The 56,203-nt window shown below is 69.9% G+C and carries 50 protein-coding genes (1 of these 50 only partly in view); 23 read left to right on the top strand and 27 right to left on the bottom strand.

Annotated features, from left to right (window positions below):
• Positions 1–572 carry the end of an AAA family ATPase gene (locus ACFVW6_RS11495; RefSeq protein ID WP_378831496.1) on the top strand. Its footprint begins 1,498 nt before the window's first position, so the window shows 572 of its 2,070 coding nt (coding positions 1,499–2,070); the start codon falls outside the window, past its left edge; its stop codon occupies positions 570–572.
• On the opposite strand, the gene ACFVW6_RS11490 is transcribed toward ACFVW6_RS11495, so the two are convergent.
• Both ACFVW6_RS11490 and ACFVW6_RS11485 read right to left on the bottom strand, forming a co-directional pair.
• Entirely contained in the window at positions 545–937 is a 393-nt protein-coding gene (locus ACFVW6_RS11490; protein ID WP_378831493.1) for an HNH endonuclease, read from the bottom strand. The two genes, ACFVW6_RS11495 and ACFVW6_RS11490, sit on opposite strands and share 28 nt — an antisense overlap.
• 48 nt (positions 938–985) lie before the next feature.
• Complete coding sequence (locus tag ACFVW6_RS11485) at positions 986–2,359, bottom strand: cutinase family protein (protein WP_378831492.1); 1,374 nt, start codon at positions 2,357–2,359, stop codon at positions 986–988.
• Positions 2,360–2,666: 307 nt separating this feature from the next.
• Between ACFVW6_RS11485 and ACFVW6_RS11480 the strand changes: the two genes are divergently transcribed.
• Positions 2,667–4,127, top strand: a complete 1,461-nt coding sequence (locus tag ACFVW6_RS11480) for a serine/threonine-protein kinase (RefSeq protein WP_378831491.1) — start codon at positions 2,667–2,669, stop codon at positions 4,125–4,127.
• Between the two features lie 22 nt (positions 4,128–4,149).
• Here the strand turns inward: ACFVW6_RS11480 and ACFVW6_RS11475 are convergent, their stop codons facing one another.
• Entirely contained in the window at positions 4,150–4,518 is a 369-nt protein-coding gene (locus tag ACFVW6_RS11475; RefSeq protein WP_378831488.1) for a VOC family protein, read from the bottom strand.
• A 10-nt stretch (positions 4,519–4,528) separates the two neighbouring features.
• On the bottom strand, positions 4,529–5,578 hold the full coding sequence (locus ACFVW6_RS11470; protein WP_378831486.1) for a helix-turn-helix transcriptional regulator: 1,050 nt from the start codon (positions 5,576–5,578) through the stop codon (positions 4,529–4,531).
• A gap of 93 nt (positions 5,579–5,671) precedes the next feature.
• Here ACFVW6_RS11470 and ACFVW6_RS11465 point away from each other — a divergent pair, with 93 nt between their 5' ends.
• Both ACFVW6_RS11465 and ACFVW6_RS11460 read left to right on the top strand, forming a co-directional pair.
• Positions 5,672–6,916, top strand: a complete 1,245-nt coding sequence (locus ACFVW6_RS11465) for an FAD-dependent oxidoreductase (protein WP_378831484.1) — start codon at positions 5,672–5,674, stop codon at positions 6,914–6,916.
• A 133-nt stretch (positions 6,917–7,049) separates the two neighbouring features.
• A complete protein-coding gene (locus tag ACFVW6_RS11460) occupies positions 7,050–7,997 on the top strand; it encodes an ABC transporter substrate-binding protein (RefSeq protein WP_378831481.1) in 948 nt (315 codons plus the stop codon).
• An 11-nt stretch (positions 7,998–8,008) separates the two neighbouring features.
• Here the strand turns inward: ACFVW6_RS11460 and ACFVW6_RS11455 are convergent, their stop codons facing one another.
• Entirely contained in the window at positions 8,009–8,683 is a 675-nt protein-coding gene (locus ACFVW6_RS11455) for a TetR/AcrR family transcriptional regulator (RefSeq protein WP_378831479.1), read from the bottom strand.
• An 81-nt stretch (positions 8,684–8,764) separates the two neighbouring features.
• Between ACFVW6_RS11455 and ACFVW6_RS11450 the strand changes: the two genes are divergently transcribed.
• A complete protein-coding gene (locus ACFVW6_RS11450) occupies positions 8,765–9,304 on the top strand; it encodes an ester cyclase (protein ID WP_378831476.1) in 540 nt (179 codons plus the stop codon).
• Between the two features lie 257 nt (positions 9,305–9,561).
• A complete protein-coding gene (locus ACFVW6_RS11445; RefSeq protein ID WP_378831474.1) occupies positions 9,562–9,873 on the top strand; it encodes a hypothetical protein in 312 nt (103 codons plus the stop codon).
• 5 nt (positions 9,874–9,878) lie between these two features.
• Here ACFVW6_RS11445 and ACFVW6_RS11440 read toward each other — a convergent pair whose 3' ends face one another.
• The 4 genes from ACFVW6_RS11440 to ilvD all read right to left on the bottom strand — a co-directional run bounded on the left by ACFVW6_RS11440 (position 9,879) and on the right by ilvD (position 12,581).
• The gene (locus ACFVW6_RS11440; RefSeq protein WP_378831472.1) at positions 9,879–10,349 is read right to left on the bottom strand and encodes an NUDIX hydrolase; all 471 of its coding nucleotides are present in this window, start codon (positions 10,347–10,349) and stop codon (positions 9,879–9,881) included.
• Positions 10,350–10,353: 4 nt separating this feature from the next.
• Entirely contained in the window at positions 10,354–10,575 is a 222-nt protein-coding gene (locus tag ACFVW6_RS11435) for a hypothetical protein (protein WP_378831469.1), read from the bottom strand.
• Between the two features lie 17 nt (positions 10,576–10,592).
• Positions 10,593–10,724 (bottom strand): hypothetical protein, encoded by a 132-nt coding sequence (locus ACFVW6_RS11430; RefSeq protein WP_378831467.1) that lies wholly within the window; start codon positions 10,722–10,724, stop codon positions 10,593–10,595.
• Positions 10,725–10,898: 174 nt separating this feature from the next.
• Entirely contained in the window at positions 10,899–12,581 is a 1,683-nt protein-coding gene (gene ilvD, locus ACFVW6_RS11425) for a dihydroxy-acid dehydratase (protein ID WP_378831465.1), read from the bottom strand.
• A gap of 217 nt (positions 12,582–12,798) precedes the next feature.
• On the opposite strand from ilvD, the gene ACFVW6_RS11420 reads away from it, so the two are divergent.
• The 3 genes from ACFVW6_RS11420 (at position 12,799) to ACFVW6_RS11410 (ending at position 20,286) form a co-directional block, all read left to right on the top strand.
• A complete protein-coding gene (locus ACFVW6_RS11420) occupies positions 12,799–13,740 on the top strand; it encodes a methionyl-tRNA formyltransferase (RefSeq protein WP_378831463.1) in 942 nt (313 codons plus the stop codon).
• A 76-nt stretch (positions 13,741–13,816) separates the two neighbouring features.
• Positions 13,817–19,744 carry an amino acid adenylation domain-containing protein gene (locus ACFVW6_RS11415; protein ID WP_378831461.1) on the top strand — a complete coding sequence of 1,976 codons (5,928 nt, stop codon included), beginning with the start codon at positions 13,817–13,819 and terminating at the stop codon, positions 19,742–19,744.
• A gap of 140 nt (positions 19,745–19,884) precedes the next feature.
• The gene (locus ACFVW6_RS11410; protein WP_355279641.1) at positions 19,885–20,286 is read left to right on the top strand and encodes a hypothetical protein; all 402 of its coding nucleotides are present in this window, start codon (positions 19,885–19,887) and stop codon (positions 20,284–20,286) included.
• Positions 20,287–20,341: 55 nt separating this feature from the next.
• Here ACFVW6_RS11410 and ACFVW6_RS11405 read toward each other — a convergent pair whose 3' ends face one another.
• Positions 20,342–20,965 carry a hypothetical protein gene (locus tag ACFVW6_RS11405; protein ID WP_378831459.1) on the bottom strand — a complete coding sequence of 208 codons (624 nt, stop codon included), beginning with the start codon at positions 20,963–20,965 and terminating at the stop codon, positions 20,342–20,344.
• Positions 20,955–21,524 carry a TetR/AcrR family transcriptional regulator gene (locus tag ACFVW6_RS11400; protein WP_378831456.1) on the bottom strand — a complete coding sequence of 190 codons (570 nt, stop codon included), beginning with the start codon at positions 21,522–21,524 and terminating at the stop codon, positions 20,955–20,957. Before ACFVW6_RS11400 ends, ACFVW6_RS11405 begins: the two co-directional genes overlap by 11 nt.
• A 115-nt stretch (positions 21,525–21,639) precedes the next feature.
• Here ACFVW6_RS11400 and ACFVW6_RS11395 point away from each other — a divergent pair, with 115 nt between their 5' ends.
• Complete coding sequence (locus tag ACFVW6_RS11395) at positions 21,640–23,043, top strand: MFS transporter (protein ID WP_378831454.1); 1,404 nt, start codon at positions 21,640–21,642, stop codon at positions 23,041–23,043.
• Between the two features lie 77 nt (positions 23,044–23,120).
• Here ACFVW6_RS11395 and ACFVW6_RS11390 read toward each other — a convergent pair whose 3' ends face one another.
• Genes ACFVW6_RS11390 through ACFVW6_RS11370 form a run of 5 tightly spaced genes read right to left on the bottom strand, consistent with a single transcriptional unit; the run spans position 23,121 to position 26,957 of the window.
• Entirely contained in the window at positions 23,121–24,017 is an 897-nt protein-coding gene (locus ACFVW6_RS11390) for an SDR family NAD(P)-dependent oxidoreductase (protein ID WP_378831452.1), read from the bottom strand.
• 4 nt (positions 24,018–24,021) lie between these two features.
• Positions 24,022–25,269: an alpha/beta hydrolase gene (locus tag ACFVW6_RS11385; RefSeq protein ID WP_378831450.1), complete on the bottom strand. Its 1,248-nt coding sequence runs from the start codon at positions 25,267–25,269 to the stop codon at positions 24,022–24,024.
• Positions 25,266–25,511 carry a hypothetical protein gene (locus tag ACFVW6_RS11380; protein ID WP_378831448.1) on the bottom strand — a complete coding sequence of 82 codons (246 nt, stop codon included), beginning with the start codon at positions 25,509–25,511 and terminating at the stop codon, positions 25,266–25,268. The genes ACFVW6_RS11385 and ACFVW6_RS11380 overlap by 4 nt, the downstream gene beginning before the upstream one ends.
• The gene (locus ACFVW6_RS11375) at positions 25,508–26,164 is read right to left on the bottom strand and encodes a VOC family protein (RefSeq protein WP_378831445.1); all 657 of its coding nucleotides are present in this window, start codon (positions 26,162–26,164) and stop codon (positions 25,508–25,510) included. The genes ACFVW6_RS11380 and ACFVW6_RS11375 overlap by 4 nt, the downstream gene beginning before the upstream one ends.
• A gap of 37 nt (positions 26,165–26,201) precedes the next feature.
• Positions 26,202–26,957, bottom strand: a complete 756-nt coding sequence (locus ACFVW6_RS11370) for a maleate cis-trans isomerase (RefSeq protein WP_378831443.1) — start codon at positions 26,955–26,957, stop codon at positions 26,202–26,204.
• A 337-nt stretch (positions 26,958–27,294) separates the two neighbouring features.
• Here ACFVW6_RS11370 and ACFVW6_RS11365 point away from each other — a divergent pair, with 337 nt between their 5' ends.
• Genes ACFVW6_RS11365 through ACFVW6_RS11345 form a run of 5 tightly spaced genes read left to right on the top strand, consistent with a single transcriptional unit; the run spans position 27,295 to position 35,845 of the window.
• Positions 27,295–29,397: a hydantoinase/oxoprolinase family protein gene (locus ACFVW6_RS11365; RefSeq protein WP_378831441.1), complete on the top strand. Its 2,103-nt coding sequence runs from the start codon at positions 27,295–27,297 to the stop codon at positions 29,395–29,397.
• A 29-nt stretch (positions 29,398–29,426) separates the two neighbouring features.
• Positions 29,427–31,748 carry a hydantoinase B/oxoprolinase family protein gene (locus ACFVW6_RS11360; protein ID WP_378831438.1) on the top strand — a complete coding sequence of 774 codons (2,322 nt, stop codon included), beginning with the start codon at positions 29,427–29,429 and terminating at the stop codon, positions 31,746–31,748.
• A complete protein-coding gene (locus tag ACFVW6_RS11355) occupies positions 31,745–33,463 on the top strand; it encodes a (2,3-dihydroxybenzoyl)adenylate synthase (protein WP_378831436.1) in 1,719 nt (572 codons plus the stop codon). The genes ACFVW6_RS11360 and ACFVW6_RS11355 overlap by 4 nt, the downstream gene beginning before the upstream one ends.
• A gap of 10 nt (positions 33,464–33,473) precedes the next feature.
• Positions 33,474–35,060: an FAD-dependent monooxygenase gene (locus ACFVW6_RS11350; protein WP_378831433.1), complete on the top strand. Its 1,587-nt coding sequence runs from the start codon at positions 33,474–33,476 to the stop codon at positions 35,058–35,060.
• Entirely contained in the window at positions 35,057–35,845 is a 789-nt protein-coding gene (locus ACFVW6_RS11345) for a TetR/AcrR family transcriptional regulator (protein ID WP_378831430.1), read from the top strand. The genes ACFVW6_RS11350 and ACFVW6_RS11345 overlap by 4 nt, the downstream gene beginning before the upstream one ends.
• 18 nt (positions 35,846–35,863) lie before the next feature.
• On the opposite strand, the gene ACFVW6_RS11340 is transcribed toward ACFVW6_RS11345, so the two are convergent.
• A complete protein-coding gene (locus tag ACFVW6_RS11340) occupies positions 35,864–37,669 on the bottom strand; it encodes an ABC transporter ATP-binding protein (protein WP_378832084.1) in 1,806 nt (601 codons plus the stop codon).
• Positions 37,670–37,765: 96 nt separating this feature from the next.
• Here ACFVW6_RS11340 and ACFVW6_RS11335 point away from each other — a divergent pair, with 96 nt between their 5' ends.
• Positions 37,766–38,215 carry a MarR family winged helix-turn-helix transcriptional regulator gene (locus tag ACFVW6_RS11335; RefSeq protein ID WP_378831428.1) on the top strand — a complete coding sequence of 150 codons (450 nt, stop codon included), beginning with the start codon at positions 37,766–37,768 and terminating at the stop codon, positions 38,213–38,215.
• Here the strand turns inward: ACFVW6_RS11335 and ACFVW6_RS11330 are convergent.
• Positions 38,209–38,982, bottom strand: coding sequence for a GTP-binding protein (locus ACFVW6_RS11330; protein WP_378831426.1), 774 nt, complete (start codon positions 38,980–38,982; stop codon positions 38,209–38,211). The genes ACFVW6_RS11335 and ACFVW6_RS11330 overlap by 7 nt on opposite strands.
• Before the next feature lie 126 nt (positions 38,983–39,108).
• Between ACFVW6_RS11330 and ACFVW6_RS11325 the strand changes: the two genes are divergently transcribed.
• Together ACFVW6_RS11325 and ACFVW6_RS11320 are read left to right on the top strand one after the other, a co-directional pair.
• The gene (locus ACFVW6_RS11325) at positions 39,109–39,540 is read left to right on the top strand and encodes a Zn-ribbon domain-containing OB-fold protein (protein ID WP_378832081.1); all 432 of its coding nucleotides are present in this window, start codon (positions 39,109–39,111) and stop codon (positions 39,538–39,540) included.
• A complete protein-coding gene (locus ACFVW6_RS11320) occupies positions 39,524–40,726 on the top strand; it encodes a lipid-transfer protein (protein WP_357348977.1) in 1,203 nt (400 codons plus the stop codon). Before ACFVW6_RS11325 ends, ACFVW6_RS11320 begins: the two co-directional genes overlap by 17 nt.
• Positions 40,727–40,790: 64 nt before the next feature.
• Here the strand turns inward: ACFVW6_RS11320 and ACFVW6_RS11315 are convergent, their stop codons facing one another.
• Both ACFVW6_RS11315 and ACFVW6_RS11310 read right to left on the bottom strand, forming a co-directional pair.
• The gene (locus ACFVW6_RS11315) at positions 40,791–42,302 is read right to left on the bottom strand and encodes an aldehyde dehydrogenase family protein (protein ID WP_378831422.1); all 1,512 of its coding nucleotides are present in this window, start codon (positions 42,300–42,302) and stop codon (positions 40,791–40,793) included.
• A gap of 15 nt (positions 42,303–42,317) precedes the next feature.
• Positions 42,318–43,433 carry an NDMA-dependent alcohol dehydrogenase gene (locus ACFVW6_RS11310; protein ID WP_378831420.1) on the bottom strand — a complete coding sequence of 372 codons (1,116 nt, stop codon included), beginning with the start codon at positions 43,431–43,433 and terminating at the stop codon, positions 42,318–42,320.
• A gap of 131 nt (positions 43,434–43,564) precedes the next feature.
• Between ACFVW6_RS11310 and ACFVW6_RS11305 the strand changes: the two genes are divergently transcribed.
• Entirely contained in the window at positions 43,565–45,166 is a 1,602-nt protein-coding gene (locus ACFVW6_RS11305) for a sigma-54-dependent Fis family transcriptional regulator (RefSeq protein ID WP_378831418.1), read from the top strand.
• On the opposite strand, the gene ACFVW6_RS11300 is transcribed toward ACFVW6_RS11305, so the two are convergent.
• From ACFVW6_RS11300 to ACFVW6_RS11290, 3 genes are read right to left on the bottom strand one after another with little or no spacing between them, the layout of a single operon-like run.
• Positions 45,160–46,725, bottom strand: a complete 1,566-nt coding sequence (locus ACFVW6_RS11300; protein ID WP_378831416.1) for a multicopper oxidase family protein — start codon at positions 46,723–46,725, stop codon at positions 45,160–45,162. The genes ACFVW6_RS11305 and ACFVW6_RS11300 overlap by 7 nt on opposite strands.
• The gene (locus ACFVW6_RS11295) at positions 46,722–47,102 is read right to left on the bottom strand and encodes a hypothetical protein (protein ID WP_378831413.1); all 381 of its coding nucleotides are present in this window, start codon (positions 47,100–47,102) and stop codon (positions 46,722–46,724) included. Before ACFVW6_RS11295 ends, ACFVW6_RS11300 begins: the two co-directional genes overlap by 4 nt.
• Complete coding sequence (locus ACFVW6_RS11290; protein WP_378831411.1) at positions 47,099–48,220, bottom strand: amidohydrolase family protein; 1,122 nt, start codon at positions 48,218–48,220, stop codon at positions 47,099–47,101. Before ACFVW6_RS11290 ends, ACFVW6_RS11295 begins: the two co-directional genes overlap by 4 nt.
• A 183-nt stretch (positions 48,221–48,403) precedes the next feature.
• Between ACFVW6_RS11290 and ACFVW6_RS11285 the strand changes: the two genes are divergently transcribed.
• The gene (locus ACFVW6_RS11285; RefSeq protein ID WP_355279605.1) at positions 48,404–49,309 is read left to right on the top strand and encodes a sigma-70 family RNA polymerase sigma factor; all 906 of its coding nucleotides are present in this window, start codon (positions 48,404–48,406) and stop codon (positions 49,307–49,309) included.
• Positions 49,310–49,321: 12 nt separating this feature from the next.
• On the opposite strand, the gene ACFVW6_RS11280 is transcribed toward ACFVW6_RS11285, so the two are convergent.
• The 4 genes from ACFVW6_RS11280 to ACFVW6_RS11265 form a co-directional block, all read right to left on the bottom strand.
• The gene (locus ACFVW6_RS11280) at positions 49,322–50,752 is read right to left on the bottom strand and encodes an aldehyde dehydrogenase (RefSeq protein ID WP_378831408.1); all 1,431 of its coding nucleotides are present in this window, start codon (positions 50,750–50,752) and stop codon (positions 49,322–49,324) included.
• Positions 50,753–50,822: 70 nt separating this feature from the next.
• Positions 50,823–51,623 (bottom strand): SDR family NAD(P)-dependent oxidoreductase, encoded by an 801-nt coding sequence (locus ACFVW6_RS11275; protein WP_378831406.1) that lies wholly within the window; start codon positions 51,621–51,623, stop codon positions 50,823–50,825.
• A complete protein-coding gene (locus ACFVW6_RS11270) occupies positions 51,620–52,834 on the bottom strand; it encodes a CaiB/BaiF CoA transferase family protein (protein ID WP_378831404.1) in 1,215 nt (404 codons plus the stop codon). Before ACFVW6_RS11270 ends, ACFVW6_RS11275 begins: the two co-directional genes overlap by 4 nt.
• 237 nt (positions 52,835–53,071) lie before the next feature.
• Positions 53,072–53,971 (bottom strand): helix-turn-helix domain-containing protein, encoded by a 900-nt coding sequence (locus ACFVW6_RS11265; protein WP_378831402.1) that lies wholly within the window; start codon positions 53,969–53,971, stop codon positions 53,072–53,074.
• 162 nt (positions 53,972–54,133) lie between these two features.
• On the opposite strand from ACFVW6_RS11265, the gene ACFVW6_RS11260 reads away from it, so the two are divergent.
• From ACFVW6_RS11260 to ACFVW6_RS11250, 3 genes are all read left to right on the top strand, one after another.
• Positions 54,134–55,066, top strand: coding sequence for an alpha/beta hydrolase (locus tag ACFVW6_RS11260; protein ID WP_378831399.1), 933 nt, complete (start codon positions 54,134–54,136; stop codon positions 55,064–55,066).
• Between the two features lie 27 nt (positions 55,067–55,093).
• Entirely contained in the window at positions 55,094–55,471 is a 378-nt protein-coding gene (locus ACFVW6_RS11255; RefSeq protein ID WP_378831397.1) for a DUF2255 family protein, read from the top strand.
• Positions 55,472–55,568: 97 nt separating this feature from the next.
• Positions 55,569–56,105, top strand: coding sequence for a DUF732 domain-containing protein (locus ACFVW6_RS11250; RefSeq protein ID WP_378831395.1), 537 nt, complete (start codon positions 55,569–55,571; stop codon positions 56,103–56,105).
• Positions 56,106–56,203 lie beyond the last annotated feature (98 nt).

Here is a 56,203-nt window from a genome sequence, read left to right as displayed (position 1 = left end):
CCGACGCATGGGAGCCGTTCATGCGCCACATCGATTTCCATCGTGCGAGCGAGGCCGGATACGAGGTCGGTGGACAGCGCTACGCGGTCTACGCCCACGACTGGCGGCGCGGGGGCATCGCCGAATGGCTCGACTCGACCAATGACCGGGTCGTCGGCACGGAGATCGCGCGACCCGCGCCACCGGTACCCGAACTCGTGCTGTCCCAGCCCGAGTTCGCCGACGCGGTCCGGTCGGCGCTGCGCGAGCTCGGTCGCGGCGGGCGACTCGAGCGAAACCCGTTGCTGCGCTCCAAGGTCGTGCGGGGACGGCCGGGCTCGGCCACCGGTGGCACGCTCCGGGAACTGCTCACCACGATCGTCGAGTCGCTGCGCGAGGAGACCCGGGGCGAGAAGCTCTACCGGGCGCTCGACCGCACCTATCTGCGACCGGCACCCACGCAGGAACGCGCCGCCGAGGTGCTCGGGTTGCCGTTCTCCACCTACCGCCGTCACCTCACCCGGGCGGTGCAGCGGGTGATCGAGAAGATGTGGGAGATCGAGCTCTACGGGACCGAGTCACCCGAGCGCTGATCCTCCGGCGGATTCTCCGCGAACCGGGTGGTGAGGTCGGCCGCGATCTCGTAGTGGCGCAGGAGGAACGAGCGTTCGTCGAGCTTCTTGCGCCGTAGCCAGCCGGTCACCTCGGCATTGCACTTGCTGGAATTGCACGACCCGCAGGCGGGGACGACATTGCCGAGGGTGTAGCGGCCGCCGCGCGAGATGGCCTGCACGCAGTCCTTCTGCAGCGCGCTGGCGGGGGAGCCGCAGTACGCGCAGCCGCCCCACGACGTCTGGAGCGCGTCCCACTGCGCGTCGGTGAGGTCGTGGGTGACGCGCGCCATCCGCTTCTTGCGCTTGCGCGCGGCACGAACCTGTCTGCTACCGCCAGTCGGCACCAGGTGAGCGTACGCGGCGCGGGCGCCGACCGGTCGGAGACCGCGCGGCTAGGAACCGACCTGGGAGCTCAGGTAGCTCAGGAGGATCTGGGCGTCGTCGCCGTAGTCGACGTGGGCTTCGGAGGCGTAGAAGTTGGCCATGTCCACGCCTTGGCGGCCCAGCTGGACGAGTTCGTCGACGGTGGCGGGGTCGGTGATGCTGAACAGGGTGCGGGTGGTCGAGCGGAGGTCGGCGCGGATGCCCGCGGCGACGGGGCCGAGCACGGCGCCGGTGAGGTCGGCGCCGGTGGCGGCCACCGTCGCCAGGTCGACCGCGGCCGCGATGGGGTCGTTGCGGTCGAGGGATTCGACCGCACGCCACAGGATCTCCTGGATCTGACCGACGCTGTCGGCGATGCTCAGGAAATCGATGTGCAGGAGGGCGTCGGCGATGACGCTGACCCCCGCGGTCCGACCGGACGGGTCGACGGCGGCGGCCGCGCGGATGACCTGGGCGACCAACGTGCGGTCCACCCCCGCGGCGGCCTGGACCAGCGGGGCCAGGGCGACATTCAGGGCCTGCGCGGTGTCGTGCGCGCCGCGGATGTCACCGGCCGCGAGCAGTTCCGGGAGGCGGGTGAGGTCGTCGAGAATGGTCGGCAGGTTCGCCGCGGTGGCGGTCCAGCCCGCGCCCATGGTGACGGCCTGAGCGATCAGGCTGCGGGGATCGGCCGTGGCGGGGAGGTAATTCGCGATGGGCGTGGGATCACCGCTGAGGACCCGGCCGACGACGGCGAGGAACGGGGAGGTGGCGACATCGAGGGAGCAGTACAGGTCGCCGTCGGCGCACAGGGTGCGGACCCGATCGGTCAGCGCACCGAAATCCCGGTCCCGGCTTCCGGCGATGCCGTAGCCGGGCTGCGGATTGCCCAGGGAGAGCGTGGTATCCGGATCGCGATGCGGATCGGCCAGGAGCCCGACACCGACCACGCGATCGGCATCGATGGGACCGTCGCCGTTGCCGATCTCGGTCGCGAGATCGCCGATGCCATCCGCGCCCTGGCTGTAGCCGGCCAGGACGACCCGCGTCGACCCGCACAGGCCACGCAGCATCTGGCGCAAACGCGATTCCAGGGTGCCCAGCGACTCCGCGTAGGTGAGGCCCTGGTCGAAAGCGCTTGCCGCGTACGGGGCGTAGAGCACGGTGATGTCGTCGCCGAACTGCCGTCGCAGGCCGTCGCCGACGGGCCGGAGCATGCCGACGGGCACGTCGGGATCGGCGCCCGGGGTGGTCTCCCAGGTCCCCGGCCCGAAGATCGCGGTGTACGGGGTGCAGGTCTGCGCGCCGGGCGCGTCCGCCCGCGCGACGCCGACCGACGCGGTCCCGGCGGCGACGACGGCGGCAACCAACGTCGTCGCGGCGGATCTCGACAGCCTGTTCATCGTCCAATTCCTCTGTTGCCGAAGGGGAGTCGCGACAGCGCGGCTATGCTGAATCCCACCGAACCGTCGTGACCAATTCTCGCCACTCGACCCCGGTTCCATCGGCACTTTCAGACACATTTTCATTTCAGATTCGGCGCCGAGGCGGCGGGATTCGTGGGTGTCTCGCTCGCTGCGGACGGGCCCGGGACCGTAGAATTTCCGGCAGGTGTGGTCGTAAAGGCGCGATCATCCTGGCCTGAGGGGCTGATGACAGTTGGCGGGCAGGATATTCACACTCGGGGCAACGGACTGGACGGTCGTTCGGATGATCGGCCAGGGCGGGTTCGGTGCCGTCTACGAAGTCGACAACGGGGCGCGTCGCGCGGCGCTCAAGGTGGTACCGAAGCGGCCCGGAGCCGACCGGGAGTCCCTTGCTACGGAACTGGCGGACGTCCGCAACGTCATCCGGATCGAGGAGGTCGGTGAGGACGACGCACCCGCGCGCTATCTGCTGCTGATGCCGTTGGCGCAGACCAGCCTGCGCACGGTGTTGGCCGACCGGGGCGCATTGCCCGAAGACGAAGTGATCAAGATCCTGCGCGACGTCGTGACCGCGCTCGACGATCTGGGCCGCGCCGTCGTACACCGGGATATCAAGCCGGACAATGTGCTGCTGCTCGGTGAAACGTGGCACCTGAGCGACTTCGGTATCGCACGGTACGCGGAGGCGGCGACCGCGACCATCACGCACAAGAGCACCGCGACACTGCATTACGCGCCACCGGAGTGGTGGCGGAACGAGCACCTGCACAGCCACAGCGACGTCTACTCCACCGGCGTGATGGCGTACGAGCTGCTGACCGGGGCTTGCCCCTTCACCGGGCGGAGCCGGGAGGAACTTCGTGACCAGCACCTGACGACACCGCCCGCACCCTTGACGACGGTGTCGGACCCGAAACTCGCGACTCTGGTGTTGTCCATGCTGGACAAGCGGCCTGCCGCGCGACCCACGCCACGGAAGATCCTCGAGCGGCTGGCGACAGTGACCATCGAACCGTCGACGGCACTGCGCAAGCTCCACGCCGCCGACCTCGCCCACGTCACTCGGTCCGCCGAGGAAACCGCCACGCGCAATGCGGCCGAACAGGTGACAGCGGTGCGCGCCGAGCGCGAGAGCGTGGCGGTGGAGCAGCTCTCGGCGATCTTCTCGACGATCGCCGAGACCGTGGAGGCCAATACCAGTGGCACGGTCAGAAAGCGCGGCAAGGACGCCCTGCATCTGCTGTTGACGATGAGAAATCCGTCCGCCGCGCTGGAGATGCGCTTCTATCAGGGTGCGGATTCGGTGTCCTGGCGGCCGGGGCTGCCGTTCGAGGTGGTCGCGACCGCTGTGATCGCGGTGAACTCATACGATCCCCGCAGGACCTGGCAGGGGCGGAGTCACAGCCTGTGGTATTGCGACGCCAAACGCCCGGGCGAATTCGCCTGGTACGAAACGGCATTCGCGGACGATTGGCAGGGTCGACCGCACAATCCGCCGCAGTACAATCCCTATGCCTGCACCGTCGACGACACCGCGATTCGGGCGCTCCGCTCCGGCGCGGACATTCCGGTGGTCGCATGGCCGTTCACCGAGGTCGATCTCCACGATCTGGACGAGTTCAAGTTTCGCTGGATCGAATGGTTCGCCGATGCGGCGGTCGGCGAGTTGGTCGAGCCGGACAGCATTCCCGAGCGCCCGGTTGCGGGCAGCTGGCGAGACGGTGAGGGGGACGCCGCCTTCTGATCGGCGGGTTCCGTTCGAACGGTCAGGTGGTCGGTGACACGACGCAGAACTCGTTGCCCTGTGGGTCGTGCAGGACGGTCCATCCGAAGCCGGGGAGTGCGTGTTCGCCGAGGACGGTGGCGCCGAGCGCCGTCAACCGGTCGATTTCGCTCTGCCGGGTGGTCGTCTGGAAGTCGATGTGCATCCGGTTCTTGGTGGATTTCGGTTCCGGGACCAGTTGGAACGCGAGGTAGCGGCCCTCCCCGAAACCCACTCCGGGCGGGGCGATCATGATGAAATCCCCGGCGTCCGCCAGGACTGTGTAGCCGAGGGCCGCGGTCCAGAACTCGGCGAGCTCGGCGGGATTGTTGCTGTCGATGGTTACGCCACCGAAGGCGATGGTGTCGGACACGGTGCCGACACTAGACCAGGGTGCCGACATCTTCGGCCGGGCCGCCGGGACCTCCGTGGGGAGACGGATCCGGTGAGGCCGACGGTGCCCATCGGCGTGCGAGCCGGTGGAACATGTGGACGAGCTCCGGCGGGCGTAGCTCGGTGAGTTCGGTGTCGAAGGTGGCGAGGATGCCCGCGACGCCGGCCCAGGACCAGGCGCCGAGGGTGAGCCGGCAGTGCTCGGCATCGAGGTGTTCCACCACGGAACCGCCTGGGGCCCAGCGGGCCACGACCGCGGCGGGCAGGTCGAGCCGGGTGCTGCCGGTGCAGGGCCAGGCGGCGGGGGTGTCGCCGCGGTCGTGGGTGCTCATCACGAAGTGGGCGAGGTCGTCGCCGGGGAGAGCGCGGGCCGCAAAGGGCTGGGTGGTGGGGCGCGCGTGGAGTCGATCGACGCGGCGCACGCGCCACTCGTGGTCGGTGCGGTCGTAAGCGACCACGTACCAGCGGGCGGCCCAGACGACCAGGTGGTGCGGCTCGATCCGGCGGGCAGGCTGGAAGTCTGGATCTCCGGGTGCGGGGCGGGTGCCGTCGGGTCGCAGGGTCTCGGTGACCAGGAGGTGGCGGTGGCGGACGGCGGCGCCGACGGTGGTGAGCGCGGCCGGGTCGATGGGCGGTGCGGGGAACTCCCAGTAGTTCCGCAGCCGGGTCAGGCGCAGGGATTCCATCGATGCCCGCAGCGCAGGGGGCATGACCTGGTGGAGGGTGGTCAGTGCCCGCGCCGCGTCGTCGCCGAAGCCGAGCATCGTGCTGGGTGCTGTCTGCAGCGCCACCGCGACCGCGAGGGCCTGGTCGTGGTCGAACAGCAGTGGCGGCAGGGTGTGCGCGGCGCCGAGCCGGTAGCCGCCGTCGGGACCGTGGACGGTGGTGATCGGGTAGTCCAGCCCGCGCAGCGTCTCGATATCGCGGCGGACGGTGCGTTCACTGACGCCGAGCCGGGCGGCCAGCGCGCGCAGCGGCCACTGGCGTCCCGATCCGAGTAGGGACAGCAGTCGCAGGGCCCGGTGTGAGGTGTTCGCCATCGATCCACCATGCCACCGGTGGTGGCCACTCGGTGTCCACCACCGATGCCATGGTGGCCGTGTTCGGTGAGGCGCGGCGAAAGGTGTTCGGAGATGCGGGTAGTCGTGGTGGGTGGCGGAATCGGCGGGCTGGCACTGGGTGCGGGTCTGCGTCGCCGGGGATTCGAGGCCGTGGTGTTCGACCGCGACACCGAGGTGGCGGCGACGGGCGGTTACCACATCACGCTGGACGAGCGGGCGCTGTCGGCGCTGCGGACCCTGGTGGAACCGGCGATCATGCGGCGGTTGCTGGCCTCGGGTTCGGCGCTGCGACTGCGTGAGCGAGATGCGTTGTGGGACAGGAGAGGAAGGCTGCTCGGCTATGGACCGGAGCTGAGCGGTAGCGACAGTGTCGACGTCGACCGGATCACCCTGCGGATGCTCTTGGCCGAGGCCGTCGGTGACGGTCTGCGCTTGGGCCACAACGTCTCCGGCGTCGGATATGACGACTCCGGCGCGCCCGTGGTGTCGTTCGCCGATCGGGAGCCGATGTCGGCGGATCTGGTGGTGGGTGCGGACGGCACCCACTCGGTCGTGGCCCGCTGTCTCGCGGGCGGCCCGACCAACCGCCCGGCGGGCATCATGGGGTACTCCGGCCGCACCTCGCTGCGTGATCTCGGCCCCGCCGAGCAGCGGCGACTGCGGCCACGATCGGGGATGGCGATCGGCCCGCGCGGGGCGGCGCTCTACATCGGCTTCCTCGACCCGGTCGGCAATGCCGCGCTCGACGCTCCCGAACTCCGGATGGCGATCACCACCGGACCCACCTACATCTGGGGTGCGATGTTCACCGAATCCGCAGGCACCGACGCGCTGCGCCACCTGCGCGGCGAGGAACTCCGGACCGCGTTGCTGAGTCGGTTTCGCCGGCGGGGCTGGGCCGAGCACACGCTGGAGGTGATCGCCAGGGCCGATCCGCACAGCGTGGCCGGGTTCCAGTTCAACGCCGCCTCCACCAGCGCCGAGGATCTCGCCCCCTGGCCCGCGGGCCCGATCACCGCGCTCGGGGACGCCGTGCACGCCACCCCACCCACCGCCGGGATGGGCGCGGGCGCGGCCATTCGCGACGCCGCTGACCTACTCGAGCGGGTGAGCGAGGCCGCCGCCGGTTCCGCGACCCTCACCGACGCCGTGGGGCGATTCGAGGTCGACATGCGTCAGCGCGGCAGCGAGGTGCTGACCTCGGCGATGACGACCGTCCGGTGGATTCTGGCCACCGACACCGGACTCGGCGCCGCGGCCACCGCCGTGAGCACTCCGATTCTGGCCGCGGCTGCCCGCCTGCGCTCGCGAGAGTGAGGTTTGCCTTGCCTTACTTTGTGTGATCTAGTGGCAGCGAACCAGTAGGCACGTGCGGAGGAGGATCGTCATCGCGAACGAGAAACGACACGACCGTGCGCTCAGCCGTCGGCGATTGTTCGCGGTGGCGGGGATGATCGGTGTGAGTGCGGGCCTGGCGGCATGTGGCAGCACCGACGACGCGCAGGGCGGAGCGGGGAGCTGGGAGTTTCCCGATGGTCGCGGCGGCGCCGTTCGCGCCGGGGAGACACCGCGCCGGGTGGTCGCATTCACCGGTTCGGCGGGCGCGCTGGCCGACTACGGGGTGCGCGAGCGCATCGTGGGGATCTTCGGTGAAGCGCACGCGCCGGATCTGCTCGGCGACCTCGATGCGGCCTCGGTGACCGTCGTCGGTGACGCGTGGGGCCAGTTCGACATCGAGAAGTACGCGACCCTGGAGCCGGACCTGCTCGTCACCGATTCCTATGTGCCGGGCCGTCTCTGGTATTTGCCCGACGACAATCTGGGCAAGATCGAGTCCGCGAACCCGAATGTCGTCGCCATGGAGGTCTCCGGTCGGAGCCTGGCCGAGATCCTCGCGCGGTACCGCGTGCTGGCCGGTGCGCTAGGCGCCGATACCGCCGCCCCCGCGGTGGTCGCCGCGGAACAGCGCTTCGCGGCCGCGTCCCAGGCGGTGCGGGACGCGGTGGCGTCGCGTCCCGGGTTGCGGGTGCTCGCCGCCTCGGCGTCGCCGGAGCTCTTCTATGTCTCCGATCCGCGTTCCTCGGCCGATCTGCGCTATTTCGCCGAACTCGGCGTCGACTTCGTCGTCCCCGACCGGGTGGACGCCGGCGGCTACTTCCAGTCGCTGAGCTGGGAGACAGCCGACCGGTATCCGGCGGACCTGATCCTGCTCGACGACCGATCCACCGGACTGCAGCCGACCGCCCTCGCCGACCGGCCGGTGTGGCGGAGCCTCCCCGCGGTGACAGCAGGCCAGGTCGCGCCCTGGTCGCCGATCTTCCGGTTCTCGCACGCCGCGACCGCGCCACTGCTGGAACGGCTGGCGGCCACCATCCGGGACTCGCGAAAAATGCTCTGAACGAATGTCTCTCAGACTTGCTCCGCGCTATCGGCGCGCAGGGGGGCAGAGGCGAGGAGGGATTCGGTGGTCGCGGTGTAGAGCCAGCTCTGGTATTTGTCCCAGCTCCAGCCGCGGCGGTTGACCAGGCGGTCGGCGAGTTCGGGGGCGGTGAGGGCCCAGAGGGTGTCCGCGGCGTCGGCGGGGGAGAGGCCGGGGCGCAGGCCGAATCGGCGGTGCAGGTGGTTCGCGAGGTTGGTGGCGCCGAAATTGCGTTCGTTCTCGGTGGTGTCGGTGAAATCGCGGAGGTCGGGGTCGCCGGTCGCGGACTGGGCCAGGGCCATCGACACCAGGGGGAGTACGCGGTGGGCGATGGTGCGGGCGATGGCGGTGTAGTGCGCGAGGCATTCGGTGGCGGTCTGGGCCGCGAGCATCGCTTGGAACTGGGGTCGATCGATCATCGGGATCGGTTCGTCGTCACCGGCCAGCATCGTGTCGTACACGGCCTTGAACACCGCCGGCTTGGTGCCGACGGTGTTGTAGATCGTCTGCACGCTGACCTGCGCGGCCTGGGAGATCCCGGTGATGGTGGTGCCGAGGTAGCCGTGTTCGAGGAACAGTGCGCGGGCGGACTCCAGGACGCGGGCGCGGGTGAGCGCGGTCTGCTGGGTGCGCAGCGCCGTCGAGTATCGCCGCTTCCCTGTCACAGATCTCCTTGAACCATTTTCGATGGATGAACGTTCTAACCAATAGAGCTAGGTTCATTCTAATCTCGGGAGGCCACGATCATGGCGAACGAACACGGCGCGATCGCAGACCTGGCAGTGCGGTCGATTCAGATCATGGGGGCGGGAGAGCTCGCCGACTTCGAGGAGGTGGTCCATCCGGAGGCGTACAACCGGGAAGGGGTGCAGGAACCGCCCGCCTGTCGCGGCAACGGTCCCGCGGCCTTCTACGCCACCGCCCTGTGGCTGCGACAGGCGTTCGCCGACCTGCGCTGGCAGGTGCATGCCGTGGTGACCGAGGGCGACGTGGTCGCGGTGCACGTGACGATGGCCGGACGGCAGATCGGCCCGTTCGTCGCCTTCGACGTCAATGGTGATGTCGCGCAAGCCTTTCCCGCCACCGGCAAGTCGTTCGCGATCACGCAGACACATTGGATCCGGGTCGTCGACGGCAAGGTTATCGAGCACTGGGCCAACCGGGACGATCTGGGAATGTCCATGCAACTCGGCTGGAATCCGCCGACGCCGCGATATCTGCTGCGAATGCGCCGCGCGACGAAGCTGGCCCGACGGGAACAGTCGGCCACGTCGGCTCGACAGTAGCTGACACGCAACGGTGACCGAATGGATTTCGGGAGTGGTGTCCGGTGTGATTCGAAACCGAGCGAAATATTTGCTCGGCAAAGCTTTTTCTCGCGACTATGTGCCCAGCTGGAAAGGACTTAATACCCTATTTGCCTGAAGTTTGCGGTGGTGGGATCGGTGCCCAGGAAATGCTTCGCAGACCACGATGGAGGGTGTTCTCGGGTGACCATTTCACACTATCCGGTTTGTTTCAATGGCGGTAGCCGAGGCGGGCGGTGACCGCGCGGGTCGACCTGTATGTCATCGCCCGCCTCGATGACGGCGATGCCGCAGTCGATATCTATTGCAGCGAGGTCTCTTTCGGCCACGCGTCCGACGGCGCGGTGTGCGGTCACACCACCGCGAACCTGTCGAGGACGCTGCAATTGGCGCCGGATACGTCACCGGATCTCGACGGACTCGACCGGACGATAGCCGCTGCCGGGTATTGCCGTATCGGTGATTGGCGTGAATGTGTCACAGCCGCAGGTGTCGTGCGTTATTTCGCCGATGCGACGACCGGCCTTCATGCGGTGATGGACGGCTGAAGCTTTCAGCCCAGATACGGCGTCCGGCGCCCTTCCAGGTAGTGACTCAGTCTGAGTCGCTGCGTGTGGTGCATGTCGAGGCTGTCCAGTTCGGTGGGGGAGACGAACCGCAATTCGGTGGACTCGTCGGAGATCGCGAGTTCGCCACCGCTGACACGGGCCAGGAAGCATACGTTGAACTGGCGTCGAACCTCGCCGTCGCTGTAGGCGATGATGTGGCGCGGATCGGTGTAGGTACCGACCAGGCCGGTGATCTCGATGTCGAGGCCGGTTTCTTCCTTGACTTCTCGCACCGCGCAGCCTGGAAGACTGTCGGTCATTTCCATGCCGCCGCCGGGTAGTGCCCATAGGCCGCTGTCGGCGCGCCGCTGAAGCAGGATTCGGCCTTTCTCGTCGCACACGACGGCAGATGCCGCGACGACAAGGCTGTTCGGTTGTGGTGCGGTGGGGTCGTCGTAGAACTCGGTGCGCGCCATCGGCTCAGCCTTTCACCGGTCTGCCGGTGCGCCAGACCGCGTCGAAACTATCGGTGTAGGTGTCGAACAGGCCACCGTCGAGAGTACGGCGCAGGTGCCAGACCGGCGCAGCGTAGGCATTCACGCCCCACACGTGGGCATTGACACACATTTCGTCGTCGGCGCGGAAGATGCTGTTGTAGAGCGTTGTCGCGTGAGTCCGGAGCTCGATACCGGGTGTTGTCACCAGTGCGCGGTAATGCATCAGGGCCAGGCGGCAGCGGGATTCGAACCGTGCCCGAATTTCTCTTCCCTGCCGCGTAGGTGCAGCGCCTCCTTGAGGTCGCCGAGCGGGTCGCCCGCGACAGGGGTGCCGCAGCTGTCGATGTCGCTCACGTCGAGATCGCGCTCGACCGCCGTCGAACCGAGAAGGACGGCTGAATGATGGAGTTGGTTCGGGGTGCTCGGGCGGTACCGGAGCCGGTCGGAACAATGAGTGTCGACGTAGCGATTCTGTTGCTCGTGAGGTCGAGGGACGGCAGCGGGCCCGGTCGGGAGGAGTGCGGGTGGTCAGCCGGTGACGGCGCCGTGGGCGGCGGAGCTGACGAGTTTTCGGTATTTGGCCAGGACGCCGGAGGTGTATTTGGGTGGGAGTGGTTCCCAGCCGATCTTGCGGGCGGCGAGGTCGTCGGGGGCGATCTCGACGTCGAGGATGCGGTTGGCGACGTCGAGGGTGATCGGGTCGCCGTCGCGGACGAAGGCGATCGGGCCGCCGTCGACGGCTTCGGGGGCGACGTGGCCTACGCAGAGGCCGGTGGTGCCGCCGGAGAAGCGGCCGTCGGTGAGGAGCAGGACGTCCTTGCCGAGGCCGGCGCCCTTGATGGCGCCGGTGATGGCGAGCATCTCGCGCATGCCGGGGCCGCCCTTGGGGCCCTCGTAGCGGATGACGACGACGTCGCCCGCCACGATCGTGCCGTTCTCGAGCGCGTCCATCGCGGCGCGTTCCCCGTCGAAAACCCGTGCCGTGCCGCGGAAGACGTCGGAGTCGAAGCCGGCGCTCTTCACGACGGCGCCCTCGGGGGCGAGGGAGCCGTGCAGGATGGTGAGGCCGCCGGACCGGTGGATCGGCCGGTCGAGCGGGCGGATGACGTCACCGTCGAGGCCGAGTTCGATCGAGGCCAGGTTCTCGGCCATGGTCTTGCCGGTGACCGTCATGACGTCGCCGTGCAGCAGGCCCGCGTCCAGCAGCGCCTTCAGCACGACCGGGATGCCGCCGACCTTGTCGACATCGTTCATGACATAGCGGCCGAACGGCTTGAGGTCGCCCAGGTGCGGCACCTTCTCGCCGACGCGGTTGAAGTCGGCGAGGGTGAGCCCGACGCCGGCTTCGCGGGCGATGGCCAGCAGGTGCAGCACGGCGTTGGTCGATCCGCCGAGTGCCATGACGATGGTGATGGCGTTCTCGAACGCCTCCATCGTCATGATGTCGCGGGCGGTGATGCCCCGGCGCAGCAGCTCGACGACGGCCTCGCCGGACTTGCGGGCGTAGTCGTCGCGACGACGGTCGGGGGCGGGCGGGGCGGCTGAGCCGGGCAGGCTCATCCCCAGCGCCTCGGCGACCGAGGCCATGGTGTTGGCCGTGTACATGCCGCCGCACGCGCCTTCGCCCGGGCAGATCGCGCGCTCGATGCGATCGACTTCCTCGCGCGTGATCAGTCCCTTGATGCAGGCGCCGACGGCTTCGAACGCGTCGATGATGGTGACATCGCGGCCGTCGACATTGCCCGGCATGATCGACCCGGCATAGAGGAAGACGCTGGCCAGGTCCAGCCGCGCCGCCGCCATCAGCATGCCAGGCAGGCTCTTGTCGCACCCGGCGAGCAGGACCGAGCCGTCGAGGCGCTCGGCCATCATCACGGTCTCGACCGAGTCGGCGATGATCTCGCGGCTGACCAGGGAGAAGTGCATGCCCTCGTGGCCCATCGAGATGCCGTCGGACACCGAGATGGTGCCGAACTCGAGCGGGTAGCCACCGCCGGCGTGCACGCCCTCCTTGACGGCCTTGGCCAGCCGGTCGAGGGAGAGGTTGCAGGGGGTGATCTCGTTCCAGCTGGAGGCGACGCCGATCTGCGGTTTGGCCCAGTCGTCGTCGCCCATCCCGACGGCGCGGAGCATGCCGCGGGCGGCGGTCTTCTCCAGTCCGTCGGTGACATCGCGGGAGCGGGGCTTGATGTCGATCGGCCGACTGGTCATGCGGATCGCCTTTCCTCGACGGTGCGGCTGCCGCCGATGGCGACGCGATGGTCGCACCGGGGCAGGTCGCCAGTGATCGGGCCACGCCTGGTAACGACAGTGTAGGGCGCGCGCGGCGCGCGATTGGTGAGCCGGCGGTCGACACGGGTCCGGGCCACACGCATAGGTCCACCTATGTAAGGTAAGCCTACACATAGACGAAAGTAGGGGCAGATTTATGCGTATCGTGTCGTTCGGTTTCCAAACTTGGGGTCGCAAGACTCTGCAGGCTCTGATCGACTCGGAGCACGAGGTGGTCCTCGCGGTCACCCACCCCGCCGCGGAGTCCGCCTACAAGGCGATCTGGAACGATTCGGTCGAGGAACTGGCCAACGAGCACGGTATTCCGGTGCACCTCACCGAGCGTGCCGACGCCGAGACCATCGCGCTGGTCAAGAGCGTCGAACCCGATGTGATCGTGGTCAACAGCTGGTACACCTGGATGCCCGCCGAGCTCTACGACATGCCGCCGCACGGCACGCTGAACCTGCACGATTCGCTGCTGCCGAAGTTCACCGGATTCTCGCCGGTGCTGTGGGCGCTGATCAGCGGTGCCGAGGAGTTCGGCCTCACGGTGCACCGCATGGACGAGCAGCTCGACACCGGCGACATCCTGGTCCAGAAGCGCCTGCCGATCCCGGCCGGCGCCACCGGCACCGAGCTCGTCCTGGCCGGCATGGAACTGATCCCGGGCGCGGTGCACGAGGCGCTCGCGGCTCTCGAGAACGGCACCGCGGTGTGGACGCCGCAGAACAAGGCCGAGCGCACCTACTTCCACAAGCGGTCCGATCGGGACAGCCGAGTCGACTGGTCCCTGGACGCGGTCGAGCTGGAGCGTTTCGTGCGGGCGCTGTCCGCGCCGTATCCGCGCGCCTTCTCCTACTACCGCGGTGAGCGCATCGAGATCCTCGACGCGGTGATCTCCGAGGCCCGCTACGGCGGCACCGCGGGCCGGGTCATCGTGCAGGAAGGGGGCGGCGCCGTCGTGTGTGGCGCGCAGCCGCACCGGGGTGGCAACCACGCGCTGGTGATCACCCGCGTCCGCACCGCGGCGGGCACCGAACACGACGGTGCCGAATTCTTCGCTCGCGGTGGCTATCTCACCGACGACCCGGCCTGATTTCCCGGTCCAGCAGTGCCCGGCCGACGGGTCGGGCGCTGCCAACCACCTTTTCTCTCCCAGCTTTCGAGGCACCATGATTCCCCACGGTTCGACCCCTGCTGTCCGCCCGCTCACCGCGGCACAACGCGAGGTGTGGTTCGCTCAGCAACTGCTCGGACCGGTGCCGCTCACCATCGCCCAGTACGTCGACCTGCGCGGACCGTTCGACCTCGCGATCTATCGCCGCGCGGCGCAGCTGGCCGCGCGCGAGCTGGGTGCCTACGTGCGCTTCACGGTCGTGGACGGGCAGCCGGGCCAAGTCCACGACGACGGCCTCGACGACCGGATCGCCGTCGTCGACCGGAGCGCGGAACCCGACCCCGAGGCCGCCGCCCTGGCCTGGATGCGGGCCGACCAGCGCACGCCGTTCGACCTGGTCACCGATCCGCCCATCGTCACCACGGTGCTGCGGCTGAGCTCGGACCGTCACCTGCTCTACACCCGCGCCCACCACCTGGCGCTCGACGGCATGGGCGCCATCCGCCTGCAGCACCTGCTGAGCAAGCATTACACGGCGCTTCTCGACGGCGTCGAATTGCCCACGGCAGCGGTCGATTCGACGGCTGTGCTGACCGCGGCGGAAGAGAACTATCTGAGCTCGCGGCGGTATGGGACCGACCGCGACTACTGGCGTGAGCGGCTCGCCGGGCTGCCCGACCCGGTCACCCTCGCGACCCGGCCGGGTGCGCCCGATCCGCTCCCGATCCACGCGCGCGCCGAGCTGCCCGACGCGCTGGTCGAACAGCTACGGACGCGCGCCGGTTTCCCCGGTCACGCGCCGGTGCTGGTGGCCGCGTTCGCCGCGTTCCTCGGCAGGCTGACCGATACCGAGTCGGTGGCGCTGAGCCTGCCCGTCACCGCCCGCACCGTCGCCGCGCTGCGCGAATGCGGCGGCATGACCTCGAATATCGTGCCGCTGAGCTGCTCGGGCGATACCGTCGGCGCCGCCATCGCCACCGCGCGGGCCGAGCTGGGCGGGGCGCTGCGCCACCAGCGGTATCGCGGTGCCGAGATGGTCCGCGATAGTGGGCGTCGCGCCGAGTCGTTGGGGTTCGGGCCCGCGGTCAACATCATGAACTTCCACCCCGAGGTGATGCTCGGCGCGGCGCGCGGCACCGTCGAGCTGCTGTCCACCGGGCCGGTCGAGGATCTCGCGCTCAATGTGTATCCGGTGGGCGGTTCCGGGCTGCGGGTCGAATTCGAAGCCAACCGGAATCGTTACGCCGAGACCGAGGTCAGCGCGCAGCTGGATCGGTTCGTCGGTCTGTTGACGGCGTTCGCCGCCGCGGACGACGACATGCCGATCGCCGAGCTGCCGATCCTCACCGCCGCCGAGGCGGACCTGCTCGTCCCGTGGCGCGGCCCGGCGGCGGGGACACCGGCCACCCTGAGCGAGCTGATCGCCGCCGCCGTCGCGGCGAACCCGGACGGCATCGCCGTCGTCTACGGCGAGAAGCGCTGGACCTACCGCGAATTCGACGCCTGGACCGATCGCCTCGCCGGTGCGCTGCAGGCCGCGGGCGCGGGGCCGGAGACCTTGGTCGCGATGGTCATGGAACGGTCCGCCGCCTCGGTCGGCGCGGTCTGGGCGATCGCCAAGACCGGGGCCGGTTTCGTGCCGATCGACGTGGGCTACCCGGCCGAGCGCATCGCCCACATCCTCGGCGACTGCGGTGCTGTCCTCGGCGTCACCGGCGTCGAGCACCCGGCGGATCTGCCCGGATCGGTCCGGTGGACGATCGTCGACCCCGACGCCGTGCCCGCGGCGGAGCCGCGCCTGCCGGTCGTCGCGCGGCCCGAGCACCCCGCCTACCTCATCTACACCTCCGGGTCCACTGGCGTGCCGAAGGGTGTGCTGGTGACCCACGGCGGACTCGCGAACCTGGCGGCCGAGCGCCGTGACCGCTACGCGTTGCGCCCCGGCGCCCGCACCCTGCACCACGCCTCCCCGGGTTTCGACATGGCCGTCGGCGAGATGCTGTGCGGCCTGGCCGGTGCGGCGACGCTGGTGGTGGCCCCGCGCTATGTGATGGCTGGACCCGACCTGGCCGAACTGATGCGGCGCGAGCGGGTGACCAACGCGATCATCACCCCGGCCGTGCTGGCCACCCTCGACCCCGAGACCCTGCCCGATCTGCGGGTCCTCGGCGTCGGCGGGGAGGCGATCCGCGCCGATCTGGTCTCGGCTTGGTCGCGAACCCGGTTGATGCGCAACGGATACGGCCCCACCGAGGCCACCGACATCGCGACCATCGCGGAGCTGACGCCGGACCGGCCGGTGACCATCGGCGCGCCCCTGCGCGGATTCCACGCACTGGTCCTGGACGCTCGACTGCGCCCGGTGCCGCCCGGCGTCATCGGCGAGCTGTACATCGGTGGTCCGGCCCTGGCGCGCGGCTACCACGGACGGCACGCGCTGACCGCGGCCAGATTCGTCGCCGACCCGTTCGGCCCGCCCGGCGGTCGGGTGTATCGCACCGGTGATCTGGTCACCCTCACCGCCGGTCCGGAGCCCGAGCTGATCTATCACGGCCGCAGCGACTTCCAGATCAAGGTGCGCGGTCATCGCATCGAGCCGGGCGAGATCGAGACAACGCTCACCGGTCTCGCCGGTGTCGGCCGGGCCGCCGTCACCGCGCATCAGGACGCCAGGGGCACCCATCTGGTGGCCTATCTGGTGCCGGACGGTCCGCTCGACGTGGAGCGGGTGCGACTCCAGATCGCCGAGCAGCTGCCCGCGTATCTGCGGCCGAGCGCCTACCTCGTCCTCGACACCCTGCCGTTGACGCCCAACGGCAAGCTCGACACCCGCCGCCTGCCCGCGCCGGTGTTCGGCCAGGCCGGGTCCCGGCCGATCTCGACGGACGCGGAGCGCGCGGTGGCGGCGGCCTTCGCCGAGGTCCTCGCGATCGAGGTGGACGGCGCTGAGAGCGACTTCTTCGACCTCGGCGGCACCTCGCTCACCGCGACCGCGCTCGCGGCGCGGCTCGGTATCGGGGTCCGCGCCGTCTTCGACGCGCCGACCGTCGCGGCGCTGGCGCTGCGGCTCGCCGATGCCGACGACCCGGTCGCGGACGCCCCGAGGGCGGAAGCCCGGCCCGACCAGCTGGCGCCCGCCCCGGCCCAGCTGCGGATGTGGCTGCTCAACCAGCTCTACCGGGATTCGTCGGCCTATCACCTGCCGATCGCGTTGCGCCTCACGGGATCTCTCGATGTGGCCGCGCTCGATGCCGCGCTGCGGGATGTGGTGGACCGGCACGAGGTGCTGCGCACCGTGTATCCCGCCGGCGGCGCCGGGCCGCAGGTGCGCATCCTGACCGTCGACGCGGCGCTGGGTGACGCGCCGCTGACCGCGCGCGCCCTCGACCCCGAAGGGCTGGACGCCGAACTCGCGGTGGCGGTCGCCGCGCCGTTCGACGTCACCACCGACGCGCCGATCCGGCTGGCACTGTGGCGCCTCGGCTCCGACGAGCACGTGCTCGCACTCGTCGCCCATCACATCGCCGCCGACGGTTGGTCGCACGGTCCGCTCGTGGCCGATCTGTCCGCGGCCTACACCGCGCGGGCGGCCCGGCAGCAGCCGCAGTGGGAACCGCTGCCGCTGCAATACGCCGACTACACGCTGTGGCAGCACCGGCGGCTCGGCGATCGCCACGATCCGCGTTCCACCGCCGCGCGGCAGCTCGCGCACTGGGTGGACGCCCTGGCCGGTGCCCCCGACCGGCTGCCGCTGCCGACCGATCGCGTCCGTACTCCCGGCTCCGGCAGGCCGGGCGGCACCGGCGCGGTGGTCGAGTTCGAGATCGGCGCCGAGATCGGGACGGCGCTGACCGAGCTGGCTCGCCGGCACAACGCCACGCCCTTCATGGCCGGGTACGCGGCGTTCGCCGTGCTGCTCGGTGATCTGGCCGGGATCGCGGACGTGACGGTCGGGACCCCGGTCGCGGGCCGCGGTCACCCCGCCCTCGATCGCCTGGTCGGCATGTTCGTCAACACGCTGCCCCTGCGCCTGACCCTCGATCCGCAGGAACACTTCACCACGCTGCTGGCGCGGGCCAGGGAGGTCGCCCTCGCCGCGCTCGGCAATGCCGATGTCCCCTTCGACCACATCGTCGAAGCGGTGAACCCGGCCCGGGACACCACCAGGCACCCGCTGTTCGAGGCCGTGTTCTCCTACGAGAACCTGCCCGTGGCGCCCTCGCTCGACCTCGGTGGCCTGACCGTCTCGACACTGGATATTCCGTGGGAGACAACCCATTTCGATCTGAGCCTGACGCTGCGTGAGCAGCCGGGCACCGGCGGGATGACGGGCAGCCTGCGCTACGCCACTGACCTCTTCGACGCGGCGACGGTCGCCGGGTTCGCGGCGCGGTTCCACGACCTGCTGACCGCGATCGCCACCCGTCCCGAGACGACGATCGGGCAGCTGTCCGGCTCCGTCGCGGCCGCTCCGCCCGAACGCGCGGCAGCGGCCGGTGCAGACACCGTCGCCGCCGCGGCCGGTGACGGCGAGCCCGCGACCGTGCGCGAGCTCGCGGTCGCACGGGTGTTCGCCGATGTGCTGGAACGGGATTCGGTCGGGATCGACGACAGCTTCTTCGATCTCGGCGGCACCTCGCTGCTGGTCTTCACGCTCCGCTCGGAGCTGCGGACCCGGCTGGGCATCGACGCCGACCCCCGCATGCTGTTCGAAGCGCCGACCCCGCGCGGCGTGACGGCGGCGGTGACGGCCGAGTCCGGCGCGTCGGCGGCCGAACACTGGACCGACATGCTGATCGACGACGCGCGCCTGGACCCCGCGATCACGGTGCCGGAGTCCTTCCCGGTGCCGCCGCTCGCGGCCGACGAGGTGCTGCTGACCGGTGCCACCGGCTTCGTCGGCATCCATCTGCTGCGCGAGCTGCTCGACCACACCACCGCGCGCGTGTGGTGCCTGGTCCGCGCCGAGGACGCCGACGGTGTGCGCCGCCGCCTCGAAACGACGCTCCAGCGCTACGGACTCGCGACCGAGGGGCTCGCGGACCGGGTCGTGCCGGTGCCGGGCGACCTCGCCGCACCGCGCTTCGGGCTGACCGAGGACACCTGGGCCGAGCTGGCCGCGCGGATCGAGGTGATCTACCACAACGGCGCCCGCGTGAACCATCTGGAATCGTATGCCGCGCTGCGCCCGGCCAATATCGCCGGAACCGTCGAGATCCTGCGGCTGGCGGTCGAGACCAGGGTGAAGACCCTGCATTTCGTGTCCACCGTGTCGGCGGCGGTGGGCGCCGGGCACACCGGCGTCGTCACCGAGCGGACGGCGATCACCGCCGCCGAGGTGCCCCGCAACGGCTATCTGGCCACCAAGTGGGTGGCCGAGCAACTGGTCCTCGCGGCCGCCGACCGCGGACTGCCGGTCGCCGTGCACCGGCCCGGCCTGGTCGCCGGATCGATCAGCAGCGGCGCGAACAGCGCCGACGACGCGTTCTGGACGCTCGTCCGGTCGGCCGCCCACCTCGGGGTCGCCCCCGATATCGAATCCGCCGACGTCACCCTGGCGCCGGTGGACTACGTGGCCCGCGCGCTGGTCGCGCTCGCCACCGGGCGGCAGCCGAACACCGAGATCTACCACCTGGTCAACAGCGCGCCCACCAATGTCGGCGACATCCTGAACACCCTGCGCCGCAGCGGTTTCCCCGTCGAGACGGTGTCGGTGGCCGATGCGGCCGAGCGGCTGGCCGGGCAGATCGCCCAGCACGCCGACCTCATGCGCGCGGCCCTCGTCGCCGACAACTACCTCAACGGCGGTGGCGACGCCCTGATCGTCGACGACACCGGCACCCGCGCGGTCCTGGCCGACTACGGCGTGCGGTGCCCGGCGATCGATGCCGTTGTCCTGCAACGCTATGTCGACGGCTTCATCACCGCGGGTCTGCTGCCGACGCCGCTCGAATCGCCGGAGGCCGCGACGACGCCGCGGTGAGACGGCGCGCGCTGACGGAGGAGCAAGCAAGCGCCGGAGTGTGATTCAATGTCCGGTTCGCTCGAGGCACGACATCGTGCGGACTGTTGCCGACGGGAGTGTTTCGCCGGCACATCGTTTCGCGAAAGGACAGCTTGAAAATGACACGGTCTGCCATCCGGCACATTGTCGCGATGATCGGAGCGGGCGGCGCCGTCGCCGGGGCCGCTGTGGTGGGGGCCGGGGTCGCCGCCGCCGCGGAAGTGCCTGCCTACGGCAATGTCCGCTACGTGTTCTGCTCCGACGTGCAGGCGGGCAACGAGATCACCTACTACGACTCGCTGGGTAAGCGCGACGAGGTGGTGACGCTGACCGAATCCATGGAGGGCGACCGGTGGTGCCGCACCGTCGACGTGCGGTTCCCCAAGGAAACCTATGTCTGGTCGGCGATCTCGCACCCCGAAGCCCACTACGCGTACGCCGCGGTCTACGTGAACGGCAAGCTGGTGGCCCGCGACGAGGACCGCTCGAGCTTCGGCTACGCGTCGGCGCAGGCCATGTGATCGGGCGTCGCTGAGTGCGTGCACCGGTTCCGCGCGGAGCCGGTGCACGGGGTCACTACCCGGGTTCAGCCTGCCGGGCGGGACGTGTCCCGGTGGCGACGGGGATCTCCGGGATCAGGTGGCAGATCAGGAGTTTGAGCGAGAACAGCGGGATGAACCACACCAGCGCCGCCGGTACCGGGAAGGCGATCAGGTTGATCGAGAACACGGCCATGAAGGCGGCCATGGCGACAGGTCGGCGCAGGTAGGCCGGGACGGATTCGATCAGCAGCGCGGACCCCATCAGCAGCACGGTATTGCCGAGGAACCACGTGGGATCGCCGAGCAGCCACAGGCCGACGACGGCGAGATGCAGGGTGTGGACCGCGACGAAGGACAACCGGCCCCGCGACGATCGGGTGCGGTGGTACCAGCGTTTGGCGGAGTTGGTGGCATTGGTGAGCACGCCCCCGACGAGATCGAGCACGATGACCACGAGCACCACGCGTTCGGCAAGGCTCCACCCGTCGAGTTCCGGCCGGCAGTAGGCCAGGAGTAGCAGGACGCAGACGGCGCCGCCGAGGTATTCGACCGCCGACTCCGCCCGGGTCTTACCGGGGCCCATGAACTGTTCGATGCGCCCGGCCCAGCCGGGGGACGTCGGGGGAATCGTCCAATCGGGGTGCAGATCAGTGCGCATGGCGGGGCTCCCACAAGCCGGCGAGCAGGTCGAAGATCTGGTCGGGATCGGCGCCGCCCGCCAGGGCCCAGTGGTCGCCGACGCGCAGGACCGCGGCCGTGGCCGCGGTGAGGAGGTCGCGGTCGATGTCGGTGCGGACGATGCCGAGGTCGATCCCATTGGCGAGCACCTCCGTCAGCCAGGCGTTGTCCTCGTCGGCCGGAACCCGGGCAAGCGCGGCGTCGGCGAGTGCGCGGTCGAGCGGATTGTCCTCGAGGAACTGCGTCAGTCCGGCCGAATCCCGGCGTAGACCGGTCCAGAACTCGGACGCGGTGCTGACCGGTTTCCATGTTCCCAGCTGGTGTCGCAGGCGGTCCACAACATCGGTCAGGACCACTCCGAGCAGGTCGTCCTTGCCGTCGAAGTACTGGTAGGCAGAGGTTTTCGAGATGCCCGCGGTCGCGATGATCGTGTTGTACGACGCGGCGTCCGGGCCATGACCGGCGAACTCGGCCTTCGCGACGTCGATGATGGCGCGCTGCCGGTCGGGTGGGAGGCGATGAAAACGGGGGAGCGGCATGTACCAATGGTACGTACTACTGGTGTGTACTACTAGTGCATGTTGGCATCGGGTTGCCCGGTCGAGTCCGTGACGCAATACCATGTCGACGACCTGGCGAAGCGGAGGACGGACGATGACGGCCACCGCGACGGCAGTCGGCGGCACGTGGCGAGAACTGCTCGGCCCCCGCCATCTCGCGGTGGCCACGGTGCTGGCCGGGGGCGTGGGACTGTACGCCACCAACGAATTCCTGACGATCAGCCTGCTGCCGAGCGCGGTCGCCGAGATCGGCGGCCACCGGCTCTACGCCTGGGTGACCACCGTGTACCTGATCGCATCCGTCGCGGCCGCCACCACCGTGAGCGCGACGCTGGCCCGGCTCGGGGCGCGCCGGTCGTATCTGCTCGGGCTGACCGCGTTCGGCCTGGCCGGCGCGCTGTGCGCACTGGCACCGACGATGGAGGTCCTGCTGGCGGGCCGGACGCTCCAGGGCGCGGCGGGCGGACTGCTCGCCGGTCTGGGCTACTCGGTGATCAATTCTGCTCTCCCGCAGCCACTGTGGACGAAAGCGTCGGCGCTCGTCTCGGCCATGTGGGGAGTCGGCACGGTGCTGGGGCCCGCGGCGGGCGGCCTGTTCGCGCAATACGGTTCGTGGCGTTGGGCTTTCGGTGCCCTGTTGATCGCGACCGGAATCATCGCGGCGCTGGTCCCGCTCGCGTTGCCTGCCCGGCCGGGTGGGGTCCGGCGAAGCCGGGATCGGATTCCGGTCCGGTCGCTGCTCCTGCTCGCCGTGGCGGCATCGGCGGTCAGCGTGGCGGCGATCGCGGGCGACCCCAGCGCGCGGACGGCGTTGCTCGTCCTCGCGGCGGGCTCGGTCGGGGCATTCCTCGTCGTCGATCGCCGGGCAGCCTCGGCTGTCTTGCCGCCCAGTGCGTTTCGTCCCGGTCCACTGAAATGGATCTACCTGACCCTCGGCATCCTCATGGCCACCACCATGGTCGACATGTACGTGCCCTACTTCGGCCAGCGGCTCGCGCACCTTCCGCCGGTGGCGGCGGGCTTCCTCGGCGTCGCCCTGGCCATCGGGTGGACGACGAGCGAGATCGTCAGCGCCTCGGTGACGCGCCGACGGGTGATCGCGGGTGCGGTCAGCGCGGGACCTCTGGTCATGGCGGTCGGCTTGCTGACGGCAGCGCTGAGCCAGGTCACCGACGCCACGGCGGGAACCATCGCCCTCTGGACCACCGCCCTGCTGCTCACCGGCATCGGCATCGGCATGGCCTGGCCGCACCTGACCGCCTCGGCGATGAGCAGCGTCACCGACCCCGCCGAAGGCGCCCGCGCCGCCGCCGCGATCAACACCGTTCAGCTGGTCTGCGGCGCCTTCGGCGCGGGCCTGGCGGGCATCGTCGTGAACGCGACCGACACCGGCGGCGCCGCACCCGCCCGGTGGCTGTTCGCGACGTTCGCGCTCCTCGCCGCGCTCGGCCTCGTCGTGTCCGTGCGGAGCGTCCGACCGGCCCCGCCGAGCCACTAGCTTCTTGTGCGGCACCGCGAGCGACCCCGGCGCAGACCCACACTGAACCGTGTCGATCGGGTCTCCGCGGTGCGGATTCAGGTGCCGGCGGAACTCGCCAGGTCGACGAATCGGCGCAGCTGGCCCTGGAGGTCCCCGATGGGGAGGGCGGGGCCTGCGGTGATCCGGTCCCAGTGTGCGGCGACTCCTTCGACGGTCTGTTCGTCGACGCGTAGCAGGACTCCGGTGGTTTCGTGCATTTCGGCTGTCGCGTAGACCCCGGCGCCTGCGGCGAGAACAGTCTTGGTCGGTGCGACGCGGGAGACCAGGAACAGTGCTCCGGCCGTGCTCGCCTCGGGACGCATCAACGCTGTGGTGTCGGTGTCGAAGAGGGACGCCGTCATCTGTGTGGTCGCCAGTGGGGCGATCGCGTTGACATGGATTCCCTTGGCGCGGCCCTCGATCGCCAGCACGTTCATCAAGCCGACGAGCCCGGACTTGGCGGCCGCGTAGTTGGCCTGGCCGAAGTTTCCGTAGATGCCCGACCCGGAGGTGGTCATCAGGATGCGGCCGTACCGCTGGTCGATCATGGTGTCCCACACGGCTTTCGTGGTGTGCACCGCGCCGGTGAGGTGGACCTCGAGCACGCGGCGGAAATCGCCGAGATCGGCCTTCCGGAAGCTGGCGTCACAGAGGATTCCGGCGTTGTTGATCAGCACATCGACGCGTCCCCACGCGCTGAGCGTCCGGTCGACCATGGCGACCACCTGCGCGTAGTCGGTGATATCGGCGTGCTCGGCCAGGGCCGATCCGCCGGCGGCGGCGATCTCGGCGGCCACCTGCTCCGCGGGGGACTGCGCGGCGCCGCTGGACACCGGGAGATCGTTGACGACGACGCGGGCCCCGCGCGCGGCCAATTCGAGGGCGTGGGACCGGCCCAGCCCACGGCCACCCCCGGTGACGATGGCGACCTGGTCGCGGAAGTCGATGGTCACGATGTCATCCTTCGGCTCGGTCGAACCGCTCGGCGAGCCACGCGCCGATCTCGGCCGCCGCCAGGCTCGCGCCGGTCGGCGCGCCCTCCGCGATCGGGCCACCGAAATGGGTTCCGGGAATACGGGTATGGCTCTTGTCGGTGGAGCCCAGCGCAGCGACCATCCGGGTCGCGTCCTCGGGGAAGCAGGCCTGGTCGCCGGTGAGTTCGACGAAGATCGACGGAACGGTCACCCCGGGAGCGCATCGGACGAAGTCGGCGTTCGTACTCGGCGCCGACCAGGTCGACAGCCAGGCGTCCGCGGTGGTGAAGCGGCCGAATCCGACCAGGCCGTAATTGGTGAGGTCGGCGCGGCGGCCGAACAGCGAGCCGTAGGGGCGTTCGTTGGGGCTCAGCGACAGGTCGGTGAACCGCAGGTCCGCGTCGGTGCGATAGACGGTCAGAATCCTGGGCGCCAGGGCGGCGCGCTGATCCGTCGGGTCCGCGGACGCAGCGAAGCGGCCCCGTGCGCTCGACGCGGCGGCGACGTGTTCACGGGCCACCGCGTCGATCCGCTCGACGCGCCGACGTTGCGCCGCGCGATACGACTCGACGAAGTCGGGGGAGTACGCGGAACTGTGTGGCGGCTCGGCGAATCCGTTGGTCGGATCGAACGGGTTCAACGCGGGATCGACACTGAGCGGATCGGATTCCACCAGCACCGACGGGTCGATCAACCGCAGCAGCAGGGCGCCCTGGCCCGGATGCGGCGCCAGGAAGACCGCGCCGTCCGGCACCGGCATCTCGGCTCCGGCGAGATCGATCCGGCGCCCGGCGGGCGTGGTGGCCAGACGTTGCGCCGGCGGCGTCCCGGCCTGCTGGTGGTAGAAGGCGAACAGCGTCCCGCCGCCCGAATGGCCCAGGGTCACCACGTGATCGACATCCTGCTCGCGCAGGAACACCTGGCCCGCGGCCACATCCAGCAGCGCCTGCTCGTGGACGAGGGCGATGTCGTTGTTCGGTGACCGGGTGCCCTGCGTCCACACGGCGTAGCCGCGTTCCAGCAGTTCCGGCACCAGCACGTGGTGGGTGAGGTCCTGGCGCGGGTGCATGAGCGCGACGACGGTGCGCGCCCCCGGCACCGTGCGCAGCACACCGGAGACCTTCGCGCCGTCGTGGGTGCGCAGTTCGTGCACCGAGGTCACGGTCGAGGCGGGGGCCGCGGCGGATTCGATGTAGCGTCCGGCGCCCAGCCGTTCGGCGGATCGGGTCATCGCGGTTCGACCTTCATGGCGTCCTTGTCCCACTGCACGATCACCGAGTCGGTCAGACCGGCGACGCTGCTGTACCAGACGGCGTGGCGGCACCCGGTCGCCCGGCGATCGATGACGATCGCGCCGGCCGAGGTGAGCTTGAAGTACGGCCCGACGCGCTCGACGCCGACCTCGGGATCGCGCGCGGCGACCTCGGCGACCGGCTTGTTCTCGGGAACGTCGAGGATGAACAGCGTCGTCATTTCGCCACCGCCTCGGTGTCGCGACGGCGCGCGTCCTCGGCGTCCTGCCAGGCCGCGGCGCGTTCGACGATGAGTTCGGCCTTGCGGGTGAGCAGCGCGGCCATACTCGGATCCGGCTGCGAGACGACCTCGACCAGGGCGTCGATCGTCAGGTTCGCGTCCATGTCCTCCTGGGGCGTCACCGGGCGCAGCGCGCGGGTGATCTCGATCATGTAGCCGTTCGGGTCATGGGTGTAGATCGAGTCGATGGTCTCGTGCTGCACGCGCATTTCCACCGGCCACCGGCTGTCGTCGAGGCGGCGCCGGTACTCGAGCAGGTCGTCCTCGCTGTCGACGTGGATCGCCAGATGCCGGGACCGGATGAACCAGATGGGTACCTCGGCACCGAACCGGGAGTACGCGTCGCCCTGCGGGCCACCCTCGAACGGCTCCAGGCCGAAGTAGTAGAAGAAGGCCAGGCGGTCGTCGTTGCCGATGTCGAAGAAGAAGTGGATGAAGTCCGGGTGCTTGTCGGGTCCCCAGCCCGCCGCGCAGATCGAATGCACGACGGGGAAGCCGAGCACGTCACGGTAGAAGGTGACCGTGGCCGCCGGATCGAAGGTCGGGTAGGCGACGTGATCGACGCCCCGGACGGTGTGTGCGAGGTCGCTCATGATGACTCCTCTGGCTGAACTGGACGGATACGGGCGGTCAGCGCTGGGCGACCGCGATGTCGGCGCGCAGGAGACTGCCCGCTCCCGGGATCGAGACCGGCAGGTCGAGACTGCGCAGAATGCTGTAGGCGCCCGCGGTCGCGGCGGACAGGACGGGGAGGCCGAACTCCTGCTCGGCGGCGTCGACCAGGGGCAGTGACGGCATCTGCACACAGCAGGAGATGACGAGCGCGTCGACGTCGGTCAGGTCCAGCGAGCGGGCCGCGTCCATCACGCGATCGCCCGCAATGCACCCGACCTCGGTGTTGTCCTCGACTTCGAGGGCCCGCCAGTCGCTGATCTCGAAACCTTCCGCCTCGAGGTAGGCCACGACCTTCTCGGCGAGTGGCCGCATGTACGGCGTGACCAGGGCGACGCGCCGGGCGTTCAGCGCCCGCAGTCCCTCCACCAGCGCTCCGGCGCTCGAGCGGACCAGCGCCTTGGAGTCGCCGGTGGCGAGCTGTTCGGCGACGGCGCTCTCCACCCGCTGGTGTTCGCCGGGGCCGCCCACCATCACCGCGACCAGGCAGGCGTACAGGATCACCTCGGGGGAGGCGTCGGCGATCTCGAGAACACAGCGTTCCCGCTGGGCGTTCATCGCGGCCAGGCCCTCGGGCGACACGGTGTGCATCCGCATCCGCGTCGAGTGGAAGGAGAACGCGGCGTCGGGATGGCGGGACAACAGCGCCGGCATCTCCGTCTCGACGGTGGCATTGGAGCTGGGAACGACCAACCCGACGCGATGGATACCCATGTGATTCCTTCCGATCCGGACTCGACCGACTGTCGTCGATTTACGTTTGCGACAATTATTCGACACCGACGAAGATTGGTCAAGTGGCTGGCCGAGGCTGGGGCGCTCAGCTGGGAAAACTGCGCATCGCGCCGACCTGGGCGCCGTCGCCGCTGTGTATCGTTGGTTCCAGCTCTGGGTGCGCGTAATATGCCGCTGACCTGGAAGAAGTGATCGCCATCACGAAATTGTCTTGACATGTCGGCTCGAGCGTCAAATAATCGACACGAACGTAATCGGAGTTGGGAGCGGTCGAAGATCGACTTGCCCGACCACTGTCCGAAGGAGCACAGCGGCAATGGCATATGTGATCGGAGTGGACGTCGGTGGCACGTTCACCGACGCCGTCCTCGATGACGGAAACGGGCTGGTAGTCGCGGGAAAGGCGCCGTCGACGCCGCCGGACTACTCGCAGGGGGTGATGGATGTCCTCGAGGTCCTGGCCGAGCAGCTCGGTCGCCCGATCGAGGAGATGCTGGCCGACACCCACCACATCGCGCACGGCACGACGTCGTCGCTGAACGCCCTGGTGATGAACAAGGTTCCCGAGGTCGGCTTCCTGACCACCAAGGGGCATCGCGACTCGATCTACATCATGAACGTCGAGGGCCGGTACCTCGGCAACTCGCCCGAGCAACTGCAGAACGTGCTGAGCCAGAGCAAGTCCCACGGCCTGGTGAGCAAGCGGCACGCGCTGGAGGTAACCGAGCGCATCGATCGCGACGGGCGCGTGGTCGTGGCACTGAACGAGGACGACGTGCGGTCGGCGGTCACGACGCTGCTGGCGGACGGGATCTCCGCGATCGCGGTGTCGCTGCTGTGGTCGTTCCGGAATCCGGCGCACGAGCGGCGGATCCGCGAGATCGTGCAGGAGATCGACCCCTCGGTGTTCGTCGCGCTCTCCAGCGAGGTCAGCCCGCGGATCCGGGAGTTCGCGCGCAACGCCACCACGATCATGAGCACCCAGATCGGACCGGGGCTGCGCGACTACCTCGGTGAGCTAGAGGGCAGGCTGCGGGACAAGAAGCTGGCCGGGCCGCTGCTGGTGATGCAGAGCAACGGCGGCGCGGTCGCGGCGTCGGAGGCGCCGGGCAACGCCATCTCGACCGTGGGCTCGGTGCTGACCGGTGGTGTCGTCGGTTCGGTGTCACTGGGCAGGCAGCTCGGACACCGCAACATCATCGCCACCGACGCCGGTGGCACCACCTTCCTGGCGGGCCTGGTCGTCGACGGCGAGCCGGTGCGGTCCTCCACCACCACGATCAACCACCATCCGATCAACGTGCCGACCCTGGAGGTGCACGCGATCGGCTCCGGCGGTGGCGCGATCGCCTGGCTCGACGCGGGCGGCAACCTGCAGATCGGGCCGCACAGCGCCCAGGCGGTACCCGGCCCGGCCTGTTACGGCCAGGGCGGTACCGAACCGACGAACACCGACGCCAATCTGGTGCTGGGCATCCTGCCCGAACGCGGACTGCTCGGCGGCCGCAAGGCGCTGGACCTGGAACTCGCGCGGGAGGCGATTCGCCGCCGGATCGCCGAACCGCTCGGACTGACCGTCGAACAGGCCGCCGCCGCGATCTACGAGGTCCAGAACGCCCAGACCGGCGACCTACTGCGCAAGACGGTGGTCGAGGCGGGCCACGATCCGCGCGAGTTCATCGTCTACGCGTTCGGCGGGTCCGGACCGGCGCACTGTGGGTTCTACGCGCAGGAGATCGGCGTGGACAACGTCGTCGTCCCGCTCGGGCAGGTGGCGTCGGCGTTCTCCGCCTACGGTCTGGCCGCCTCCGACATCGTGCTCGCGCGGGAACTGTCCGATCCGGCGGCCATGCCGTTGGATCCGGCCCGCGTCGAACAGAACTTCAAGCAGCTCGAGGAACAGGTCCGCGAACAACTCTCGCGGCAGGGCTTGCAGTTCGCCTCGGTCGAGATCACCCGCGAGATCGACATGCGCTACACCATGCAGCTCGCCGAGGTCGCGACCCCCGTTCCGGGCGGAGCGCTGACCTCGGCCGAGATCGCCGACGCCGCAGCGGCATTCGAGACCCGCTACGCCGACCTCTACGGCCAGGACAGCGGGTTCCGGGAGGCGGGGATCCAGGCCATCACCTACCGGGTCCGGGGCACCGGCGTGCTGCCCTTCACCCCGGAACTGCCGCCGCTGGCCGCCGCCGAATCCGCCGACGCGAGCGCGGCGCTGCTCGGCACCCGCAAGGTGTGCCTCGACGGGCGCCGCGGCTACGTCGACACCGACATCTACGACTACACCCGGCTGCGGGCAGGCCACGTCCTGCGCGGACCCGCGGTGATCGAGGTACCGACGACGACAGTCGTTGTGCCGCACGACACGACCGGCTCGATCGACCGGCTCGGCAACCTCACGATCACCGTCGACTGACCAGTCTCAGCACACCCAGGAGTACGACCATGACCGCACCGATTCCCGGCTCCGAAGGATTCGTGAGCCGACCGCCGGACCTCGACGCGCTGCAGCGTTCGCTGCCTCCGTCGGTGCCAGTGCACACCGTGACCCAAGAACAGATCGACAATGTCGACCCGCTCACCTACGAGGTGATCCGGCACCGGCTCTGGTCGGTGACCGACGAGATGGGCGAGGCGCTCAAGCGGATGTCGGGTTCCCCGATCGTCACCGACGCCAACGACTTCGACTTCGCCATCAGCGACGAGCTCGGCCAGGAAGTCCAGGTCGGTCTCTACAACACCATGCTGGTCGGCGCGGTCGACCTGGCGATCTACTGGACCCTGCGCAACCGCGCGAGCAACCCCGGCATCACCGAGGGCGACATGTTCCTGTGCAACGACCCGTGGGTCGGCGGCGGTCTGCACCAGAGCGATGTCATCGTCTACCAGCCGGTCTTCCACGACGGCAAGCTGTTCGCCTGGACCAGCGCGATCTGTCACGAACCCGATCTCGGCGGTTCCGGTCTCGGCTCCTTCGATCCGGCGGCCGAGGACGTCTTCTCCGAGTCCCTGCCCACCCCGCCGATCAAGGTGGTGCGCGACTTCGAGTTGCAGCGCGACGTCTCCGACGCGTGGGTCCGCCGCTCCCGGGTGCCGATGCTGGTCGGCCTCGATCTGCGTGCCAAGATCGGTGCCAACTCCGTCGGCCGCAACCGGCTGCTCGCCGTGATCGAGCAGTACGGCGCCGACACGGTCAAGGCCGTGATGAAGCGCATGATGGCCGACGCCGAGACCCGGCTGCGCACGAAGCTGTCCGATCTGCCCGACGGCACCTGGCGCGCCACCGGTTATCAGGATCAGGCGAACGTCGGCGACCGTGGCATCCACAAGATCACCGTGGCCATGACCAAGCGCGACGACCACCTGATCTTCGACTTCACCGGCACCGACCCGCAGACCGGCGTGATCAACTGCACCTACGCCGGTATGCGCGGCGGGGTGATGCTCGCGCTGTTGCCGATCCTGGCCGGTGACATCCCCTGGTCGGCCGGTGGCCTGATGCGCTGCTTCGAGCTGATCTCGGAGGAAGGCACGCTCAACAACGCGACCTTCCCGGCCGCGGTCAGCCGTGGTCCGATCGGGCCGGCGTGGCTGACCGGCAACCTGATCGCGGAATGCCTCGCGCAGATGCTCGACCAGCACATCGAGCTGGGCAAGAACGTGCAGGCGTCCTGCTGCGGCACCTGGGACACCGCCGTGGTGGCCGGCCTGGACGAGCGGCCGGAGCAGCCGGTGCCGTTCCTCAGCATCATGATGGAACCCATGGCGGGCGGCTACGGCGCGCGCCCGGTGGCCGACGGCATGGACACCGGTGGCCTGTTCTGTATCCCGATGGGCCGCATCCCCGATACCGAGATGACGGAGTTCCTCTATCCGCTGCTCACCCTGTGGCGCCGCGAGGAACCCGACTCCGGCGGCCCCGGCAGGCATCGCGGCGGTGTCAGCGCCTCGCTCGCGGTCACCCCGTACGGGACAAGCCTGCCGATGGGCCTGGTCTTCGCCTCCGCGGGCAAGGCGGTGGCCCAGAACGGCGGACTCGCCGGTGGCTTGCCGGGCAATACCGGCCTGGAGATCCTCGCGCGTGACTCCGGCGTCACCGAGATGCTCGCCGCCGGAACGATTCCCGGTTCGCTCGACGAACTGGCCGGCACCCAGGAACTGGGTGCCTGCTACGCCGAGAGCTACCTGGCTCCCGGCGAGGTGCTGTTCATGCACTGGCAGGGTGGCGGCGGGTACGGCGATCCGCTGCGGCGCGAGCCCGAGTCCGTGGCGATCGACGTGCGCAGCGGGAAGGTGACACCGGCCGGCGCCGAGGTCGGCTACGGCGTCGTGGTCACCGACGGCGACCTCGATCCCGCCCGCACCGAGGCACTGCGCGCGTCGCTGCGGGAGGAACGGCGGCAGCGATCCACCGTGCCACCGAGCCAGGACGCGAAACTGGACCTGACGAACGCGCGCCGGCTCGACGACAACCTGGTCGAGGTCCGCATCGGTGGCAACCGGGTGATCGGCTGCGCCCACTGCGGCCAACTGCTCGGCGACAGCAAGTCCGGCAAGCTGGCGCTGGCGCGCTTCGAGGGACCCTCCAGTGCCGCCGGACCGCAGGTGACCTCCGACCCGGCCGTCTACGTCGACCGCGACGTGGTGTTCCGGCAGCAGTGCTGCCCCGGATGCTGGACCGCCGTGTACTCCGGGGTGGTCCCGGCCGACCACCCCGACCACATCGCGGAACTGGCCCAGCTGCTCCCGGCGGTGGCGGAGCGATGACCACGTCCGTGACCGGCCGGGCCCGCTGGGGCGAACGCCTCATCGGGTTCCCGGCCGACCGGGCGGGCCGGTACCGGCACTCCGGTGCCTGGACCGACCAGCCTGTCGCCGAACGGCTCCACGACATCGCTACCCGGTTCCCGGACCGGGTGGCGGTGATCGCCGCCGAGGGCTCGGTGACCTTCGCCGAGCTCGACACCCGCACCGACCGGATCGCCGTCGGGCTCGCCGAGATCGGGCTGCGGCCCGGTGATCCGGTGCTGTTCCAGGTCGGCAATCGGCTCGAGACCGTGTTCGCGTGGTACGGCTGCCTGAAGGCCGGCCTGATTCCGGTGGCGACCCTGGCCGCCCATCGCGGCCACGAGATCGGGCACATCAGCCGCAAGGTCGGCGCGGTGGCGCACCTGGTGGAGGCCGGAACATCGTTCGACCTGGTCGCTTTCGCCCGCGAGCAGGCCGACGGCCACCCCACCCTGCGACGCGTCCTCACCCTCGCCGCGCCGGACGGCATCGGCACCTACGCGCTCGAATCGCTCGGCGCCGACGTGCCCGCCGAGCGGGCGCGGGCACACGTGGCCCAGGTGCAGTCGGGCATCGACCCGCTCGACATCGCGGTCTTCCAGCTCTCCGGCGGCACGACCGGGGTACCGAAGGTGATTCCGCGCCTGCACGTCGAGTACTGGAACAACGGACTGCTCTACGCGCGCAGGCTCGGCTGGGACGAGAACACCCGTGTCGCGCATCTGATCCCGCTCGTCCACAACGCCGGCATCACCTGCGGTCTGCACGGTGCGCATTCGGTGGGTGGTTGCCTGATCCTGGCGACCGCGGATACCGCGACAGCCTTCCCCCTGATCGCCCGGGCGCACGCGACGGCGGTGCTCATCGGGCACGGCCACTTCCAAGCGCTGCTGTCGCCCGGATACGACGAGGTCCGCCGCGAGATGCGGCAGGTGATCCTGTCCGGCGCGAAGCCGACCGGCGAGCTCTTCGCACGTGCGGACGGTGGCGAAGGGCGATGGGCCGGGCAGCTTTTCGGCATGTCCGAGGGGCTGTTCACGGTGACCGAACCGAGCGCGCCGGAGCAGGCCAGGTTCGCCACGGTCGGTACCCCGATCGCCGCCGACGACGAGATCCGGATCCTCGACCCCGGCAGCGAGACCGAGCTGCCCGACGGCAGCGTCGGCGAGCTGGCCTGTCGCGGGCCGTACACCATTCCCGGCTATTTCGACGCGGCCGAACACAATCGGACCGCGTTCACCTCCGAGGGGTTCTATCGCACCGGCGATCTCGCCATGGTGACGACCATCGACGGCGAGCGGTACCTGTCGATCGAAGGGCGGATCAAGGACCTGATCAACCGGGGCGGGGAGAAGATCAACGCCGAAGAGGTCGAACTGCTGCTCGTGCGGCACGAGAACATCGCCGACGCGGCGGTGGTCGCGATGCCCGATCCCCGGCTCGGCGAGAAGTCCTGCGCCTATCTCATCGCCGAGAACGGCATTCCGCTGTCCATGGACGAGGTCCGGCAGCACTTCGACGCGCTGGGCGTGGCGAAATTCAAATGGCCGGAACGGCTGGAATGGGTCAGCGCCTTCCCCCGGACCAACGTGGGAAAGATCAACAAGAAAGAGCTGCGTGCCGATGTCGTCGACAAGCTCGGCAACGAACAGCCGGCCGGTCAGCTCGCCCGGAGAAACGTGGACATCGAATGAGGAGTGTGTAATGAGGCTGGAGAAAGTAGCCGTGCTGGGCGGCGGCCCCGGCGGCTTGTACGCGGCGCGGCTGCTCAAGCGCAGTCATCCGGACGCGGACGTCGTCGTGTACGAACAGGGTTCGCCGGACACGACATTCGGCTTCGGGGTCGGTCTCGCCTCCCGCACCCAGCGGAATCTGCGGGCCGCCGACTCGTCGTCGCTGGACGACATCGTCGCGTCCGCGCACGGGCACGAGATGTCGATGCGGATCGGCGCGGACGTCGCCCGGATCTCCCATGGTGAGCTGCTTGCGATCGCCAGGACCACGCTGCTGTCGGTGCTGCAGCGCCATGCCGAAGAAGCGGGCGTCCGGCTGTGTTTCGGCGAACGACGCTCGGTCGACGAGCTCGACGCCGACCTGATCGTCGCGGCGGACGGTGTCAACAGCGCCACCAGGACGGCGCTGGCCGACACGATCGAACCGGACATCCGCACCGGCACCGGCCTCTACCTGTGGTGCGGCACCGACTTCGCCCTGCCGAGCGCGGTCTTCACACCGGTGACCACCGAGCACGGCACATTCGTGGCGCACGCCTACCCCTACGCGCCCGACCGCAGCACGTTCCTCATCGAAACCGACGAACGCACCTGGACGCGAGCGGGATTCGACCTGACGACCGAACAGACGCCGGCGGCGGAATCCGATCACGAGTCCCTGGCCTACCTGGAGCAGGCGTTCGGTGACACCTTGCAGGGGCACCGGCTCATCGGCAACCGCACCCGCTGGCTGCGGTTTCGCACGGTCACCTGCCGCCGATGGCACGCGGGCAATGTCGTCCTGCTCGGCGACGCGGCGCACACCGCGCACTACTCCATCGGGTCGGGCACCAAGCTGGCGATGGAGGACGCGATCGCGCTCGATCAGGCCGTCACCGACGCCGACTCAATCGAGGCGGCGCTGGCCGACTACGAGAACCGCCGCCGCGCCGACGTCGAGCGCCTGCAGGCCATCGCCGCCCGCAGCGAGCGGTGGTGGGACCGGTTCGCCGAGCGCCTCGGCCTGCCGGTCGACCAGCTGATGATCAACTACATGACCCGCGCGGGCAAGGTGCCCCTCGAACGTTTCGCCGCCTCGGCGCCCGAGGTGGCGAAACGAGGCCTCGCCGACTACGCGGGCACCGTGCCCGACGCGGTCCCCGACGCCGGCCTGCTGGAGTGGGTGCTCGATCAGCCGCTGGAACGGCCGGAGCGGGCCTACCCCGGTCGGCTCGCTCCGGTCGCGGTGCGCGAGGACCCGTCGACCGTTGTCGTCGAGGTCGAGGTCGAGGTCGATTCGGCGTGGAGCGCGGCCGCCGACGCCGTCGTCGCGGGACTGCCGCAGTCCGGCCTCGTCCGGTTGACCGGGCCGTCCGCCCGGTCCGAGGTGCTCACCCGTCTCGACCTGGCCGAGCGGGTCACGTGGCGCTCGAAGGCCACCGTCGTCGTCGATGTCCCGGCGGAATACCGGGCAGACGCCGCGGCCGCGCTCGCCGCGGGCCGGACGCACCTGGTCGACCTCACTGCCGCCACCGGTGCGGAGGGATCACCGCGCGAGCGTGATAGTGCGCTGTCATGACAGCGCATAGCCTAACGAGGGTGAACACCGATGCACGCGACGAGTCGCGACCCGCCGCCCGCCGCCCCGCCCGCGGCCGGGCGGCGTCCGAGCCCGCGGCGGGCGCGCAGAGCACCGCCCGGCGAGAACTCGTCGAGCGCGAGATCATGGAGCAGGCGACCATCCTGTTCGCCGAGAAGGGGTTCGCGGGCACCACGCTCCAGGACATCGCCAAGGCCACCGGGCTGACCCGCCCCGCGCTGTACCACTACGTCGCGAACAAGGACGATCTGCTGGCCCGGCTGGTGACCGAGATCGCCGAGCAGCCCGCCCAGATCCTGCGCAAGATCAACGAGCGCACCGATCTCGACCCGGCGCAACGGCTCCGCGAGATGGCGATGTCGATCGCCCTGCATCAGCTGGAGGCGCCGGATCGCTTCCGGCTGCTGCTGCGATCGGAAGCCGAACTGCCCGACGCGCTCGCGAACACCTACCGCAACAGCAGACGCCGGGTGCTCAAGGAATTCATCTCCGTCATCGACGACGGTGTCCGGGCCGGGCAGTTCTATCCGGCCGATTCCCGCACCGCGGCCTTCGGCATCATCGGCATGCTGAACTGGATCGCGTTCTGGCACCACCCAGGACAGGACGACGGGCCCGCCGCCGCCGCGCAGCTGGCCGACATGGCGATGCGCACCGTCGTCGATCCGGAAGCCGATACCAACGGCCAGGGCGGTCCGCGGCGAATCCTCGCGCGCCTGCGCCAGAATCTGGACTCGCTCGAGCAGACCCTCGGCGCGATCTGACGTCGGAACCGCCGTGACTCAGGCCGCCGCGGTCTCGGTGGCGCCGTTGAGCCGGGCGTAGCGTCCCGCGTCGTCGAGCAGTGTCGTGTGGTCGCCGAGTTCGACGACGCGGCCGTGGTGCAGGACGGCGATCTGGTCGGCGTCGCGGATGGTGCTGAGCCGGTGCGCGATGGTGATGACCGTACGGCCCCGGGCGACCACGTCGATGGCGGCCTGCACCGCCCGCTCGGTCTCGTTGTCGAGGGCGCTGGTTGCCTCGTCGAGCACCAGGACGCGCGGGTCGCGCAGGAGCGTGCGGGCCAGGGCGATGCGCTGCTTCTCGCCGCCGGAGAACCGGTGCCCGCGCGACCCGACCACGGTGTCGTAGCCCTGGGGGAGCGAGACGATCAGGTCGTGGATCTGGGCGGCGCGGGCCGCGCGCTCGATCTCGGCGTCGGTGGCGGCGGGCGCGGCGTAGCGCAGGTTCTCGCGGACGGTGGTGTGCAGCAGGTAGGACTCCTGCGAGACGACACCGACGATGCGGGCGAGAGTGCCCAGTTCCAGGTCGCGGATGTCGACGCCGTCGATGGTCACCCGGCCGCCGGTGGCGTCGTGCAGGCGGGCGACGAGCGAGGCGAGGGTGGTCTTGCCGGAGCCGGTCTCGCCGACGAGGGCGAGGGTCGACCCGGGCGGCACCACGAGCGAGACGCCGTCGAGAACGTCGGGGCCCGCGGCGTCGTAGCGGAAGCTGACGTCGTCGAACCGGACCTCGCCCACGACATCGCGCGGGTCGATGTCGACCGGCCGGGTGGGTTCCTCGATCTCCACGGGGAGGTCGAGGTAGCCGAAGATCCGGCTGAACAACGCCATCGAACTGGTGACCTCGACGCCCACGTTGAGCAGGCTCATCAGCGGCCGGAAGAGCGCGGCCTGCAAGGTGGTGAAGGCGACCAGGGTGCCGATCGTCATGCCGCCGCTGGTCGCGGGGAAGCCGGCGGCGAGGTAGAGCACGGCGGGAATCGCCGCGAAGACGATGTTCATCGTGGCCATCCGCCACCGGCCTGCCAGCTGGGAGCGCACCTCGAGATCGACCAGGTCGTGCGAGGTCTGCTCGAAATGCGCGGAGGCCACCGGACCGGTGCCGAGCGTCTTGCCCAGCAGCACGCCGCTCACCGAGAGTCCCTCCTCGACCTGACCGTGCAGGTCGGCGAGGTGGCGTTGGCGCCGGGCGGTGATGTCGCGGCGGAGCAGGGCCACCCGCCGGGTCAGCCAGATCGCCGGCGGCAGCACCACCAGTGACAGCAGCGACAGCCGCCACGACAGCACCGCCATCGCGATCGACGTGCCGACCACGGTGGTGACATTGCTGGCGATGGCGGTCGCGGTGCTGGTGACCACGGACTGCATCCCGCCGACGTCGTTGATCAGCCGGGACTGGACCTCGCCGCCGCGGGTGCGGGTGAAGAACGCCAGCGACTGCCGCTGCAGGTGGCGGAACACGTCGGTGCGCAGGGCATGCATGACCTGCTGTCCGACGGTGGTGGAGATGAGTGTCTGGCCGACGCCGAGCACGGCGGTGAGCACGGTGACGGCGAGCATGCCGCCCACCGCCCAGAGCAGCAGCGCGATGTCCTGGTGCGGCAGCGCGTCGTCGATCACCGCGCGCAGCAGGAACGGCGAGGCGAGGCTGATCGTCGACGCCGCCACGATCAGGCCGGTCAGCAGGGCGAGGCGAAGCCGGTACGGCGCGAAGAGCGCGGCGATCCGGCGCGGCGAAACGGGGGACTCGCGCAGTTGGGCGCGGTCGGTGGGGTCGGGGCGACGGGTGCGGCCGCCGCGGGACATGTCTTGGTCTTGCACAGGCAACCCCCTCTGGGTTGTGCGGTTATGCTGAGGTTCCCTCACTATCTGGCAGTGTAAACACTTCGAGAGGCCGGTTTTATGCCCGACAACGAGAGCGAGCTCCTGATGCAGGTGGCCAGGACGCTGCGCCGACGCTGGGCCGCGGCGTACGCGCCGATCGGGCTGACCCCGCATCAGGCCCGCGCGCTGCGCGTGGCGGGCGAGCACGACGGTCTCCGGTTGTCGGCTGTCGCCGAGGCGTTGCGGATCAGCCCACGCTCGGCGACGGAGGTGATCGACGTGCTAGAGCGGGCCGAACTGGTGACTCGCAGGCCGGACCCGACGGATCGCCGCGCGACCCTCGTGGCGGTGACCGCGCTGGGCGCCCGGACGCTCGACACCCTGTCCGCGGCCCGGACGAAGGAGGCCGACGACTTCTTCGCCCGGCTCACCGGGGACGAGCGCGCCGCGCTGCGGGGCATCCTCGGAAAGCTCGTCGACGAGGACACCGCCCCGGCGTCACGATCGAACGCGGTCGGCCCTCAGTAGTCGAGGGCGTGTTCGGGCTGGCAGACGTGCAGGGGTGACGGCAGGTACCGGACGATGGCGTCCAGCAGCGGGCCGACGTCACTCCACGGGGCCGCGTCGCACAGGACGGGCGCGGCGTCGCCGATATGGGTGAGATCGCGGACGCGGTCGTACAGCTGCCCGGGAGCGACCACCCCCGCGCCGAGTTCGCTGTCCTGCTCCCACACCGCGCGGACGAGACGGCGATACCACTGTTCGGCGATGTGCCAATGGCCGCCGTAGAATTCGGCGGCCATCGGTTCGAGCGCCCACATCGGGACCAGGTCGACGATGCCTTCGAACGCCGCGCCGATGCCGTGCGGGATCTGCACCGTCAACGGCACCGCCCCGTGCGTCCCGGCGATGGTGCGGACGCAGCGGTCGAAGTCCGCGGCCGGCTGATCGAGTCCGGTCACCAGGCACAGCCGGGCGACCTGGTGGTCGTCGGCGACCCGCAGCAAGGTCTCGAGCCGGGGCGCGCGCCGGGCCGCCGCGGTCATCACCGCGATCACCCCGTCGGCCATCCGTACGGCGCGCTCCAGCGTCGCGATGGGCGCGTGGCTCGACAGCGGGGTGAGGCGGATCGTGTGCTCGACGCGGTCGGTCGTCCACCGGACCGTGGCCACCGTGCCGGACCCGCAGTCGGCGATACGGCCGGTCAGCCGGTGGACGACCCGTTTCGTCTCCTCGGGGTCCCCGATGATGGTGACGTTGCGGATCGTCTGCGGTTCAATGCCTTCGGTGCCCATCGCGTCGCGGTACTCCCATCCGGTCTCACCGTACCTCCGTGCCGCGGCCTGTGAAGCGGATTTCCGCCCCAAAGTAGAACGTGTTCCTATACCGTCGGGCTCGTGCAGAAAGAACAACGCCCTGCCGTGGCCGACTGGTTCACCGCGGACGACGGCACCGTGCGTCTGCGGGGGAGTCGCTGTACCGCCTGCGGCACACCGTATTTCCCGCGCAACGCACTGGCCTGCCGGAACCCGCAGTGCACGGGTCCCCGCAACGGCTCCGAGCTGGAGGATTACCTGTTCTCCACCCGGGGCCGGATCTGGTCGTACGCGGACGCCCGCTACAAACCGCCACCGCCCTATGTCTCGCCCGATCCGTTCGAGCCGTATGTCGTCGCGGCCGTGGAGCTCGAGGTCGAGCAGATGGTGATTCTCGGGCAGGTGGTCCGTGGTCTCACGGTGGACGACCTGGCGGTCGGCATGCCGGTCGAGCTGACCCTCGGCGTGCTGTACGAGGACGAGGAAGCGGAGCACACGGTGTGGATGTGGAGGCCGGTCGATGACCGAGACCAGTGATCGCGATATCGCAGTCCTCGGTGCGGGCATGCACCAGTGGGGCAAGTGGGGCCGCAATTTCGTCGAATACGGGCTGGTGGCGGCCCGCGCCGCGCTGGCCGACGCCGGCGTGGACCACCGCGACGTCGGCTACATCGCCGGCGCCGACACGATTCGCAACGGTTACCCCGGCTTCGTCTCCGGCGCGACCTTCGCCCAGGCGCTCGGCTGGACCGGAGCCCGGATCTCGAGCAGCTACGCCGCCTGCGCCTCCGGTGCCCAGGCCATCGCCAACGCGCGTGCCCAGATCCTGGCCGGGCTGTGCGACGTCGCGCTGGTGGTCGGCGCCGACACCACCCCGAAGGGGTTCTTCCAGCCGGTCGGCGGCGAGCGCCGCGACGATCCGGACTGGTTGCGTTTCCACCTGCTCGGCGCGACGAACCCCATCTATTTCGCGCTCTACGCCCGGCGGCGGATGGCGTTGCACGGCGCCACGCTCGACGATTTCGCCGCGGTCAAGGTCAAGAACGCCCGGCACGGCCTGAACAACCCGTACGCCCGCTATCGCAAGGAGGTGTCGGCCGAGGAGGTCGCCGCCTCGGCGATCGTCTCGGACCCGCTGCGGCTGCTCGACATCTGCGCCACCAGTGACGGCGGTGCCGCGCTGGTGCTGACCTCGATGGACTACGCGCGGCGCCACGGCGTCACCGACCCGGTCCGGATCAGCGCGCTGTCGACGGTCACGCCGACGTTCCCGAAAACGGTGCTCGATTTGCCCGATTTCGCGACGGACTCCGCCGTGGCCGTCGAGGTCCCGCCGCGCGAGTTCCGTTCCGCCGTCGCGTACGCGGCCTACGAGGAGGCCGGGCTCGGCCCGGACGACCTGTCCCTCGCCGAGGTCTACGACCTGTCCACCGCGCTGGAGCTGGACTGGTACGAGGACATCGGGCTCTGCGAGAAGGGCGGCGCGGAGAACCTGTTGCGCAGTGGCGCGACGACGCTGGGCGGCCGGGTGCCGGTGAACCCCAGTGGTGGGTTGGCCTGCTTCGGTGAGGCCATTCCCGCGCAGGCGATCGCTCAGGTCTGCGAGCTCACCTGGCAGTTGCGCGGCCAGGCCGAGGGCCGCCAGGTCGAGGACGCGCGCGCGGGCATCGCGGTGAATCAGGGCCTGTTCGGCCACGGTTCGGCGATCATCGCCACGCGCTGACCGTTCTTCCGGTCGACGGCACGGCTCCGGCACCGATCGCGACGATCGGTGCCGGAGCGCGGGCTCAGCCGAGGAAGGTGTTGATCGTCTTCTGCTCGGTGTAGGCATCGATCGCCGCGGCGCCCAGCTCGCGGCCCCAGCCGGACTGCTTGTAGCCGCCGAAGGGCAGTGCGGCGTCGAAGGCGTTGTGCGCGTTGATCCATACCGTGCCCGCCTTGATCTGGCGGGCGGTGCGATGCGCCTTGGACACATCGGTGGTCCACACCGAGGCGGCCAATCCGTACGGGGTGTCGTTGGCCGCCGCGGCCACGCCCTCCTCGGCGTTGAACGGGGTCGCCACCACGACCGGGCCGAAGATCTCCTCGCGGTACACGCTGAACGAGGCGTCGACATCGACGAACACCGTCGGTTCGACGAAATAGCCGCTCTCGCCGTGGCGGCGCCCGCCGGTCAGCGCCCTGGCCCCGGCGCGTACGCCGGCGTCGAGATAGCCGAGGACCCGGTCGAGCTGGGTCTGTGAGACCAGCGGGCCGACGTCGGTGGCCGGGTCCAGGCCCGAGCCGATCCGGCTCGCCGCGGCGGCTTCGGCGACGCCCTGGGTGAATTCGTCGAAGATCTTGTCCTCCACCAGGAGCCGGGTGCCGCTGGTGCAGGTCTGGCCCTGGTTGAACAGGAACCCCGACGCGGTGCCCGGAATCGCCAGGTCCAGATCGGCGTCGGCGAAGACGACCTGCGGGCTCTTGCCACCGAGCTCGAGGCTGACCTTCTTCAGATTGCCCTTGGCGGCGTCGACGATGAGCTTGCCCACCTCGGTCGAGCCGGTGAAGGCGATCTTGTCGACATCGTCGTGGGCGGCCAGCGCGGCACCGGCGTCGCCGTAGCCGGTGACGACATTGAGCACGCCGTCGGGCAGCCCGACCTCGGCGAGGATCTCGGCCAGGCGCAGGGCGGTGAGCGGGGTGTCCTCGGCGGGCTTGAGGACGACGGTGTTGCCGGTCGCCAGGGCGACGGGAATCTTGAACGCGGCCATCAGCAGCGGGAAGTTCCACGGGACGATCGCCCCGCACACACCGATCGGCTCGCGCAGGGTGTAGGCGTGCCACTGCGTACCGGGCGCCCAGGGCACCGAGATCGGGATGGTGCGGCCCTCGATCTTGGTGGCCCAGCCCGCGTAGTACTGGAAGAGCTCGGCGACCCAGGTGATGTCGACCGCCTGGGCGACCCCGGCGGACTTGCCGTTGTCCAGCGATTCCAGCTGGGCCAGTTCCTCGGCATGGGCGTAGATCGCCTCACCGGCGCGGAACAGCAGCCGCTGGCGCTGGGCCGGCGTCCACAGCGACCACTCGCCCTCGAACGCGGTCCTGGCCGCGCGCACGGCACGGTCGACGTCGACGGCCTCGGCGTGGGCGACCTCGGTCAGCACCTGTCCGGTGGCCGGGTCGCGGGTCTGGAAGGTGCGGCCCGCGGCCGCGTCGACCCAGCGGCCACCGATGAACAGCTGCTTCGGCGTCGAGAGCCACGCGCGGACCTGCGGCAGCACCGGGGTGAGGGTGGTGGGCTCGAGTACTTCGGTCATCGTGTTGCCTCCCTGTCAGGAGTGGTCGTGCACGAGCACGCCACGGATGTTCTGGCCGTTGAGCAGGTCGTCGTAGCCCTGGTTGACCTGGTCGAGGGTGTAGGTGCGGGTGATGAGCTCGTCGAGTTTCAGGTCGCCGCTCTGGTAGAGACCGAGGATCTTGGGGATGTCGACGGTCGGGTTGCAGTCGCCGAAGAGGCTGCCGCGCAATTCCTTCCGGAACAGCGTCATGATCGATCCGGGGAGCTGGATGTTGATCTCGTCGAGCTTGTTGAGCCCGGTCAGCACGACCTTGCCGCCCTTGCCGACGGCGTCGAAGCCGGCGCGCACGATCTCGGCGGTCAGCAGGTCCGGGATCAGGATCGCGGCGTCGGCGCCTTGGCCGCGGGTCAGGTCGTTGATCGTGGTGAGCGCGTCACCGGCGTCGGCGAAGGCGTGCGTGGCGCCGAGTTCGAGCGCCCGTTCGCGCTTGTTGTGCAGCGGATCGACCGCCACGACGTAGCGCGCGCCGGCGAAGCGGGCGCCCTGCACCGCGTTGATCCCGAGCCCGCCGATGCCGAAGACGACCACCACATCACCGGGTTTCACCTCGGCCGTGTTGACCGCCGAGCCCCACCCGCTGGGCACGCCGCAGCCGACCAGCACCGCCTTGTCCAGCGGCAGGTTCTCGTCGACCGTGACGCAGGAGTTCTGGTGGATCACCCCGTACTGGCTGAACGTGCCGAGCATGCACATCGCGCCGTACTCACCGGCCGGTCCCCGCAGCGGGAAGCGACCACCGGGCAGATAGCCCTCCAGGATCGTGGCGCCCATGTCGCAGATGGACTGCTGACCGTTGGAGCAGTAGCGACAGGTGCCGCAGTTCGGAATGAACGAGCACACCACGTGATCGCCGGGCTTGACCCGGGTCACGCCCGGCCCGACCTCTTCGATGATGCCCGCGCCCTCGTGCCCGAGCACCATCGGCAGCCGCGCCTCGAGGTCACCGTGTGCGATATGGACATCGGAATGGCACAGCCCGCCATAGAGATACCGGATGAGTACCTCTCCCTCGCGCGGCTTGTCGAGTTCGAGCTCTTCGATCTCGATCGGCTTACCGGGTTGGTAGACGACCGCGGCCTTGGTCTTCATGGCGGGTTCTCCTGATCCTCGTCGATGCGCCCCGTCTGGAGTGACGGGAACCACCGTCGCAACGCGCGGACCTCGCGACTGTTCAGAAATTGGACAATCGTGACCCCGGTCACGATTGCTACCGTGGACGCATGGACACCGAGGTGCAACGGGAACCGATCGCCGCGTCCTGGCATCGCGCGACGATGGCCGGACTGGAGCCGGGCTCGGTGCTCGACACCATCAGCTACGTCGACATCGACGCGGCCAGTCCGCTGATGGCCGCGGCCGCGGTCGTGCTCGACGACCTCGAGCATCGGCTCGACGGCACCGACTTCACCACGATCGTCGTCGACCGGGAGGGCCGGATCGCGCATCAGTGGTGCGGTAACCGCGGCGCCCGCCAGGTCTTCGACGATCTCGGTGTCGATGTCGGCGCGTCCCTGCTGGAAGAGGTGGTCGGCACCACCGCACCGGGCGTCGCCCTGGAAACCCGCACCAGCATCGCCGTCAACGGTGCCGAGCATTTCGCCGTTCCGCTGCGGCGCATGAGCTGCTACGGCCACCCGATCTTCCACCCCACCACCCGCCGGATCGAGGGCGTGCTCGACCTGTCCACGGTGGCCAGGGCGGCCAGCCCGCTGCTGCCACCCCTGGTCGCCCGCGCGGTCGCCGACATCGAGCAGCGGCTGCTCGACGGTTCCCGCGTCTCGGACAAGGAGCTGCTCGCCGCGTTCCAGGCCGCGGGCACGCGCCGCCGCGCGGTCCTGGCCATCGGGCGCGACCTGCTCATGTCCAACCAGGCCGCCGCCGATCTGCTCGGCGCCACCGACGTCGCGCTGCTGCGCATGATGGCACCGGATGTGCGCCGCAGCTCCGTCTTCGACCTGACCCTGGAGTCCGGGCTGGCGGTGCGGGTCGAAGCGACCCGCGTCGGCGGCCCGGCCGGGGGCACGCTGCTCAATGTCGAACCGCTGGAACGGGCGAGTATCGCCTACTCCCGCCGCGCGCTCGACCCAGGCGATCCGCTGCTGGTCGCGGGCCCGCCGGGGTCCGGGCGCTCGCGCACCGCGCGCGAACACGCCACCGAGCAACCGGTCACCGTCCTGACCGCCGCCAACGCGCTGCTCGACGGCAGCGACGTGTTCGCCCGCGACTTCGCCGCGCTGGTCCGGGCCCGGCAGGGCACCGTCTGTGTCGACGGGCTCGACCTGCTGCCCGACGATCTGATCGACCTCGTCGCCACCCACGTCGCCGACCGGCAGGTACCGCGCGTCGTGCTGGTCACCGGAGCGGTGGACACGCTCACCGGCCGCGCCGCGGCGCTGGCCGCCGAATGCACCGACCGCGTCGAACTCGGTCCGCTGCGCAACCGGCGCGGCGAGATCCCGGGGCTGGTCGCGGCGATGCTGCGCGAAGCGGGCGCGGACGGCTCGCTGTACTTCACGCCCGGTGCGCTCTCGGCGCTGTCGGCCCACGACTGGCCCGGCAATCTGCGCGAACTGCGCGCGGTCGTCACCGAGGTGGTCCGGCACCGGCGCACCGGCGCGGTCGTCCTCGCCGACCTCCCCGAGGCCTATCGCGCCCAGCAGCCGCTGCGGCCGCTGATGCCGATCGACCGTGCCGAGCGCGACGTCATCGTCGAGGCGCTGCGCAAGTTCGACGGCAACAAGGTCAAAACGGCCCAGGCCCTGGGTATTTCGCGCACCACGCTCTACGCGAAGATGCGCGCCCTGCGGATCACCGTCTACTGACCCACCACGAAGTCGGCCATCATCGCCATGTCCTCGTGTTCGAGATTGTGGCAGTGCAGCATGAACGGGCCGGGGTAGTCGGTGAAGCGGACCGCCACCTCGACGGCTTCGGCGGGGCGGACGTCGACGGTGTCCTTCCAGCCCGCGTCGAAGGGCCCGGGCGGGCGATTGTTCCGGGAGACGACCTGGAACGGATCGAGGTGCACATGGACCGGGTGGTGGAAATCGGTGATGAAGCGCCAGATCTCGACGGTGCCAAGGCGCGGGTTCGCCAGCGCACGACCGGGTTCGTAGGCAGCGCCGTTGATCGACCAGCCGGCCGGGCCCAGCTGGAACAGGAAGGTGCGTTCGGCGACGGCGGTGGCGGGATCCAGGCGCTCCACAGGCGCGAGCCGATCGGGGACGGTGGTGTCGTCGCGTCGCGGCGGACCCGTGACGTCGAAACGCAGGACCTCGGCGGTCGGTCCGGTGCCGAGGGCATTGCGCAGCCGGACCGAGGTGCCGGGCGGGTAGGCGGCGAAATCGATGATCACGTCGAATCGTTCGGCCGGGGAGATGTCGATGTGGTCGTGCCGGAGCGGCCGCTCCAGCAAGCCGCCGTCGCTGCCGATCTGCACGAAACCGCCTCCCGGACGAGAAGATTCGAGGGTCAGCCGGTAGCGACGGGTGTTGGAGGCATTGAGCAACCGGAAGCGGTAGCGCACCGGCGACACCTCCAGCCGGGGCCACGGCGCGCCGTTGACCAGCACCACGTCGCCGAGGACCCCGTTCATGTATCGATCGGTGACTCCGGGCGTGCGCAGCTCCGGATCGACCAGTGGATAGGCGAACGAGCCGTCCGCGGCGAAGGATCGGTCGCTGATGAGCAGGGGGATGTCCCGGTCGCCGCGGGGGAGCGGCAGCGCGTCCTCGACCTCGTCGCCGATCAGGTGGAACCCGGCCAGCCCGCGCCAGACCGCCGGGCCGGTGAAGCCGTGCCGGTGGTCGTGGTACCAGAGCGACGCGGCACGTTGACGATTCGGATACCGGTAGGTGCGTGCGCCGTGGGCGAGCGCACCGGTCGACGTGGCGACTCCGTGACCGTGGTTCGGTGGGGGCGCGGTGCTCGTGCCGACCGGCAGGACCAGATCCATCGGGTAGCCGTCGTTGTCGGCGGGGGTGTGCCCGCCGTGCAGGTGCACCACCGTCGGATGGGGAAGTTCGTTGCGATGGCGCACCGAGGTCACCCGACCGGACCTCGCCCGGATGGTCGGCCCGGGAAAGCTGCCGTGGTAGGTCCACGCCTCGGTGCGCAGCCCCGGCAGGATATCGAGATGCGCTGTGCGCTGGGTGATCTCGTAGTAGTCGGTGGACAGATCGGACCGGACGGGCGTCAGCTCCGGTGGAATCGGCAGCCGCGCCTGGAACGGTCGCGGCAGCGGCGCGGCGCTGGGCAGCAGCCGACCCGGCTCACCGGGTCGCACGATTCTCGGTACCGCCGCCCAGCCCGCGCCGCCGAGCGCGACGGCCGCTCCCACACCGGCTCCGGCGCGCAGGAATCCGCGTCTGCCGATGCTCATCGCCGCCACCGCCACGCCCAGCTCACCAGCAGCGCCGTGCCGATGGCCAACCCGACCGCGAGCGGAATATGCACCGCCAGTACGCGTTCCTCGCCGAGCGGGATCATTGCCGCCGCGATGGACAACTGGAGCACCGCGGTCCGGGCGGGCCAGGCAGGCCCGCCGCCCTTGCGCCACAGCAGAATCGCGCAGCCGAGCTGACCGAGAAATACCAGCGCCACGACGCCGCCGTTGCGGCTGTGCATCGCCAGTGCTTCGAAGTGCCCGGCGAGGAAACCGCCAGCGAGGGCGGCCTGCGCGAACACCAGGACCGCCGCCGTCGTCACCGTCGCCCGGAACAGCGGCAGCGGCCACCGGGCGACGACCGCCGCGGTCATCGGCGGACCTGGCGCACGCCGCGCCGCCACACCTCGGCGATCGCGGAGGTGGCGGTGATCTCGGTGGTCGGATCACCCTCCACGAGCAGGAGATCCGCGCGCAGGCCCGGTGCGACGCGTCCCCGATCGGACAGCCCGAAGCGATCGGCGGTCCGGCTGGTCGCGGCCGTGAGCACTTCCAGCGGGGACAACCCCGCCGCGGTCAGCAGCTCCAGCTCCTGATGCAGGCCACTGCCGTGGGCGGGCACGTACGGGGTCGCGTCGGTGCCCGCCAGCAGGGGCGCCCCGGCCCGATGCAGTGCCCGGGTCACGCGCATCGCGTCATCGAACGAGCCGGGCACCGCGCAGTCGGCGGTGTGCTCGCGCTGCCCGGTGATGGCCTCGAAGTACACCAGGGTGCTCACCACGAACACGTTCTGCGCGGCGATCCGGTCGGCCAGATCATCGGTGCCGCCGGTGACATCGGTCCACACGTGGGCGAGCCCGTCGACACCGGCCGCGAGCGCGATCAGCACTTCGGACTCGGTGATCGCGTGCGCGATGACCTGCAATCCGGCGTCGTGGGCGTGGGCGGTCAGCGCTCGCGCGGTCCGCTCGGACAGCACCGGCAGGCTTGTGCCGTGCACGCTGCCGTCGTCGATGACGATCTTGAGGTAGTCGGCGCCCTCCGCCAGCCTGGCTCGCACGAAATCGGCCGCTTGCTCGGGGCCGGCGATGGTGTCGAAGGGTGCGAGGCCGAGCGCGGCGATCTCCGGTGCGGCCAGCAGCTGACTCGGATGGCCGCCCGGCGCCGTGGCCAGGGTGCCCGCGCTGCGGAGATCGGCGACATCGTCACGCCGCCGCGCGGCCGCCCGCTGTGCGGTCAGCACGTCGGGGAGACAGAACATGTCGAGCTCGGTGGTGACACCGAACGCGAGCGCTCGGGCCAGGTCGCCGTCGAAGACGTGGGTGTGGGCATCGATGAGACCCGGCAATAGGGTGCGGCCGGACCCGTCGATCTCCACCTCGGCGGGCGCGTCGTCGGTGGCGACGATCCGGTCGTCGTCGAGCAGCACGGTCGTTCGATCGATGCGCCGCTCGCCGTCGAAGACACGGACATTGCTGATGCGGGTTCGCATGGGAGCTCCTGGTCGGGGATGGTGGAAGAGATTTCGCCGACGAGGAGTGCGCGGTGCGGGCAGAACGTGACGCCGAAGGGGCGATCCTGTGGGGTGGATCACAGATTCCGGCGCGCTTGTCACACTCGGCGGTGCCGCACGCCTCTTCGTAGAACGACCATCCCGCCGGACCGGAGGACCGCCATGACCGATGCCGTCGACACCGCCACCGAGACCTTCCTCGGCTACCGCGAACTGCTGTTCTCGGTGGTCTACAACATGCTCGGCAGCGTCGCCGACACCGAGGACGTCCTGCAGGAGGCGTGGCTGGCGTGGCAGGCCCGCGTTCGCGGTGGCGAGCCGATCGACAATGTCCGCGCCTATCTCACCCGGATCGCGGTGAACCAGGCGCTGGCCCGGCGGTCCGTGCTGGCCCGGCGCCGCGAAGACTATGTGGGGCAATGGCTTCCGGAGCCGCTGCTCGACGCCGACACCGCCGTGGGCGACGGCGCGGCGAGCGTGGTCCGCGCCGAATCGTCGTCGATGGCGATGCTGGTGGTCCTGGAGTCGCTGACGCCGCTCGAGCGGGCGGTGTTCGTGCTCAACGAGGTCTTCGCCTATCCGCACACCGAGATCGCCGACATGGTCGACCGCTCACCCGCCGCTGTCCGCCAGATCGCCCATCGCGCCCGCGCCCACGTCCAGGCGCGCAGGCCACGCACCCAGGTGGACCCGCGGATCCGCCGCGAGGTGACCGAACGTTTCGTCGACGCCGCGATGGGCGGTGACCTCGAGAAACTCCTCGCGGTCCTGGCCCCGGAGGTCACCCTCTGGACCGACGGCGGCGGTACCGGACCCGCCACCTCCTTGCGGCCGGTCCACGGGCGAACCGCCGTCGCCGAGGTGTTCCTCGCCGTCGCCGCCGGTGGCCTCGACGGCTACCGGGTGGGCTGGCGCACGGTCAGCGGTGATCCGTGCGCGGTGATCTTCGACGGTGACGCGCCGCTCGCGGTCGTCGTCCTCGAGGTGGATCCCGACGACGCCGTCCTCGGGATCTACTCGGTCACCAACCCGGCGAAGCTGACCCGGGTGACCGATCCGACGCGCTGAGCACCCGTGCGCTCAGACGCCGCGGAAGATCGTCTTCGATTCCAGATAGGGATCGAGGCTGCCCGGACCGAGTTCGCGCCCGATCCCGCTGTTCTTCACCCCGCCGAACGGCGCTTCCATCGGGAACGACGCGCTGTTGACGCCGATGGTTCCGGTCTCGACCCGCCGGGCCACCTCGGTGGCCCGGGACCGGTCGGTCGAGAAGACACCGCCGCCGAGGCCGTAGTCGGAGTCGTTGGCGATCGCGATCGCCTCGTCCTCCCCGTCGTAGGCGATCACGACCACCACCGGGCCGAAGATCTCCTCCCGCGCGATCCGCATGTCGTTGGTGACATCGCCGAACACCGTCGGCTCGACATAGAACCCGCGGTCGAATCCGGCGGGTCGCCCGCCGCCGACCACGATCCGGGCGCCCTCCGCGCGACCGAGGTCGAGATAGGACTCCACCCGCTCCCGCTGGCGGGCCGAGACGAGCGGCCCGAAGAAGTTCCCCGGATCGGTGGGGTCACCGAGCGGGAGGGCGGTCAGCGCCGCGCTCACCGCGTCGACCACCTCGTCGTAGCGCGATCGCGGAGCGAGCACGCGGGTCAGCGCCCGGCACGTCTGCCCGGTGTTCGGCGCGCACGCCGAGGCGACGAAGGGCGCGAAGGCGTCCAGATCCACATCGTCGAGCAGAATCGCCGCCGACTTGCCACCGAGCTCGAGGGTGACCCGTTTGAGGTCGCGGCCGCAGCTCGCGGCGATGGCCTTGCCCGCCGCGGTCGATCCGGTGAACGAAATCTTGCGCACGAGTGCGTGTTCCACCAGCGCCGCCCCGGTCTCCCGGCCACCGGCGACCACATTGACGACACCGGCGGGCGCCCCCGCCTGTTCCGCGAGTTCGGCGAGCAGGAAGGCGTCGAGGGTGGTCTCCGGAGCCGGTTTGATCACCACCGCACAGCCCGCCGCCAGGGCGGGGCCGATCTTCCACGCGGTCAGCGGCTGCGGGCCGTTCCACGGCACGATCGCGCCGACGACGCCGACCGGTTCGCGCCGCACCAGGGCATCGCCGACCGAGGTGGACACCGGTGTCTCCGTGCGCAGCGTGTCGGCGAGCGAGGCGAAGTACCGGTAGTTGCGTGGCACCATCTGCTGCATCGCCCTGGACACGCTGATCGGTGTCCCGTTCTGCCGCGTCACCAGCTGGGCGATCTCCTCGCTGCGGTCCTCGAACGCGTCGGCCAGGCCGCGCAGGAAGTCGGCCCGTTCGCCGGGAGTCGTGGCCGCCCAGGCGCGCTGCGCCGTCGCGGCGGCGCGCACCGCTCGGTCGACATCGTCGGCATCGCCGTCGGGAATCGCGGCGAAGGCTTCCTCGGTGGCCGGGTCGACCACCGGAAGGCGGTCTGTCGCATGGGCGGTCCGGAATCCGCCGTCGATGTAATGGGAATCGTGTTCGGTGACCACGTGCGGTCCTCTCGTTCGCCCCGGTGTGCCGGTCGGGGCATCGCTGAATTGTGTTGGGCCGGTGCGCCGCTCAGTGAATGGTCAACCCGCCGGTGGGGCTGATCGTGGCGCCGGTGAGGTAGTGCGCGTCCGCGGAGGCCAGGAAGCCCACCACGGCCCCGATATCGGGCGGAGCGGCGACGCCGAACGGCGCGCGCTCCACGATCGCCGCGTACTGCTTGCGGTGCTGGAGCGAGACGCCGTCCTCGGACTCGAACGCGGCGTTCCACGACGGCGAGTCGCGCACGACCGTCACGCACACGCAGTTCACCCGAATCCGCCAGCGCGCCAGTTCCTTCGACAGCAGCTTGCTCGCCTGGACGAGTCCGCCGGAGAAGGTGGCGATCGCCGTCTGCCCCGGCGTCGGCACCCGCCCGCCCTCCGACGTCACGAACACCACGCTGCCGCCGCCCCGCTCCCGCAGGTACGGCACGGCCGCCTGCACCACCAGCAGTTTCGCCGCCACCGCCTGACCGATGAACGAGGTCACCCGTGCCAGGTCGATCTCGGCGAACGGGCCGCGGACCTCGGGACTGCGCGCTTCGTCGTCGTTGCCGCCCGCCGCCGCGACGACGATATCGATCCCGCCGAAGCGGGCGGCGGCCTCGGCCGCGAGCGCGTCCATCTCGGCCTTGGACCGCACGTCACCGGCGACGAAATGCCCCGTGCCCCCGGCCTCGGCGATCGCGGCGAGGACCGCCGCGGCTTTGGTCGCGTCGCGTCCGTTGAGCACGACGGTCGCGCCCCGGGCCGCGAGGTCGAGCGCGACCCCACGGCCGATCCCGCCGGTGCCGCCGGTGACGACGGCGACCTTCCCCGCGAGCCCGCTCATCGCACCGCGCCGTCGCCGGCGGGGGCGTGCGCCGCGCCCGCGTCGAACAGCTCCCGGATCTCCCCGGCGCCGAAGCCGTACTCGGCCAGCACCTCGATCGAGTGCTCTCCGAGACACGGTGCGGGATACCGCAATTCGGGGGAGCTCTCGCTCCACTGCTGCGGAATGCCCATCGACCGCAACAGGCCTTCGGTCGGATGCTGTTCCTCGCGGAAGAAGCCGACCTCCTTCATGTGGGGATCGTCGAGCAGGGTCTCCGGGGTGTTCATGGCGATGGCCGGGATGTCGGCCTCGGTGAGGATCTCCAGCCACTCCGCGGTGGACTTCGTGGCCAGCACCTGGGCGAGGTAGTCGTAGAGCAGCGCGATGTTCTCGGTCCGGCCGTGGATATCGGCGAAGCGGGGATCCCGCGCCATGTCGGGGCGTCCGGAGATCTCGAAGAACCGCTGCCAGTGCTTGTCGATGTAGACATTGACGCCCAGGTACCCGTCCAGCGTCCGGTAGGGGCGCCGATCCGGGTTCATCATGCGCGCGTATCCCGAGGTGCCGATCGAGGGGATGAAGGTGTGCCCGTACAGGTGATCGCCCATCGCGAACTGGGCGAAGGTCTCGAACATCGGCACCTGGACCTCCTGGCCCCGGCCGCTCCGCTCCCGCCGGAACAGCGCCATCGCGACCGCGTTGGCCGCCGCCATGCCGACCACCCGATCGGCGATCGCGGTGGCCACATAGCTCAGCGGGCCCTGTTTGCGGCTCTGCAGCACCGGCATCCCGACCGCGGCCTGGATGAGGTCGTCGTAGGCGGGCCGGTCGGCGTAGGGGCCGTTCTGCCCGAATCCGAAAGTGCCGCAGTAGATGACGCGGGGATTGAGGGCATGGACGTCGGCGAAGGACAAGCCGAGCTTCGCCATCGCCTTGGGGCGCAGGCTGTAGAGCAGCACATCGGCCGAGCCGACCATCCGCTTCAGCGCGGCGTTCCCTGCGGGCTTCTTGAGATCGAGGACGACGCTGCGCTTGTTGCGGTTGAGGTGCAGGAAGATCGCGCTCATCCCCGGGTTGCGGCAGGGCCCGACGCCGCGTGTCGTGTCCCCGGCGGGGGATTCGATCTTCACCACATCGGCGCCCATGTCCGCGAGCAGCAAGGAGCCGAACGGGCCCATGAAATTCGAGGTCAGGTCGAGAATGCGCACGCCGTCGAGTGGTCCGGTCATTGTTGTGCTCCCTACTGGGCAGGCTCCGAAAGCTGAACTCGCGCAAGCGGTCCGCGCTGGATCGGGTGGAGCCGTGATGTGTTCGAATTCGGCTGGACAAATTGTGTCCGCCCGGTCCTCGAATATTAAGTCACCGTTTCGGCGGGGCCAAGTGGCTATTCATGAAGCGCGGATTCGAAAGTGTCGAATTCGGTCGGTGTATTTCCGGCATCGAGGTGCGATTTCCGCCGGGCGCGGTCAGTGTCGTCGGTGTTCGGCCGTGTCGCCGGTGTCCGCGGTCGATGGACCGTCCGGTGCGTGGGTGCTCGCCCAGGAGGCGAGGAAGGAGAGGCCCTCGTGCGCCGGGGTGCCGGGTTCGGCCGTCCAGACGACGAGCTGCAGGTCGGGATCGGCCGCGAAGCCGAGCGTCTCCCAGTCGAGCACGAGGTCGCCGACGAGCGGATGTCGCAGCGTCTTGGTTCCAGAGGTCTGCCGGGCGACCTGGTGGTCGGCCCACCACCGGCTGAAGTGGGGGTCCTTGATCGAGAGGTCGCCGACGAGTTCGCTCAGCCGCGGATCGTCCGGATCGCGGGCCGCTTCCATGCGCAGGAACGCGACACAGTCGGTCGCCGTCGACTCCCAGTCCGCGTAGCGCTGCCGGAGCTCGGAACCGGAAAAGACCAGGCGGGCGTAGTTTCGCTGTTTGTCCGGCAGCTGGGCGAAGTCGGTGAGGAGCGCGGCGGCGAGTGGATTCCACGCGAGAATGTCCATCCGGCGGCCGAGCAGGATGGCCGGTGCGCCGATCGTGTCGAGCAGCCGCCGGGCCGACGGCCGCACCGTCGTGCCGGACGGCCGGCGCTGCGTCGGCGGGCTCTTGCCGGCCAGTCCGAGCAGGTATCCGCGCTGGTCGTTGTCGAGGCGCAGGACATCGGCGAGGATCGACAGGACCGGAGCGGACGCCTGGATGCGGCCCTGCTCGACCCTGGTGTAGTACTGGGCGCTGATCGAGGCGAGCTGGGCGACCTCTTCGCGGCGCAGCCCGGGTACCCGCCGTTGCCGTCCGTCGTCGGGCAGGCCGACGTCGGCCGGTGTCAGCTCGGCGCGCCGGGCCCGGAGGAACGCGCCGAGTTCGGATCGGCTGCTGTCGGTCGTGCTCATCGAGTGATCCTCCTGGCCACCTCGGATACCTGGTTCCACGCTACGTCCACGCGTACCCGCCGGACCGCCGTGTGCGGGGTAGGAATCCTTACCCTGCACATTCGCGACGTGATTCGGAATCGTGAAGGCATCAGCAAACGATTCTTCGCAAGGAGCCGAGCCGTGGAAACCGTGACTTTCAAGAACAAGCAGGTGGACATCGCCGCCGATATCCATTTCCCGCCCGATTTCGATCCGGCGCGGAAGTATCCGGCGATCGTCAGCGCGCACCCGGTGGGCAGTTGTAAGGAACAGACGTCCGGCTCGGTGTACGGCAAGGCCCTGGCCGCGGCCGGGTTCGTCGTCCTGGCCTTCGACGCGGGGTTCCAAGCCGCCAGCGGCGGTGAGCCGCGCCAGCTCGAGGACGCGACCTGGCGGGTGGAGGACTTCCGCTGCGCCGCCGACTTCCTGGTCACCCTCGACTATGTCGACGAGGACCGCATCGGCGTGTTCGGTATGTGCGCCGGCGGCGGATACACCTGGTCCGCGGCGATGACCGAGCGCCGGTTCAAGGCGGTGGCGACGGTCACCGGCGTCAATCTGGGCCGGCTGTTCCGGCAGGGCGACATGTCGCCGGACGCCGCGATCACGATGCTGGAGGCGGTGGCGAAGCAGCGCACCGCCGAGGCTCGGGGCGGCGAACCCCGGCTGGACAGCTCGCTGCCGCCGTCGGTCGACGCCGCGCGCGAACTCGGGCTCGTGCCGCCGCTGCACATCGATGTCGCCGAAGCCACGGAGTACTACAAGACCCCGCGTGGCGCCCACCCGCACGGCACGAACCTGTGGTTGTTCTCGTCGCTGGCGCCGACCGTCGGCTTCGACGCCTACCACCTCGCCGACAAACTGCTGACCCAGCCGCTGCTGCTGATCGTCGGCAACAAGCCCGGGGAATTCGGCGCCTACCGCGACGCGCACACGGTCTTCGACCTCGCCGCGTCGAAGGACAAGGAGCTGCTCATCATCCCGGACGTCTCGCACTACGATCTCTACGACAAGCCCGAAGCCGTCGAGCCGGCCCTCGGCGCGCTGATCCCGTTCTTCACGAAACGCCTCTGATCGGTTGCCGACGGCAGGAGTAGCACGATGACCTGGAACGACGATCAGCTCGACCGGCTCGGGCGAGCACACGAACTCGAGATCACCACCCGGCGCACCGACGACACACTGCGCCGCTGGATCCCGATCTGGGCCGTGCGGGTCGGCCCCGATCTCTACATCCGGTCGGCGTTCGGCACCCGAGGCGGCTGGTACCGCCATGCCGTGGCCGCGCACGCCGCTCGCATCCGGGCCGGTGGCATCGAGACCGACGTGCGTCCGGTCCCGGTGACCGACCAGGGGGTCGAGGCCGCTGTCTCGGCCGCCTACCGGGACAAGTACCGGGGCCAGGGCAGTGCTCTGGACACCATGGTGGCCGCGGACGCCACGGGCACCACCCTGCGCCTGGAGCCCGGCGGAGAGTAGGACCCGGCGATCGAGAGGCGCTGTGTGAGTCGTTGATAACGCCGGTGCGGTGGATGGCGATCTTGAACCGCTGTTCGTCTCGCACCGAAGGAGATTCGTGACTCAGCCTCCGATACCACCGCAGTATCCGTCCGCGCCCTACCCGGCCTATCCACCGCAGCCGCCGCGCCGCACCAACACGACCCTGTGGGTGGTGCTCGCGGTGCTGGGTGTCCTGCTCCTGGTCTGTGGTGGGTGCGCCACCTCGGTGTTGCTCGCCGCGGGCGACGTCTCCGACGTCGGCCGGTCGACGGTGAGCACTCCGCCCGCCGGGGGACCCGCCGAGCCGCCACCGGTGTCGGGCGCACCCCGCTCGAGCGCGCCACGCACGGCGCCCTCGACACCGAACGCGTTGAGCAACAGCAAGATCCCGGAGAAGCAGGACGAGTTCATCGCGACCCTGGATCGCGAGGGGATCTACTACTCGTCCCGCCAGGCCGCGCTCGACATGGGGGTGGCGATCTGCGAGGAACGGGCCGCGGGCGGGACCGATGTCGAGATGGCGACCGCGCTCACCGAGAAGGGGTATTCCAGCCGGGACGCCGCCTATCTCGTCGTCGCGGCGCAGATGCAGTTCTGTCCCGAATACGCCTGACGCGGCCGTGGCGGGGGCCCGGGGCGGGGTGCCGCCCCCCCCCGGAGGCGGGCGAGCCCCTATACCCCCAGTCCGAGCGGCCCCGGGCGCGGCCCGCG

The organism is Nocardia sp. NPDC058244, assembly GCF_042882065.1.
Taxonomy (GTDB): domain Bacteria; phylum Actinomycetota; class Actinomycetes; order Mycobacteriales; family Mycobacteriaceae; genus Nocardia.
This window is presented reverse-complemented; position numbering and strand designations above follow the sequence as displayed.

What these genes read in the sequence shown, in the direction of transcription:
- ACFVW6_RS11485 (WP_378831492.1), bottom strand. Translation starts at nt 2,359, where the DNA reads ATGAACAGGCTGTCGAGATCCGCCGCGACGACGTTGGTTGCCGCCGTC.
- ACFVW6_RS11480 (WP_378831491.1), top strand. Translation starts at nt 2,667, where the DNA reads ATGATCGGCCAGGGCGGGTTCGGTGCCGTCTACGAAGTCGACAACGGG.
- ACFVW6_RS11470 (WP_378831486.1), bottom strand. Translation starts at nt 5,578, where the DNA reads ATGGCGAACACCTCACACCGGGCCCTGCGACTGCTGTCCCTACTCGGA.
- ACFVW6_RS11465 (WP_378831484.1), top strand. Translation starts at nt 5,672, where the DNA reads ATGCGGGTAGTCGTGGTGGGTGGCGGAATCGGCGGGCTGGCACTGGGT.
- ACFVW6_RS11460 (WP_378831481.1), top strand. Translation starts at nt 7,050, where the DNA reads ATGATCGGTGTGAGTGCGGGCCTGGCGGCATGTGGCAGCACCGACGAC.
- ACFVW6_RS11450 (WP_378831476.1), top strand. Translation starts at nt 8,765, where the DNA reads ATGGCGAACGAACACGGCGCGATCGCAGACCTGGCAGTGCGGTCGATT.
- ACFVW6_RS11440 (WP_378831472.1), bottom strand. Translation starts at nt 10,349, where the DNA reads ATGGCGCGCACCGAGTTCTACGACGACCCCACCGCACCACAACCGAAC.
- ilvD (WP_378831465.1), bottom strand. Translation starts at nt 12,581, where the DNA reads ATGACCAGTCGGCCGATCGACATCAAGCCCCGCTCCCGCGATGTCACC.
- ACFVW6_RS11420 (WP_378831463.1), top strand. Translation starts at nt 12,799, where the DNA reads ATGCGTATCGTGTCGTTCGGTTTCCAAACTTGGGGTCGCAAGACTCTG.
- ACFVW6_RS11415 (WP_378831461.1), top strand. Translation starts at nt 13,817, where the DNA reads ATGATTCCCCACGGTTCGACCCCTGCTGTCCGCCCGCTCACCGCGGCA.
- ACFVW6_RS11410 (WP_355279641.1), top strand. Translation starts at nt 19,885, where the DNA reads ATGACACGGTCTGCCATCCGGCACATTGTCGCGATGATCGGAGCGGGC.
- ACFVW6_RS11405 (WP_378831459.1), bottom strand. Translation starts at nt 20,965, where the DNA reads ATGCGCACTGATCTGCACCCCGATTGGACGATTCCCCCGACGTCCCCC.
- ACFVW6_RS11400 (WP_378831456.1), bottom strand. Translation starts at nt 21,524, where the DNA reads ATGCCGCTCCCCCGTTTTCATCGCCTCCCACCCGACCGGCAGCGCGCC.
- ACFVW6_RS11395 (WP_378831454.1), top strand. Translation starts at nt 21,640, where the DNA reads ATGACGGCCACCGCGACGGCAGTCGGCGGCACGTGGCGAGAACTGCTC.
- ACFVW6_RS11385 (WP_378831450.1), bottom strand. Translation starts at nt 25,269, where the DNA reads ATGACCCGATCCGCCGAACGGCTGGGCGCCGGACGCTACATCGAATCC.
- ACFVW6_RS11380 (WP_378831448.1), bottom strand. Translation starts at nt 25,511, where the DNA reads ATGACGACGCTGTTCATCCTCGACGTTCCCGAGAACAAGCCGGTCGCC.
- ACFVW6_RS11375 (WP_378831445.1), bottom strand. Translation starts at nt 26,164, where the DNA reads ATGAGCGACCTCGCACACACCGTCCGGGGCGTCGATCACGTCGCCTAC.
- ACFVW6_RS11370 (WP_378831443.1), bottom strand. Translation starts at nt 26,957, where the DNA reads ATGGGTATCCATCGCGTCGGGTTGGTCGTTCCCAGCTCCAATGCCACC.
- ACFVW6_RS11365 (WP_378831441.1), top strand. Translation starts at nt 27,295, where the DNA reads ATGGCATATGTGATCGGAGTGGACGTCGGTGGCACGTTCACCGACGCC.
- ACFVW6_RS11360 (WP_378831438.1), top strand. Translation starts at nt 29,427, where the DNA reads ATGACCGCACCGATTCCCGGCTCCGAAGGATTCGTGAGCCGACCGCCG.
- ACFVW6_RS11355 (WP_378831436.1), top strand. Translation starts at nt 31,745, where the DNA reads ATGACCACGTCCGTGACCGGCCGGGCCCGCTGGGGCGAACGCCTCATC.
- ACFVW6_RS11350 (WP_378831433.1), top strand. Translation starts at nt 33,474, where the DNA reads ATGAGGCTGGAGAAAGTAGCCGTGCTGGGCGGCGGCCCCGGCGGCTTG.
- ACFVW6_RS11345 (WP_378831430.1), top strand. Translation starts at nt 35,057, where the DNA reads ATGACAGCGCATAGCCTAACGAGGGTGAACACCGATGCACGCGACGAG.
- ACFVW6_RS11340 (WP_378832084.1), bottom strand. Translation starts at nt 37,669, where the DNA reads ATGTCCCGCGGCGGCCGCACCCGTCGCCCCGACCCCACCGACCGCGCC.
- ACFVW6_RS11335 (WP_378831428.1), top strand. Translation starts at nt 37,766, where the DNA reads ATGCCCGACAACGAGAGCGAGCTCCTGATGCAGGTGGCCAGGACGCTG.
- ACFVW6_RS11330 (WP_378831426.1), bottom strand. Translation starts at nt 38,982, where the DNA reads ATGGGCACCGAAGGCATTGAACCGCAGACGATCCGCAACGTCACCATC.
- ACFVW6_RS11320 (WP_357348977.1), top strand. Translation starts at nt 39,524, where the DNA reads ATGACCGAGACCAGTGATCGCGATATCGCAGTCCTCGGTGCGGGCATG.
- ACFVW6_RS11315 (WP_378831422.1), bottom strand. Translation starts at nt 42,302, where the DNA reads ATGACCGAAGTACTCGAGCCCACCACCCTCACCCCGGTGCTGCCGCAG.
- ACFVW6_RS11310 (WP_378831420.1), bottom strand. Translation starts at nt 43,433, where the DNA reads ATGAAGACCAAGGCCGCGGTCGTCTACCAACCCGGTAAGCCGATCGAG.
- ACFVW6_RS11305 (WP_378831418.1), top strand. Translation starts at nt 43,565, where the DNA reads ATGGACACCGAGGTGCAACGGGAACCGATCGCCGCGTCCTGGCATCGC.
- ACFVW6_RS11300 (WP_378831416.1), bottom strand. Translation starts at nt 46,725, where the DNA reads ATGAGCATCGGCAGACGCGGATTCCTGCGCGCCGGAGCCGGTGTGGGA.
- ACFVW6_RS11295 (WP_378831413.1), bottom strand. Translation starts at nt 47,102, where the DNA reads ATGACCGCGGCGGTCGTCGCCCGGTGGCCGCTGCCGCTGTTCCGGGCG.
- ACFVW6_RS11290 (WP_378831411.1), bottom strand. Translation starts at nt 48,220, where the DNA reads ATGCGAACCCGCATCAGCAATGTCCGTGTCTTCGACGGCGAGCGGCGC.
- ACFVW6_RS11285 (WP_355279605.1), top strand. Translation starts at nt 48,404, where the DNA reads ATGACCGATGCCGTCGACACCGCCACCGAGACCTTCCTCGGCTACCGC.
- ACFVW6_RS11275 (WP_378831406.1), bottom strand. Translation starts at nt 51,623, where the DNA reads ATGAGCGGGCTCGCGGGGAAGGTCGCCGTCGTCACCGGCGGCACCGGC.
- ACFVW6_RS11270 (WP_378831404.1), bottom strand. Translation starts at nt 52,834, where the DNA reads ATGACCGGACCACTCGACGGCGTGCGCATTCTCGACCTGACCTCGAAT.
- ACFVW6_RS11265 (WP_378831402.1), bottom strand. Translation starts at nt 53,971, where the DNA reads ATGAGCACGACCGACAGCAGCCGATCCGAACTCGGCGCGTTCCTCCGG.
- ACFVW6_RS11255 (WP_378831397.1), top strand. Translation starts at nt 55,094, where the DNA reads ATGACCTGGAACGACGATCAGCTCGACCGGCTCGGGCGAGCACACGAA.